The following is a 57671-nucleotide window of genomic DNA, read 5'->3' as shown; positions in this document are numbered from 1 at the left end:
GATTCCTCCTGGTCACCGGACACGGCATCGACCCGGAACTCCCCGCCGCACTGCGGGCGGCGGCACGCGAGTTCTTCGCGCTGCCAACCGAAGTGAAAGAAAAGTACGCCGTCGCGGTGGGTGGCCGCGGCTGGATCGGTCCCGGGATGGAGGCCAACGGATACGCCGAAGGCACCGAGACCCCGCCGGATCTGAAGGAGACCTACAACTGTGGCGCGCAGACGCCGGTAGGCGATCCGGAGGTCGACGCCCTGTGGTTCCCGCCGGACCTCTGGCCGCAGGAGGTCCCGCGCCTGCACGAGTTGTTCGTGGACTACTGCAAGCAGATGAAGTCCCTGTCTGACGACCTGCTGGATCTGATGGCCGCCTCGCTGGGCCTGACCGGTGAGGCCAATCCTTTTCTCGGCCGGACAAATCTCGCAACATGGACCTCGAACATCAACCACTACCCCGCGATCACCGAGACCGGGCCGGTCGAAGACGGTCAGTACCGGATCGGCCCCCACACCGACTTCGGCACGGTGACCGTCCTCGACCGCGAGCCGGGCGCCGGCGGACTGCAGGTCTACAGCACCGAAGGCGGATGGGCTGACGCGCCATACGATCCGTCCGCGCTGACGATCAACATCGGCGATCTCCTCGAATACTGGACCGGAGGTCGTTGGCCGGCCGGACGTCACCGCGTCCTGCCACCGCAGGCCGATGCCCCGGATGAGGACCTCGTCTCGCTGATCTTCTTCTATGAGGCCAATCACGACGCCGTGGTGACGCCCCTGGAACCACCGATCGGCGCGGAGTCCGGGCGACCACCGGTCATCTCGGGTGATTTCATCCTCGAACGGCTCGACGCCATCACGATCGTCCCCGCTACGTGATGGGGACTCAGTGGTGATGCGGGGTTGAGCGTCGCCTCCGCTGGGTAGGCTCGAATTCATGACTGCCATCGAAGCCAGCTCTGACGACGTCCCGGCCGATCTTCCGGGTACCGAAACCCCAGACGCAGACGATGCGTTGCTCGTCGACAATCTCCGGATCGCACTCGACGGCCGGTGGCGAAGTACACGGGAACACGTTCGGGAACAACTGAACCGGGCCGACCTGCTCCCCGATCCGTCTCGGTCGCTGGAGCAGGCCCGCGCCCGGATGCTCGAAGTCATGGGCGAACTGACCGAGTTCGGCTTCGCCCGTGCCGGATTCCAGGAAGAGCACGGCGGAACCGGCGACATCGGTGCATCGATCACCGCCATCGAACTGCTCGGCTACGCCGACCTGTCACTCATGGTGAAGGCCGGCGTCCAGTGGGGTCTGTTCGGTGGCGCCATCGAGAACCTCGGCACCGAGCGCCATCACCAGAAGTACGTGGAGGGCCTGATCAACCTCGACGTACTCGGCTGCTTTGCCATGACCGAGACCGGACACGGTTCCAACGTGCAGGCGCTGCAGACCACGGCTACTTACGATCCGGCCGGCGATGAGTTCATCATCCATTCGCCGACCCATCTCGCGCGCAAGGACTACATCGGCGGCGCCGCGCAGCACGCCAGGGTTGCGGCGGTGTTCGCGCAGTTGATCACCGGTGGCCCCGGCGAAAAACCCACCAGTCGCGGTGTGCACTGTCTGGTCGTTCCGATCCGTGACGCCGACGGCAACGATCTGCCCGGCGTCACCACGAGCGACTGCGGCTACAAAGGTGGACTCACCGGAGTGGACAACGGGCGCATCACCTTCGACCATGTCCGCGTCCCACGCGACAACCTCCTCAACCGTTACGCCGACGTCACGGCGGACGGCACCTACACGTCCCCGATCGAGAATCAGAACCGCCGCTTCTTCACGATGCTCGGCACGCTCATCCGCGGACGGGTCAGTGTCGCCGCCACCGCGGGCGCCGCCAGCCGCAAAGCACTCACCATCGCCACCCGATACGGCTTGGCGCGCAAGCAGTTCGAGTCGCCGGACTCGACCGACGAGATCACCGTCATGGACTACCTGGGTCATCAGCGCAAGCTGCTGCCGCTGATCGCGAAGTCGTACGCGCTCGCGTTCGCCCAGAACGAGATCATCGAAGAGCTCCACGAAGTCCAGTCGGCGGAGAGCGCGGACGAGGACCGGCAACGCGAATTGGAAACCGCCGCAGCCGGTTTGAAGGCGATGACCACGTGGCATGCCTCCAACACCATCAACGTCTGCCGTGAGGCCTGCGGCGGGGCGGGCTACCTCGACGAGAACCAGCTGTCGATCCTGCGTGGCGACATCGACGTGTTCACCACGTTCGAGGGTGACAACACCGTCCTGACCCAGCTGGTGGCCAAGGAACTGCTCTCGGCCTACTCCGACGACGTGCGCGGCCTGAACGCGGTGGGCTGGGCCCGGTTCATCGCCGGGATGGCCCGCGACGTCTTCCTCGAGAAGTCCGCCGCACGCCAGGTGGTGCAGACACTCATGGACGGCAGCGACGAAGATCCCGAACAATCCGACCTCACCAACCGCGGCACTCAGATCCGGCTGCTGCGCAACCGTGAGGATCATCTGCTGCGGACCTGTGCCAACCGGTTGCGCCGCGCCACCGACGAGGACAACGACCCCTTCGAGGTGTTCAACGGCGCACAGGACCACCTGCTCAAAGTCGGCACCGCACACATCGAACGGGTGGTGCTCGAAGCGTTCATCGAGGCGATCGACCGATGTGACAGCAAAGCCGGTACCGAACTGCTCGGCAAGGTCTGCGACCTGTTCGTCTATTCGACGCTGGAAGCCGACCTCGACTGGTTCCTGATGCACCGGCACGTGTCCGTCGAACGCGCCAAGGCCATCCGGCGGGGCGTCAACGAACTGTGCCTGAGCCTGCGGCCCCACGCCCGCACCCTGGTGGACGGATTCGCCGTACCCGAGGAACTCCTGCGGACCGCCATGATCGACGATCAGACCGCCTGACCATCGGCGAAATCGGCACGCCCGATGGCGGGACGCGGTGGTCGCGTCCCGTCAGTCGGGTGCGTCGTCGCGCGGGCGCTTGGGGCCCAGCCCCATCTGCACGGCCTGATGTGCCTGCACCAGCTCGGACCGGAAACGGTCCACGTCCCGGGCCCAGGCCTGAACCAAACGGCCGCTGTTGAGTTTCACGCCAACACCGCCGCGGCGCCGAGGCACCGCGGACAGCTCACCGAGCGCGGGTGCGCTCTCCCACTTCGCGTGCTCGTGGCCGTGATTTTCGGGGAAGATCTCTTCGATCTCGTCGAGGCGGATGGTCTGCGCACCCTGACGCAACGATGCCTCGGTCAGCCGGACACTGACATGGGCGCGCGCGGCATAGACCTGCAGCAGAGAGAACCCGCCGATGAGCACCGCGAAGGCCAGCAATGCCGGCCAATGCAGCTGACCGCCGCCGACGATCTCCATGATGAACACGATCAGACAGAGCACCGGGCCGATGGCAACCACCCACCAGGCACCGCCCGGCTCATAGAAAAGGGTCTCGCCCTCCGCTGGATCCAACTCGCGATCGCCGCTCATTTCGCGTCTTCGAACCAGGGCTCCGACGAGGGGCGAAACGCCATCATCGACCCGATGAGCGCGACGACGCTGAACAGCAGGGGCAGGGCGGCCGCACCCTTGATCAAGAACGAGGCCATGATCCCGAGGGCAACGAGCATCAGGGTGAACACGGCCAACGCCGAACGCCACCGCTGATCGCCGGAGAAGGCCTTACGCGCCGCGAAGATCAATGCGGCTCCGATGGCCGTGAAGAAAACCCCGAGTGCGACGAACCCGCCGATACCCTCGATCAGACTCGCGACGATGAGCGCGATTCCATACAGACCCATCAGCGCGCCACTGATCGTCCACAGCCAGTAGGCGCGCGTGACCAGGGTCGGTGGTGCGGCCGGTTCGACGGGCTTGCTGCTCACGTTCGGTCTCCTGGGTCAGGTCTGTTGTCTTCTGGACTGTAGTCATCAGGACCTGCGGGCGGTCGATATCCCGCGGGTGGATATCCGGGTTCGCCACCGTATCGGGGTTGCTCACCAGGCGACTGTTGCTGCCCGTACTGCTGGGGCTGCCCGTACTGCTGGGGCTGTCCGTACTGCTGCGTCTGTCCGTACTGCTGCGGCTGTCCGTAATAGGGCTGCTGCGGAGACGGGGTGTTGGAGTGCTGTGTGTCGTAGTGCTGTGGGTTGTGGTGCTGTGGGTTGTAGTGCTGTGGGTTGTAGTACGACGGCGGCTGCTGCTTCTTTTGTTTGCGCCACCGCGTCATGTTCTTGCAGTACGTGTCCGAATCGCGATGCATGAGCAGCACACCCGCACCGAGCGCGGCCACACCGCCGATCACATTCGGGACCATCACCCAGGTGTCGGAACTGTCCGCGAAGAATGCCGACACCGTTTGTACGACGAGAAAGAAACTGAAGAATCCCAGGACCAGACGCGCCCAGTTGTACCCGATCCGGGCCAGCCAGCTCAGCCCGGCAAAAACCGCCGCCAGAACCAGACCGGTGACTGCGATGACCGCCCAGATCACCCCGTCGGGCAGTTGTGCGTCCGGATTGTCCTTGGCGACGTCGTCGGCGGTGTCGAAGAACTGCCGATACTGCGACCCGAAGATGACGCACTGGGCCACGATCACCAGGATCCACAGCTCGGTGGCGATCGCCGTGGCATTCGGGATGGTCGGTTTGGTGGATGTGGGCTCCGACCCGGCGCCGGGACTCTGGCCGGCCGGGTACCCACTGTGTGGGTTCTGGCCATGGGGCGTGGGGGGCACGGACATGCGTCCCAGCGTAGTTGGCGCCGCTCAGGCAGGCCTTCCCGAGTCACCGACGGCGCTGGTGATCTGGCGTCGGCCGTCGGCCATCCAGTACCGGTAGGCATCGAGGTTCACACCGAGGATCGCGGTACTGACGTCCACCGGCACCCCCTCGCCGGCCAGCAACCGCACCAGCGGGAACCAACCCGCTTCGTCGGGAGGCGGTTCGGGAAAGAGCTCGGCTGCCCGTTTTCGGACCGGACCGTCAAAAGCGCGCCGCAGTTGGTCGCTCGGCGGAGGCTCCTGACGATTCCGTTTCGGCACTGGACGTGAGGTGTCGACCAGTGGGAGCACCTGCCCCGAAGCGTTGCGGGTGTGGCCCGAGGGGCACTGAACCACGGAGTCCTTGTCCATCCATTGCCGGAAATCCATGGGATCGAAGCCGAGTACGGCGGCCGATGCCTCGACCGGGATACCTTCACATCGAAGCTGACTCACGAAGTTGTACAGGTCATCTCGACTGTGAAATGGGCCGGCCGCCCCTCGCCTGCGTTCGATGGATCTGGCAAACGCCACTTCGAGACGACTCGGTTGATCCGACACAGCTGTTCCCCCAGCACCCCGGTCGCGCCATCAGGCCCCACCCCGATGAACAATCACTTATTGCTTGCGATTGTCAATGTAGCGCAGATGCAACCTCATGTGCCCAATAAGTGAGGACGATGTCAGCTCCGGCCCGCCGGATGGCAAGCAGGGACTCGGCGATGGCCGCATCCCGATCAATCCATCCGCGCTCGGCAGCAGCTGTGATCATCGAGTATTCACCGGAAATCTGGTACGCGGCGACCGGAACATCGGATTCGTCGGCGATTCGCCGGAGCACGTCGAGGTAGAGCATCGCCGGCTTCACCATCACGATGTCGGCGCCTTCCGCCAGATCCAGGTGCAGTTCGCGGGTCGCCTCCCGCAGGTTGGCCGGATTCTGCTGATACGACTTGCGATCACCCTCCAGCGACGAGTCGACCGCCTCGCGGAACGGGCCGTAGAACGCCGACGAGTACTTCGCGGTGTACGCCAGAATCCCGGTGTCGATGAAGCCGGCATCGTCGAGCGCGGTGCGGATCGCGGCCACCTGACCGTCCATCATTCCGCTGGGACCGACCATGTGCGCACCGGAACGCGCCTGCACGACGGCCATCTCCGTGTAGCGGGTGAGCGTGGCGTCGTTGTCCACCGCACCGTCCGGACGTAGGACACCGCAGTGGCCGTGATCGGTGAACTCGTCGAGACAGGTGTCGGCCATGATCACGGTCGAATCACCGAGATCACTCCGCAGCTGCCGCAGCGCGACGTTGAGGATGCCGTCGGGGTCGGTGCCTGCGGTACCGACGGCGTCCTTGTCCTGCGACTTCGGAACTCCGAACAGCATCAGACCGCCCACACCCGCCTCGACGGCCGCCTCGGCGGCCCGCCGCAGCGACTCGACGGTGTGCTGAGCAACCCCGGGCATCGAACTGATCGGACGGGGCTCATCGAGCCCGTCGGCCACGAACATCGGCAACACCAGATGGCGCGCCTCGAGCGATGTCTCGGCAACAAGCCGGCGAATGGCCGGGGTGTTGCGTAGCCGACGGGGTCTATCGGTAAGGGCAGGTCGATCGGTAAGGGCAGGTCGATCGAAAGGTGCGGTCATGAGACCAAGCCTACGAGCGCGAGCGACGGGCCTTCTTACGCGGAGGAGGCAGTGCACCCTCGGCCCGCAGACGGGCAGCATGCTCGGCGAGCGCGTCGACGAGTTCCTGCACCGACGCGTTCTCCGGACGCACGTCCACTCGCAGACCGAACTCGGTCGCGGTTTCGGCGGTCTTCGGACCGATGCAGGCGACGATCGTGCGCGCATGCGGTTTCCCGGCGATACCGACGAGGTTGCGGACCGTCGAAGACGAGGTGAAGCAGACCGCGTCGAAACCACCGGTCTTGATCATCTCGCGGGTCTCGGCCGGCGGCGGCGCGGCCCGAACGGTGCGGTACGCGGTCACATCGTCGATCTCCCACCCGCGGCCACGCAGGCCCTCGGACAGGGTTTCGGTGGCGATGTCGGCGCGCGGCAACAGGATCCGGTTCACCGGATCGAAGACGTCGTCGTAGGGCGGGAAGTCCTCGAGCAACCCCAGCGACGACTGCTCGCCGGTGGGCAGCAGTTCCGGGTTGATACCGAAGCTACGCACCTTCTCGGCGGTGGCCTCGCCCACGCAGGCGATCTTCACGCCGCTGAAAGCCCTTGCGTCCAAACCGAATTCGGCGAACTTGTCCCAGACCGCGCGAACCGCGTTGGTGGAGGTGAAGACCACCCACTGGTAACGGCCGTCGACCAGACCCTTGACCGCACGCTCCATCTGAGCCGGGCTCCGAGGTGGTTCGACCGCGATCGTCGGGACCTCCATCGGGATGGCACCGTGTGTCACGAGCCGATCCGACATGTCGCCTGCCTGATCCTTGGTGCGCGGCACCAGCACGGTCCACCCGTACAGCGACCGCGACTCCCACCAGTTCAGCTTGGCGCGCGCGGCGACGACCTTGCCGATGGTGACGATCAGCGGCCCGGTCAGGGCGCTGCCGCTCTCGTTGAGGGTCGCCAGCGTGGCCTCGATCGTGCGCTGCTGGCAGGTGGTGCCGTTGACGGTGATCGCAGCCGGCGTCTGGGGGGCCAGACCGTTCTCGGTCAGCGCACTGGCGGTCTCGGCGAGATGTCCCGACGTCGCGTGCAGCACCAGCGGTCCGGGAGCAGCGGCCAGGGCCGCCCAATCGACCTCTCCGCGCACATCGGCCACAGCATGAGCCGAGCCCAGCGGCATACCCGCATAGCTCGGTACAGCGGCCGTGGCGGGCAATCCCGGGATGACCTCGAACTGCACCTGCGTGCGGGCCACGGCATTGACCTCGGCCAGGACCGAATCGGTGGTCAGCGGGTCACCGGCGACCAGGCGGACCACATCGTGGCCCTCCCGCGCGGTAGCCACCAACGTCTTGGCGACCTCATTGGGGTCGCCAAGAGCCGGCCGCACGTTGCTGACCTGGTTGTTGTCGTCGTCAGCGGCGTCGGCATCAGGCTGTTGCGCACCCTGCTGATCCGCACCCTCGGCCGCGGCGCTAATGTCTTGCTTGCTCGGTTTTGTGGCACCCGAACGTGACGATTCCGTCTTCGACGAGGTCGGCTCACCGGATCCGGCACCGATCTGCGCGACGACCGCGGACGGCACGTCGGGGTCGATGAACACCGTGACGGCGTTCTCGATCGCGGTGCGGGCGCGGACGGTCAGCAACCCGGGATCGCCGGGTCCTGCCCCGACGAAGAGGATTCGTCCAGGCGTGATGACCTTTTTGGTTCGGCTCATGTTGCTCTCCTGCCCCACTCGGGGCTGTAGCTCGGCCCGCCGGTCCTAGAGGAGCGTTTTCGCTCCCAGTTCCAGCAGTTCTGCGGCAAGTTCTCGGCCTAGTTCGGTCGCTCTCGAGACCGGGCCCACCACCGAGGCCCGAACGGAATCAGATCCGTCCTCGGCCACCACCGTCGCGCGGAGCGACAGCTCGGTGAAGATGCGCCCGCTTTCGTCGATCGACTCGACCACTTCGGCCATCGCACCGACCGGCGCGGTGCACCCGGCCTCGAGGGCCGCGAGTACCGCACGCTCGGCGTCAATCGCCGCACGGGTGGACGGATCATCCAACTCGGCGAGAATGCTCACCAGTTGGGCATCGTCTTCACGGCACTCCACGGCCAAAGCTCCCTGTGCAGGCGCCGGTAGCACCTGGACCGGATCCAACGCTTCGGTGACCTCATCAGCCCGTCCGATACGTACCAGTCCGGCCCTGGCCACCACCACCGCGTCGAGTTCACCGCTGGCGACTTTGCCCAACCGAGAATCTAGATTGCCTCGAAGGGGGCGGATTTCCAAACCGAGACCCAATGCCCTAAGCTGCGCGGCCCGTCGCGGGGCCGAGGTGCCGACGGTGGCACCGGGCAGCAGCTCGCCCAGCACCTTGCCACCCGCTGCGACCAGCGCATCTCGGGGATCTTCGCGGGTCGGGGTTGCCGCGATGACCAGGCCCGGCTCGGGCGCGGTCGGGAGATCTTTGTAGGAGTGGATCGCGACGTCGACGTCGCCCGCGGTCAACGATTGGCGGATGGCGGTGACGAAGACACCGACGCCGATCTGCTGCACCGGATCGGACGACTGGTCGCCCGCGGTCTTGATGATGACAAGCTCGGCCGGATGCCCGGCAGCGATCAGGGCATCACGAATGGTGCCGGCCTGAGTGGTGGCCAGCAAGGAACCCCGGGTGCCGATCCGGATCGGAGTGCGGCGTGACGAAGAGCTCAATTTCTAGTGACCCTTTCGGGGTGCGTCGGCCTCACCGAGACCGACTTCAGGAGTTGAAACCGATTCTGCTGCACCAGGTTTGAGCTCGAAAAGCTCACGCAGCGCCTCGGCGTATTGATCACCCTGCGGAGTACTCGCAAGTTGTTTGACGCGCACCGTCGGCGCGTGCAGGAGTTTGTCTACAACCCGGCGAACAGTCTTCGCGACCTCGTCACGCTGCGGGTCATCGAGGCCCGGCAGGCGGCTTTCCAGCCGCAGGATCTCACCCTCGACAACCTCGGCCGCACGCTGCCGCAGCGCGGTCACGGTGGGCGTCACCTCGGCCTGACGCTGGTGGGTCATGTAGTCGGCGAGCTCCGCCAGTACGATCTCGCGGGCAGCCGATTCATCGGCGTCGGCAGCCTTGGTGGCCTCGTCGCCGCGCAGGCCCTCGATGTCGATGATCTGCACGTTCGGCAGCCGCGCGGCCGCCGGATCGACGTTTCTGGGGAGACCAAGATCACAGATCACCAGCGGGCTCTCAATAGTCCGCCGGGCCAGCGCGGAGTGCACCTGCCCGACTCCCACCACGGCACCGATCGTGCCCGTACAGGTCACCAGGACGTCGGCATCGGCCAGCGCTTCGGTCAGTTGGTCCATGGGGACCGCCCGAGCGTTGATGCCGTGATTCTTGGCCACGTTGCCTGCCAGATGCTGAGCCTTCTCATGGGTCCGGTTGACCAACGCGAGATCGGCCACACCGGCACGGGCCAGATGCGCGGCGGCCAGACCGCCCATCGCACCGGCGCCGAGCACCACGGCCGAGGAGATCTCGCGGCCAAGCACCGCCCGGGCCCGATCCAGGGACACCGACACCACGGAGGCGCCTGCCCGATCGAGTCCGGTCTCGCTGTGAACCCGCTTGCCCACCCGGAGCGCCTGCTGGGCGAACTCGTGGAGCACGCGGCCCGCGGAACGGTTGGCGTCGGCGCTGGCGTACGAAGATCGGATCTGACCGAGGATCTGCTGTTCGCCGACCACCATCGAGTCGAGGCCCGCCGCCACCGAGAACAGGTGTTCGACGACCGCCTCCGAGTAGCGGACGTAGGCGTACTTGGTCATCTCGTTCACCGACATGCCCGAGTGCCGTCCCATCACCTCACCCACGGCTTCGAGAGCCGGGTGGAAGGCATCGACGACTGCGTAGATCTCGACCCGGTTGCAGGTCGAGACGATCATGGCCTCGCTGATCTGCGAACTCTCGAGGAGTTCGTCGATGAGTTTCGGCCGGTCGTATTCGGTGACCGCGAGTTGCTCCAGGATCGAGACCGGAGCACTGCGATGCGATACGCCGAACAGGAAGATACTCACACGCCCACCGACCTCTTGTTGGATCGCGCCCGGGGTGTCGCCGCCCGGCCGCGCGGCAACGAATTAGGTTGCTCCACTTCGTTTTCCGCACTGTGCCTGCGTGCCGCATTGAAAGCCATCACCTGTAGCTCGAGCGCGAGGTCGACCGGACGCACGAACACGTGCTCGGGAACCTGCGGGGTGACGGCGGTGAAGTTCAGGATCTGTTGCACCCCGGCCGCCACGAAGGCGTCGCAGGTGACCTGCGCGTCGTCGTCCGCGGTGGCGAGCACCGCGATCTCGACGCCGTGTTCGGCACAGATCGCAGCGACCTCGCCCAGGTCGCCGACCAGCATCTCGCTGTCGTTGCCCGCGACGATGGTTCCGACGAGATCCGGATCGGCATCGACCAACGCGACGATCTTGATTCCCCGGCGGTCGAATCCGGCCCGACTGACCAGGGCCCTACCGAGATGTCCGGCGCCTGCGAGCACGACGTTGTGGTTGTGCTCGACGCCGAGGGTCAGCGCGATACGTGCGATCAGGCGGCTGACGTCGTAGCCAACACCGCGCACGCCTCCGGATCCCACATGCGACAGGTCCTTACGGAGGATCGCGGGGTTCACGCCTGCCGCGGTGGCGAGCTGGTTCGACGAGACGACCAGGGCGCCGCTCTCGCTGATCGAACGCAATACGTGCAGGTACGTGGCAAGCCGGGCCACCGAGGCACCCGGGATGTCCGGCTGCCCCAACGTGGGACTTTTCGCCATGCCGACCGTCTTCCTCATCTGGGCTGCATCGTCCGGGGAATCACGGACGCAAGTCCAACCCCGAACACTTCGGTTACACGGACGTAACCACTCGACGGTCCACGGTACCGCTTGTGAATCGATTCACAAACTCGGCTCATGCTGAAAACTCGAAAATCTGGCCAGGAGTCTGGACTAGTGTCCAGCGCTCAGCCGCAAATCGGCTTCCAACCTGGGGATATCAACATCCCAATAGCTATGCTCACGACCGTCTAGCAGGACCACTGGCAATCGATCACCGTATTCGGCGCGCAGGGATGGATCGGTTTCCGCGGCCGCATCGACATCGATCTCCTCGAACTCGACTCCGAACTCGTCGAGAATCGGTTGCAGATCGGCAACAGCACGGGCGCAGGCGGCACAACCCGCCCGGGAGAGCAGCGTGATCGTCACACGAACAGTCTTGCACTGCGTACCGACTACGCTTGAAGCGGACCGATCAGGGGAGGCGATAGGAGTGACACAAACTCCAGGCGACGGGTACACCGGCGGCGATGATTCTGAGATCGACCCCCGCATCGAAGACAACGTCGACGAGGCGACCGCAGCGGGACCGGCGGCCGAACATGCCCACGGCAGGACCCATGACGACGCCCGCGACGCCGAACACGACGATGACGCGGTCGACGACGACGACGATGACGTCCCCGGGAAACCGGCCACCCCATCGGGTCCACTGTCACCGCTGACGAGCCGGGTCGGACGCTTTCGTCAGTCCGCTGCCGAATTGCGCCAGTCACTGGCAGGCGAGGCCAGCGCGCAGGCCGCGTATTCGAAGCTCCGGGAACGTTCACTGCACGTCCCGGCCGAGGGCACCGTCGCCACCATCGAGGTGGACGAGCCGGGCGTACCGACCGAGGTGCCGCCGGACCTGACCGCCGCCGCGTTCTTCGACGTCGACAACACCCTGGTGCAGGGCGCCTCGATGATCCACTTCGCGCGGGGGCTCGCCGCCCGCGACTACTTCAGCTACCGCGACATCATGGAGTTCGTCTGGGCCCAGGCGAAGTTCCGCATCACCGGTCGCGAGAACTCCGAGGACGTCGCCCAGGGCCGGGAAAAGGCCCTCTCGTTCATCGCCGGACGTCAGACCGAAGAGCTGGTACGTCTCGGCGAAGAGATCTTCGACGAGTTCATCGCCGACAAGATCTGGCCGGGTACGGCGTCCCTGGCGCAGATGCACATGGATGCCGGCCAGCAGGTGTGGTTGGTCACGGCGACACCGGTGGAACTCGCTCAGACCATCGCCGACCGGCTCGGACTCACCGGAGCACTGGGCACCGTGGCCGAAAGTGTCGACGGGGTCTTCACCGGCCGCCTGGTCGGCGACATCCTGCACGGACTCGGCAAGGCCCATGCCGTACGAACCCTGGCGATCCGCGAAGGGCTCAACCTCAAGCGCTGCACGGCGTACTCGGATTCACACAACGACGTGCCGATGCTCTCGCTCGTCGGCACCGCCGTGGCCATCAACCCCGACGCCGACCTTCGGGACGTCGCCCGGGTCCGCGGCTGGGAGATCAGGGACTACCGCACGGCCCGCAAGGCCGCGAAGATCGGCCTGCCGACCGCGGTATTCCTCGGTGCGGCAGGCGGTGGCGCCGCCGCGGCTGTCAAACACCTTCGCCGCTGACCCCGGCACCTCCCGATGATGTGGCCTTTTGGCGAACAAAACCCCAGGTGGGATACGCCAAAAGGGCACACTATCGGGCTGGGCGGGCTCAACCGAAGTAGATGCTCCCGCGACGGCTGAGCATTTTGAACAGGGTCTGCTGGATCTCTTCCCGCACATGGTCGGTGAGGTCGAACACGACCATCGGATCGTCGGCGGCCTGCTCGTCGAAGTGACCGGTCTCGATCGGCGTTCCGAAATGGATCTTCCACTTCGACGGCAACGGCACCAGCCCCAACGGACCGAGCAGCGGGAACGTCGGCGTCACCGGGAGGTACGGCAGACCCAGCAGCCGGGCGATCGGCTTGAGGTCGCCCAGCATCGGATAGATCTCTTCGGAGCCGACAATCGACACCGGGATGATCGGGACACCCGCCCGGAGCGCGGTGGTGACGAATCCGCCGCGTCCGAAGCGCTGCAGCTTGTAGCGATCTTTGTAGAGCTTGCCGATGCCCTTGAATCCCTCGGGCCAGACCGCGGTCAGTTCACCGCCACGCAGCAACCGCTGCGCATCCGCGGTGCAGGCGAGGGTCGATCCGGTACGCCGGGCGATCTCGCTGATGAACGGGGTGTCGAAGACGAGATCGGCCGCGAGCACCCGCAGGTGCCTCTTGGCCGGATGATGGTCGTGCACCGCAACCGAGGTCATCAGCGCGTCGATGGGGATGGTTCCGGCATGGTTGGCGACCAGTAGTCCCCCACCGTCGAGCGGGAGGTTCTCGATGCCGCTGACCTCGACGCGGAACCACTTGTCGAACAACACCCGCAACGCGGGCAGCCACACCGATTCGGTGAAGTGCGGATCGAATCCGAAGTCGTCGATCTCGTAGTCGCCGGTGACCCGCTGTCGAACGTAACCGGCGGCACCGGTGATCGAATCGGCCAGCGCCCCACGCATACCGTCGAGACTGAGCAGCGACGACGGCTCGGGTTCGGCGAACTCCCCTGCCGCCAGCTTCGCCCCGACGTCGGCGCTGATCGGGGTGACCGGCGCCTGATGAAAGTCGTCGGTGTTTGGATGGCCGTTCGTGGGGTGCGTCTTGTTGCCGGGATTCTGTTGCTCCGGATTGACTTTGACCCCACCCGTGGTCGCCTGCGAAGGATGTCGCCGACGCGCACGACCGTTCGGCCCCGGTGAGCTCGAATAGAGCTGGATCACCTTTGCCGTCCGCGCATCAGTCGTTCGGTCCCGACCCGGCACCAGCACGCACCTTCCTCAAGCTCAACGCTTGCCACCCCTGGATGTCGCATTCACGCCACAACATCTTCATTGTCCCTGCCCCGGCGGGTTAAGCGCCACCCGACAACGTCGTTCTCCGATAACAAACCACCCGCTAGTTCATGTCAACTGCAACGCGGCCCTCCGCGCCCATCGCTCCACGCGATACCAGGCATCCGGCGAGATCACCGGCTCCAATGGTTTGCGCGACAGAAAATCATCAAACGTCTCGATGCTCGTATACGTGGGCACGAATCCGAGTTCGGTTCGCATCCGCGTGGTGTCGAGGACCCGGCCGAAGGTCACGTAATCGACCTGATCGAGCTGCATCGCCGTCACCCGCATCCCCCGGTAGACGCCGGCCACCGTTCCGAGCATCGTCGAAGGGACCGGCAACCCGATCCGGCCTGCCCGGCGCACCGCCTGGGTCAGGGTCATCACCCCGTCGGCGGCAATGTTGTAGATCCCGGGACGCCCGGACAGCGTGGCGTGCTCGAGAGCCGACAGCGCGTCCTCCTCGTGCAGGAACTGCAGTCGGGGCTCATGACCGATCACGACCGGGATCACCGCCGACGAGAAGTACTTGCTCATCCGGGTCGAGATCTTCGGACCGAGCATCGCCGACAGCCTCAGGATGGTGACGGTCATGTCCGGACGGCGTCGCCCGAGGCCGCGGGCATACCCCTCGACGTCGATGAGGTCGCGGGCGTACCCCTTGGTGGGCTCGACGCGGGCCGCGGTCTCTTCAGAGAAGTGCGCCGGGTCCGCAGAACTCGACCCGTAGATGATCCCGGCAGACCGGACGATGAACCGCTTGACGGTCGGGCTGCGCTGGGCGGCCGCGCACAACTGCATCGTGCCGATGACGTTGAATTCTTTGATCGCCGGCGAATGGCCGACGGTGTCCATCACCGATGTCGCGGCGTGCACGATCGTGTCGACACCGGCCTGGTCGATGATCTTGGCGATGCTGGTCCGGCGAATATCGGTCCGGATGAACTCGGCCCGGCCGAATCGCCGCTGCATATCTTTCGACGGGACCAGCGAATCGACCGCGATCACCCGGTCGATCGCCGGATTCTGGGCCAGGCGGGTGGTGAGATAGCCGCCGAGAAATGTCGACGCTCCCGTCACCAAAACCACGGAAGGTGCCGACTCCACCCCGTCCTCGCCCTCGGCCATGCGCCCAGCGTACGGAAGTTGTTTCAGGTTTTGCCAGAGTGCACCGGGTTAACATCTCGATAATCGCAACCATCGAGTTCAGATCGTCACGGTCACGACCCGGCGAACCCCGGAAACGACAAAACCCGCCGACAATGCGGCGGGTTCTGTCTATAGAGCGAAAAAACTCACTTACCGAGTTTCCTGCGCTGCACTCGCGTGCGACGCAGCAACTTGCGGTGCTTCTTCTTCGACATGCGCTTGCGGCGCTTCTTGATCACTGAACCCATCTGGGAACTTCCTCACGATCTGACCTGATGGTCCTACAGGTTTTGGCCGTCCACACAGGCTGGCTCACTTACTACGCGCGCCAGAACACCGGCGAACGGGTCGCCTGCAAACCTTACCGCCAGAGCGACCAGTGGCGAAATCCACTCCGGATCACAGATCCGGCGACCAGGGGTCGATGCCGACATGAGGGCAGGTCAGCACTTTACGGACCGTAGATGTTGCTCCACGGCCCGTAAGGGCGATTGCTGCAGCCGGGGCTTAACCGGCGTCGAAGTACGACGTCTCGAGATAGTCGTGAACCGCCTTGGCATGCACGCGGAACGAGCGACCTACACGAACTGCAGGCAACTCGCCGTTGTGCACCAGGCGGTACACCGTCATCTTGGAGACCCGCATCAATGTTGCGACCTCGGCGACGGTGAGGAACTGGGTTCCACCACCGGCGGCGTTGTCACCTGACTTATTTGCAGATGCCATGAAAATTTCATACCTCCGGTGCACGCGTCGCGGCCGCAGGCTTCCCCTCCTGCGGACTCCAGACACGCACGTGCTTCACGAAGCTTAGCGTGGCGGGTGGGGTCAATGCGACGTGAGTGGGCAATTGTTCCTAATTGACGGCCCGATTGTGGAAATTTTCCGGCAAAACGCCGATGGCGGCCGCACCCGGATGCGATTGCATCGGGTATGGCCGCCATCGGCGTCGGACTTTTACGCGACCGCCGCCTCAGTCGACTTCGATCGCCGAGAGCACCGCTTTGCCGATCGACTCACTCTTGGCTGCGCTGGCGAGCACCGCCTCCGAGACCGCGTGCCGGACCCCGTACCGCTCGAACTCGCGCACCGCGGCCGCCGTCGTCCCTGCCGGGGAGGTGACCGCGGCCCGCAGATCCACCGGAGAGAGACCGGAGTCCGTCAGCAGCACACCGGCGCCGCGGATGGTCTGGGCGGCGAGCTCGGTCGCCATCGCCCGGGTCAACCCCAGACTGACACCGGCATCGGCCATCGCCTCGGCCATGAGGAACATGTACGCAGGCCCCGATCCGGACAGCGCGGTGATGGCATCCATCTGCTTTTCCGGGACGACAACGACCTTGCCGACGGTCTCGAGCAGCGTCACGACGGTCGCGACATGCTCCTCGGTGGCGTACCGACCACCGGACACCCCACACATCGCCTCGCCGACCAGCATCGGCGTGTTGGGCATGACCCGGACAACCGGCGCGCCTGCGGGCAGTGCGTTCTCGTACTTCGCGGTGGGCAGCCCGCTGACCAGGGTCACGGTCAGCCGCTCCTGCTCACCCATGTCCTCGATCTCGGCCATCACCGACAGCACCGAGTCGACGTCACCCGGCTTGATGGCCAGGACGACGATCGCGGCACCTTCCACCGCGTCGGCGATGTCGGTGACGCGGACTCCGTAGTCGGCGGTCAGTTCTTTGGCCCGGGCCGCGAACTTCTCGGCCACGACGAGGTCTTTGACGGGCTTGCCGGTCCGGATCAGCCCGGCCAACAGGGCCTCGCCGATGTTGCCGCCGCCGACGATTGCGATTCGCTGGGTCATGAAGTCACTTTCTCACGCTGAGATTGATGTAGGTGTGCGCCGGTTGTGGGGCGGGGATCAGTTGGCATCAGGGATCATCGCGAGCTGGCGGGACTGCACAACGACGCTGCCCGTCGAATCGATGACCACATGGTCCTCTTCGAACCAGCCGTGCCCGACCTCGGTGCTCGACGACTCGATCCGCAGCCAGCCCGGTGCCGGATTGCGCCGAAGGTAGGTGGTCAGCTGCAAGGTCGGAGCCCATCCGAACAGGTGCAGGTTCATCACGACCGGAGCACTGAGATCTCCGGCGAGCACCGCGAAGAGCCCGTCGGGCGCGGTGGTTTTCGGGCGGGCCCACATCCGGAAGACGGGGTCGGCCTTCTCACCGCGGACGAAGGCGACGGACTTCTCATCGATGGCGATGTCGAGGACCGCCCCCAGATGCATGATGTCGCCCATCGGGCTGTCCTGCACGTAGATCACGTCGTCGTCGGGTTCGACAGGCATGTCCCGCAGCGTCGAGGGGGCCGAATAGTGGCCATCGGTGTCGGGAGTGCCGATCGTGACCGTCGAATGAACCAGGTTGCGGCCATTTTGATGTATCTCGACGTCGACAAGCGACACCCGCCGCCCGCGCTTGCGCACCCAGACCGCAAGAGTGATCTCCGCGGGATCCGGTGCCCCGAGGAAATTCGTGGCGATCGCCACCGGCGCGAGCCCCGACGCCGCGGCTTCGTCTCCGGCAGATGGTCGAGCTCCGCCTCCGGCTTCGTCTCCTGGCGATGGTCGAGCTTCGTCTCCGGGCGCGGTTGCGATGAATCCGGCCAACGCCGCGTTGGCGGTGAGCATCTGCAAGGTGCCGCCGTGGACCTTGGGACCGATGGTGAAGACGGGGTCGATCTGCGCGGTGTACTCGATCCGGTCCGATCCCGGGTCTCCGACCTGCTGCAGGGTGTTGACGATGTCAAGGTTGGGCACAGACAACTGAAAAATACTCCTGTGGTTACGCCCGCTCGAGGTTTCTTCTTGCGAAATCCAGTGAGCGGGAAAGGATCTCGCGACGCTCCGCTTTGGTGTTCACCGCACTGCTGCTGACTTCCAATATGACCGAACCGGAGAAGTCGCCAGCGGCCAGTCGACTACACACTTCCACACAGGGTTGCGAACCTTCACCGGGGACCAGATGTTCGTCAACTGCGGCGCCCGAGCCATCGGCCAGATGGAGGTGGCGCAGGCCCGAACCCATCCGTTCGAGCATTTCGATCGCGTCGACGCCCGCCGTCGACGAATGGGACAGATCCAGTGTGTAGTGCGCAAAGCCATCGTCGGTCGGGTCGATCGAGGTGGCAAAGGCCGACACCGAGGTGCCCGGTCCCCCACCGCGACGCAACATCCGATCCGCCGCCTCCTCGTACTTGCCGAAAAACCGGTCGGTCCGGATCGGGAACATGTTCTCCACCGCGATGGCGACATCGGAGTCGTCCTCGAGGATCTGCACCAGGTCACGAAATCCGTTCGCATACTTCCGCTGCCACCGGAACGGCGGATGGACCACCACGGTCTTGGCTCCGAGATCCTCGGCAGCAGCCACCGAACGGGCCAGTTTCGCCGCGGGGTCCCGGCCCCAGACCCGCTGCGAGATCAGCAAACACGGCGCATGTACGGACAGGACCGGCAGTTGATAGTGCTCCGACAGCCGCGCCACCCGGGTGATGTCCTGGCTCGCGGCATCGGCCCAGACCATCAGTTCGATACCGTCATAGCCCAGGTCGGCGGCGTACTGGAATGCCGCTTCGGTGTTCTGCGGATACACCGAAGCGGTCGACAGGCCCACCGCGATGTCGCCGCGTGGGAGTTCAGGATGCGGACTCACCCTGGGCAGCCCCTCCAAGATATCGCCGGGTGAGGGCTCTCGATTCGGACTCACGTTCGGCCGACCCATCGAGATGTCGCGGGGTGAGGCTTCACGACTCGGACTCACGTTCGGCAGGCCGGCGGAGATGTTCTCGGGCGGGAGTTGCGCCGGCACCTGGTTTCAGTCCCCGGCAATCAGCAACAGGACAAGTGGACCGATCGTCACCAGCAATCCCACACCCATCGCCAGCAGGGTGCTGATCAGATCGTTGCTACGACGGACGACGTGAACGAGCGTCACCAATCCGAAAATCACCGCCACGGAGAGGATCAGCGCGAACAGGACGTTCCAGCGCCACAACTCGGTGAAACCCCAGAACAGGGCCACGCCGACGGCAAGTCCGGCCAACACCTGACCGATGAGCACCACCCACTGGACAGTCGGGGACTGCTCCTCCGCCGCAACCGATGTCGGGGTGGCCGACTCGCGTTCCGAATCCTTCGACTCGGAGCCATGTTTGATGAGCGAGGTCTTGACGACGTCGTCCCGGTCGGAACCGGCGTCCACCGCAGCAGCTTTGTCAGCGCCTGTTGCCTCGGTGCCGCGAACCCGTCCGATCTCTGACGTCGGCGATTCATCGGCGACCTCGACCGACTTTGCCGTGGCGATGTCATCGTCCGCAGTGACATCGGAGGCGGCGGTGTCGGCATCTGTGTCGAACCGGAGGTAACGATCATCTGCGGCCTGCTCCCGCGGCTTCGACACCTCTTCCGGTGCCGGTGCGGGTTCACGTTCCGTCGCCGGCGCCTCGGGCACTGGCCCAGTCGCCCCGGACTTGTCATCCGTCTTCGGAATGAACTGCGTCACAGTCCGATCCGAGTGGTCGTCGACATCGTCACCGACAACCGGCGTCGTCGCGGTCTCGGCTTTACGGCCGAAGCCGAACAGGCCCCGCTTCTTCTTCTTGCCACCCGCCGTCGCAGCGCCGGGCCCTTCACCGGTCTCGACGTCTTCGAAATTCCGGTACCGCTCGAACTCTCGCTCCCGCTCGGCGGCGCTCAGGACGCGATGATCATCGTCACTGTCGTCCACTTGCGAGTACGCCTGCATCGACGGGATGACGCCGGTCGTTTCCTCATCGGCGTCGCCTGAAGTCGATCGGGTGGCCGCCGAATCCTGTTCGGCCGCAACCTGGACCGATGTGACGGCGGAAGCATCAGCGAATCCGGACCCCGGCGCGCCTTCGGTCCCCGAATCGGCAGTCGCCGGCTTTGCGCCCAGCGGCGCAGGCCGATCAGGCGCACCCGGTGTCGGCTTGACGCCGGACTCCGCTGCGGCCGCTGCCCGCTTCGAGACCTCCGTTGTGCTGAAGTCCCGGGTCGGCGGCAGCGTCGAAGGCTGTGTGCCGTTCTCCGATTGTCGTGCCTGCTCTGCCTTCGGCGGCGTCGACGACGAATCAGCCTTCGGCCGGGACACCTCAGCAGCCTTCGGCTGGGCGGTCACCCGGGGAATCTCTCCGGTCAACTCCGCAACCGACACCGAATCCTTGCCGCCACGGCGACGACGCCCGGTAGCGGCAGGCGAACTCCCGACGGCCGAGGCCACATCATCGGCGCCCTGCTCTTTGGCACGTGCCAAGAGCTCGGCAACCGAGATGGGACGCGATTCGGGATCCATTCCTCTGGCCATGAGTTACTTCACCATCCTTAGCGTTGGCCCGCCGGCAATTCGGCATCACTGGACTCGAGGTCCAGCCTGCGCAAGATCACGCCTTCACGGAGGGCCCATGGGCATATCTCCAGGGTATCGATCGACAGAGCCCGCATGGTGGACTCGGCCACGAGTGCGCCCGCCACCAGCTGTCCAGCACGGTCCACACTCACTCCCTCCAGCTCGGCCCGGTCCGATGCGGTCATCCGGGAGATGAACGCGATCAACTGTCGTAGACCATCGCTCGTAAGTGTCCTCTTGACGCGAGGTCCAGCGCTGGAAGGCGCTGCTCCGGTGAGTCGCGCCAGCGAACGGAAGGTCTTGGAGGTGCCGACGGCCATGTCCGGTCGTCCGGCCGCGATGAGTTGTTTGGACGCAACGGCCAGTTCTGCATCGAGCCAATCCCGCAGCACAGCAACCCGGCGACGACCCGGCGGATCCTCAGATAGCCACTCGCGGGTGAGCCGCCCGGCGCCCAGCGGCAACGACAGCGCAACGTCCGGCTCCTCGTCCACGCCGTTGGAGAGCTCCAGAGAGCCACCACCGATGTCGACGGCCAGGATCCGTCCGGCACCCCAGCCATGCCAGCGACGGACCGCCAGCGACGTCAGACGGGCCTCGTCGACGCCGGAGAGCACCGTCAGACGGACACCGGTCTGCGCCTGGACCCGATCGAGTACCTCGTCCGAGTTGGTGGCGTCCCGGACCGCGGACGTGGCAAAGGCCATCACCTGCTCGCAGCCCGAGGTGTAGGCGATCTTGGTGAACTCGTCGACCGCGTCGACGAGGGTGTCGGCGCCGCGCCGGGTCAGCCTGCCATCACCGTCGATCTGCTCCGCAAGCCGCAATGTCGACTTGGTCGAACTCATCGGGGTCGGGTGACCGCCCCGATGCGCATCGACCACCAAGAGGTGGACTGTGTTGCTCCCGACATCTAGCACTCCTAAACGCACGCTCTACAACCTAATGCGTCTACCGTTGGCGTTTGTGCACGCAGCCTCGAAAATCGCGCCGAAACCCGAAGTTCCTCTCGACTTCCCACGTGAGTGGTACGAGTTCGTCGACCCCTCGAACCCAGAACACCTCATCAATGCAGACCTGACGTGGCTGTTGTCGCACTGGACCTGCGTCTTCGGGACCCCCGCCTGCCAGGGCATCATCGAGGGCCGCGAGAACGACGGGTGCTGCAGTCATGGCGCCTATCTCTCTGACGACGACGACCGCGAGATTCTGGCCAAGGGCATGGCGCAGCTGACCCCCGCCGACTGGCAGTTCTACGAAAAGGGTTCGGGCAAAAACCCTTTGGGCAAACGCGGCTATCTCGAGGAGGACGATCTCGACGGCGAGCCCGCCCTCAAGACCCGCAAGTACAAGGGTGCCTGCATCTTCCTCAACCGCCCCGGTTTTGCCGGCGGCCAGGGTTGCGCACTGCATTCCATGGCTCTGCGCAAGGGCATCGAACCGCTCGAGGTCAAGCCGGAGGTGTGCTGGCAACTGCCGGTCCGGCGGGAACAGCAGTGGGTCGAGCGTCCCGACGGCGAAGAAGTGCTCAAGACCACGATCACCGAGTTCGACCGGCGTGGCTGGGGATCAGGTGGTGCCGATCTCCAGTGGTACTGCTCGGGGTCACCCGATGCGCACATCGGCGAAAAGCAGGTCTGGCAGTCGTATCGGCCGGAGCTGATCGCACTGATCGGTGAGCCGGCATACGAGGAACTGGCCAAGATCTGTTCCCGGCGCAGCGCGCTGGGGCTCATCGCCATACATCCCGCCACCGCAGCCGCCACCAAGCGTCAAGAGGGCGACATCAAGTACGCCCAGCATCCCGAAGAACACTCCTGAGCGACCGGAATTGTGCGGCTCTGGGCAACAGAGCCGCACACCGGCGCGATCAGGGCTCGAACTTGTAGCCCAGGCCGCGGACGGTCACGAGGTGTTTCGGGTTACCCGGATCCGATTCGATCTTGGACCGCAACCGCTTGACGTGGACATCAAGGGTCTTGGTGTCACCGACATAGTCGGCACCCCAGACCCGATCGATCAGCTGGCCCCTGGTCAACACCCGTCCGGCGTTGCGGAGCAGGTATTCGAGGAGGTCGAACTCCTTGAGCGGCAACGTGATCGGATTCCCGCTGGCCGACACCGTGTGCCGTTCGACGTCCATCGAGACAGGTCCGGCCTCGATCAGACCACCGTCGAGGTCGGTGGGCTCGCCCTCGACACCGCCGCGACGCAGCACGGCCCGGATCCGGGCGATCAGTTCCCGCGCCGAATACGGCTTGGTCACATAGTCATCGGCGCCGAGTTCGAGCCCGACCACCTTGTCGATCTCGCTGTCGCGGGCGGTCACCATGATCACCGGCACCGACGACCGTGCGCGGATCGCCTTGCAGACCTCGGTGCCCGAAGCGCCGGGGAGCATCACATCGAGCAGGACGATGTCCGGCCCCACCCGCTCGAACTCGGGTAGCGCACTGGCCCCGTCGGTGACGATCGTGGCTTCGAACCCTTCCTTTCGGAGCAGAAATGCAAGCGGGTCCGCCAAGGACATCTCGTCCTCGACGATCAGCACATGTGTCAAAGGCTCAGTTCTTTCTCTTCGAAGACCACGGGAGCGGCCGGTTCGGGCTTGGTGACGACGGATGTCTGCCGTCCCTCCACGAGGGACGATTCGGCGACAAACGGGATGGTGAGGGTGAACGTGGAGCCGGTACCGGGCTTGCTCCACAGGTTGATGGCACCCCCGTGATTGGAGGCGACGTGTTTGACGATCGCGAGCCCGAGGCCGGTGCCACCGGTCTTGCGGGACCGGGCCTTGTCCACCCGGAAGAAGCGTTCGAAGACCCGCTTCTGATACTCGGGTTCGATGCCGATGCCACGGTCCGTCACCGCGATCGCCACCATCTGCTGGTCCCCGACGGTCACCAGCCGGCGACTGACCGACACCGCGGTTCCGCTGGGCGAATAGGCGATGGCGTTGGCGACGAGGTTGTTCAGGGCGGTCAGCAACAGTGTGTGGTCGCCGTGGACGTGTAGCCCGGAATCGTCGTCCGCGGTCAGCCTGATGCCGGCGGCCTCGGCGTTGATCTGCGCCCGGTCCAGGACGTCGTCGATCAGCGGATCGACCTCGAGATCCTCGAGGTCGGGCAGGCGTTCGGCACCCTGCAGACGCGACAGCGCGATCAATTCGGAAACCATGTTGCCCAGACGCTGCGACTCGATGTGGACGCGCTCTGCGAAATGCTCGACCGAGTACGGGTCGTCGGACGATTCCATCAGGGCCTCTGCCAGCAGACCGATCGCGGCGACGGGCGTCTTGAGCTCATGAGAAACGTTGGCCACGAAATCGCGGCGGGTCTCCTCGACGCGAGCGTTCTCGGTGTCGTCCTGCCCGTAGACCACCGCATAACGTTCGTGGCCGTCGGTGACCAGCCCACTGCGGCAGGACACCGCATGGACCTTGCGGCCGGGGCTGCGCCCGGTCGAGACGAAACCACCGGCACTCTGCGGCGGAACGAACCTGAACTGCTCGATTGCGCCGGTCTCCAGGGTGACCTGGGCGTGTTCCCAGACGTCGTCGTCGAGCAGGTGGTCCCGGACCATCCCGAGGTAGACCGCGCGCTCGTTGAAAAAGACGACATCGCGCACCACGTCGACCACTGCCAGGCCCGTCTCACCGCCCTCGACGATGAGGTCGAGCAGGGTTGCGCGGGTCATGGGGTGACGTTCGGGCTTCGACGGCAGCGTCGTCGATTCGGGTGACGACAGGGTCTGCGAAGCGTCTGCCGGAGGCAGGTCACGCACCCTTGGTCGACGACGGCCGAAGAACCATCCGGCCGTCCCACTGATGAGAAGTGCCAGGATGGCCACTCCTGCGACAACAATTACGGTCACAGGCAAATCTTACGGGCAGCGCGACACAACACCTCTGAAGAATGCTTGGCAACTACTGCAGATAACAAGTCGTCACGCGGTTGTTGGGGCGTTGTTCATCCGAACTTCGCCGTCACGACTTTTGCACTCCCGAAATCCCCGGCCGATACAGGTCGGGACCGTTCAGCGCGTGACCTCTGTGGCCATCGCCGCGTATTCGGGGTGCCGTTCGATGAAATAGCCGACGTAGGAACACAGCGGAACCACGTCTTTCCCGGTCTTGGCAATGTCGTCGAGAACATATTTGACCAGGTGCGCAGCGTAACCCTGGCCGCTGTACTGGTTGTGCACGACGGTATGGGTCAACACCACCTGTTCGGTTTCGTTGACATAGTCCAGGTAGCCGACGTACATGTCGTCGACGTAGATCTCATAACGTTCCTGAGGGACCGAATGCAACACGCTGATGTTGGGCGTGCGCGTATCTTCCCCGACCTCTGATGTGTTTTTGCCCACCATGGACCCAGAGTAGACCTCACTTGGAGCTCTGCGTCCCGGTTGCGATAACCGCAGGGGAATTACTCCCCTGCGGTTATCGGCAAAAAGAGTTCGCTATTTGTTGCCCTGTGCGGCGACGGCGGCGGCACCGGCCTTGGCTGCCTCGGGGTCGAGGTAGTCGCCACCGGGATTGAGTGGTTTGAGGTTTTCGTCGAGGTCGTACCGCAGCGGGTTGCCGGTCGGGATGTTGACCCCGACGATGCCCTCATCGGAGATGCCGTCGAGGTACTTGACCAGGGCGCGCAGCGAGTTGCCATGCGCGGCCACGAGCACCGTCTTACCGGCCCGCAGGTCGGCGGCGATGGTCTCCTCGAAGTACGGGATGAGCCGCACCACAACGTCTTTGAGGCATTCGGTCAAAGGCACCGCGGGCAGGTCCGCATACCGGACATCGCCATCCTGGCTGTACTCGGAGCCCTTTTCGATGGGCGGTGGCGGGGTGTCGTAGCTACGGCGCCAGAGCATGAACTGGTCGTCGCCGAACTTCGCCTTGGTCTCGGCCTTGTCGAGGCCCTGAAGCGCGCCGTAGTGCCGCTCGTTGAGCCGCCAGTCCCGGACAACCGGGATCCAGTGCCGGTCGGCGGTGTCGAGGGCGATCTGCGCGGTGGAGATGGCACGCCGCAGCAGCGAGGTGTACAACACGTCCGGGAGCAGGTTGTGCTCGACCAGCAACTCACCGGCGCGGACGGCCTCGGCCTCGCCCTCCTCGGTGAGCGGGACGTCGACCCAGCCGGTGAACTGGTTGGAGGCGTTCCACGTGCTCTGGCCGTGCCGCATCAGGATCAGGGTTCCGTTGCTCATGGTTCACTAGTTTTCCACAGCCTCGACACTTCGACAGTCATCACCTTGTGGCAGTGACCATTTACACTGACGCCATGCTCCCCGGCGCCTGGAACTTCCGCGATGTGTCCGACCTCAAGACCTACGAAGGGCGTTGCGTCGGTGCGGGTTTCCTGTTCCGCAGCTCCGAGCTCAGCGGCCTGGAGGACAGCGGTGTCCAAAAGCTCTCCGAGCTGGGGGTGACGGATGTGTTCGACCTTCGTGACCTGCCCGAAGCCGAGCGCAGCGGATTCGACCGGGTACCCGGCGGTGTCCAGGTGCACGCACTGCCGTTCGGGCTGAGCCGAGGCGACGGCAAGGCGCCGCACGAGATGACGTCAGCCGAATACGCGGCCGCCCGCGGTCAGTACATGCTCGATGTCTACCGGATGATGCCCGCACTACCGGGTGCGATGAGCGCCGTCAGGTCGGCCGTCAAGGTGCTCGGCGATCCCGATCGGCGCCTCCTGACCCACTGTGCGGCCGGCAAAGATCGCACCGGGTGGGTCACCGCCGTCGTCCTCGACGCCCTGGGCGTGCGCCGCGACGAGATCTACACCGACTACCTGGCCAGCAACAACGATGTCGAGGCCCTCCGCGCACACTTGATGCGGGTGTACGGCGCCGACGCCAAGGACGGCGAGCCTTTCGAGATCTCCGCCGACCTGCTCGGTGTACGCGAGGAGTTCCTGGACACCGCATACGGGGCGATGACCGACGAATTCGGATCGTTCGCCGACTATCTGGCGGCGTGCCAGGTGGGCGACGCCGAGGTCGAGGCGCTTCGGGACCGCTTGCTGGTCTGAGCTCGACCCCCGTCACCCCGGTGATCAGACTCACCGTCTGACTTGTTTGTAGCTCCCACATGCATGCATGATGCAAGTAATGAACACAAGAGACAGCAAGCCGGTTGAACCGCGGGTCCTCATCGCGGTGTTGTGCTTCGGCGGCTTGCTCGCGTCGTTCATGCAAACCCTGGTCGTACCGATTGTCGGCCGGCTCCCGGGATATCTCGACACGAGTCCCGACAATGCCTCCTGGGTCATCACGTCCACCCTGCTGACCGCCGCGGTTGCGATGCCGATCGCCGGGCGCCTGGCCGACATGTTCGGCAAGCGGCGGGTGATCCTCTTCTGCATCGGCGCGATGGTCGCCGGTTCAGCGGTCTGTGCGGCGACGAGCATGGTGCTCCCGATGATCATCGGCCGCGGATTGCAGGGACTGGCCATGGGCATCATCCCCTGTGGCATCAGCCTGCTCCGCGAAAAGCTGGCGCCCGCACGGATTCCCGGTGCAATCGCAACGATGTCCGCCACCCTCGGCGTCGGTGGCGCGATCGGGATGCCGGTGGCCGCCTGGATCACCCAGACCTTCGACTGGCATGTCCTGTTCTGGACCTCCGGAGCACTTGCGATCATCACCTTCATCCTCGTCTTCGTGTTCGTCGGAGAGTCCGAGACCCGCTCCCCCGGAACGTTCGACGTCATCGGCGCCCTGGGACTCACCATCGCCATGGTCAGCCTGTTGCTCGCCGTGTCGAAGGGTTCGACCTGGGGATGGACCAGCGGACTGACGCTGGGTCTGACCGCCGCGGGCGTGGTTGTGCTGGCGGTGTGGGGCTGGTTCGAGCTGCGCACGAAATCGCCACTGGTCGACCTACGGGTCTCCGCTCAGCCGGTCATCGCGGTCACCAACGCCGCGTCGGTGCTCTTCGGTTTCTCCCTGATGGCGATCGGCCTGGCAGCGCCGCAGTTGCTGCAGATCCCGCACATTCCGGGACTGACCGACTACGGCATGGGCCAGTCCCTGATCGCCACGGGTCTGATCCTCGCGCCTGGTGGTCTGATGATGATGTTCCTGTCGCCGGTGTCAGCCCGGTTGAACATCAACATCGGCCCCAAGTTCACCCTGCTCATCGGCGCCCTGTTCATCACGCTCGGTTACGTGATGTCTGTCTTCCTCATGTTCGAGCCCTGGCAGATCCTGGTGTGCAACCTGGTGGTCAGCACCGGCGTCGGGATCGGATACTCGGCAATGCCCGCGTTGATCATGTCGGCCGCACCCCTGCACCAGATGGCTGCGGCCAACAGCCTGAACTCGCTGATGCGCTCGATCGGAACCGCGATCGCGTCGGCGTTGCTGGCGACCATGCTCACGACGTCGACGGTCGACATCGGAATCGGCTTCCCGGTACCTGCCGAGTCTGCATTCCGACTGGTCTTCATCGTCGGCAGTGCCGCGGCACTGCTCGCGGCCGTGCTCGCGCTGTGCATCCCGTACACGTTCACACGTCAGAACGTCGTCGAATCGGTCGTGGCAAAGGAAAGGGTCTAGCCGACCGACCCCCACCGCAAACGCTCCGGATATACGAAGTCGCTCCACAAATTTGTGGAGCGTCTTCGTATTGGTGGAGCGTTTCGTGAAGGTCTACTTGCGGAGATCCTTACGCAGGATCTTGCCTGCCGCGCTCTTCGGGATCGACTCGATGAACTCGACGGCGCGCACCTTCTTGTGCGGAGCCACCTGGGATCCCACGAACTCGATGATCTGGTCACCGGTGAGATCGCTGCCCTCGCGCTTGACGACAAACGCCTTGGGGATCTCTTCGCCGCTCTCGGGCTCGATGACACCGATGACCGCGACATCGACGACGTCGGGGTGGGTCAGCAGCAGAGCTTCGAGTTCGGCGGGCGGCACCTGGTAGCCCTTGTACTTGATCAGTTCTTTGAGCCGGTCGACGATGTAGACGAATCCGTTGGAGTCGACGACGGCCATGTCGCCGGTGTGCAGGAACCCGTCGGCGTCGATGGTCTCCGCGGTCGCGGCATCGTTGTTCAGATAACCGACCATCACGTTGGGACCGGCCACCCACAGTTCACCGGGTTCGCTGACACCCTCGGCAGGGATGTCGATGTCCTCGCCGGTCACCGGATCGACGATCTTGTTGACCGTGTTGGGGACGGGCCAGCCACACGAGTTGAGCGGCGCCTGTGGGCCCTCGGTTTCGCCGGCCGGGATGACGTGGCTGACCGGGCTGAGCTCACTCATGCCGTAGCCCTGGATCACCTGTGTGCCAAGACGTTTGGCGACCGCCTTGCCGAGATGCTCGTCCAGCGGCGCAGCACCCGACATGATGGTGTCGATCGACGAGAGGTCGTATTCGTCGACCATCGGATGCTTGGCCAGTGCAACGGCCACCGGCGGTGCGATGAACACGTAGCTGCACTTGTAATTCTGGATCGACGCCAGGAACTGTTCGAGATCGAAGCGCGCCATCACAACGAGTTTCGCTCGATTGAGCAGAGCGGCGTTGAGCAACACCGTCATTCCGTAGATGTGGAAGAACGGCAGCACCGCCAGGACGGCGTCGCTGGCCTTCATCTTGAGCAACGGCTGGATCTGCTGGACGTTGGCGACAAGGTTGCGGTGCGTGAGCATCACACCCTTGGGATTGCCGGTCGTGCCGGAGCTGTACGGCAACACCGCAAGATGCGTGGCCGGATCGAAGTCGACATCAGGCGCAGGCAGCCCAGCTCCCAGCAAGTCGATCGCGTTGGGATTCGGGCCGGCTTTCTCACCGGGACCGTTGAGAACGATCACCGCGCTCTCGGGCAGGCCGACCTCGGCAGCGGCGGCCTTGGCCTGCTCTTCGAGCTGCGTGATGGTGATCAGCATCTTCGCGCCCGAGTCCTTGAGCTGCTTGACGATGTCCGAGGCGGTGAACAGGGCGTTGACGGTGGTCGCGGTGGCGCCGGAACGCAGGATCCCGTGGAAGACAAAGGCAAACGCCGAGGTGTTGGCCGAGTGCAAGGCGACCACGTCACCGACACCGATACCGCGAGCCGCGAGCGCTCCGGCGAATCCGTCGATGCGGGCGATCAATTCGCGGTAGGTGATGCCCTCGGTGGCACCGGCATCGATCGCAGCAACCCGATCGAGGTCCTCTTCGCGGATCGACCCGAACAGCGTGTCGTAGACCGACGTATCCGAGATCTCGACAGGGGGATAAGGGCTTTTGAAACTCATGATCTGTGAGACCTCCGCAGTGTGTTACCCGGCGCAGTGTGTGTTACCTGGCGCTGAACAACCTACCAATGATTCTTGTCAGCCTTCGACGGATCCGAATAGTTCCGGGTCCCTGGGTTCTGCGACAATCGCCGGATCCTGGCCTCCACCGGTGGCGCCATCGGCCAGGTCCTCTTCCCGGATGAGGTGTTCGAAGGCCTCCAGATTCTTGAGCGACTCACCTCGCGAGACGCGCCACGCCCACTCACGCCGGATCGAGGTGATGAACCCGATTTCCAGCAGCACGTTGAAATCCCCGTCGGCGGCCTCGAGTGCCTGCCCGAGCAGCCGGTCCAATTCGTCCGCCGTGATCGACTCTGCCGAGTGTCGGCCAACCAGATAGATGTCGCCTGCGTTGTCCAGGGTGTATGCCATGCCGTACAGGCGGCGGTTGCGCTTGAGCATCCACCGGTAGACACCTTCATGGTTCTCGTCGGGCTTTCGGCAGACGAACGCCTCCAACCGCATGCCGTGCGACCCGGTCGTCAGGAGGACCGTGGTCTTGAGCTTCTTCTCCCCCGGCAGTTCGACCACAAAATGGTCAGCACCGCTGCCACCGGAATCCTTACGGCCATATGTCAATTCACGGCTCTTGAGAAAGTCTTCGACAATCAGACTCAGGTCAGCGGTGACATTTGAGGTCATGCGCGCACTCCATTTCGTCGTCCGGAAAAACGGCGGGCAATCCGGGAAAGCGGCCGGGTGTCGGTTTCTGCGACATCCGCGCTGCCCTGCGGCGCCAACGGGTATCGCCCACGAAAGGTACCGATGGCCCGGCTGTAGCTGTCGAGTAGCTGATCTGCGGTGTGATCCCAGGAGAAGTTCTGTGCGTGGACACGGGCGGCTGCGCCCATCTGGGTCAGCAATTCCGGATCATCGAGCAGTCGCCCGAGTTCGGCGCTCCAGTGGTCGACATCGTGCCCGGACACCAGCACTCCGGTGACCCCGTCGTCGACCGCGACTCCCAGACCACCGACGTCGGCGGCGATGACCGGCACACCGACCGCCTGCGCCTCGATGGCAACAAGACCGAAGCTCTCCGAATAACTCGGCACCGCAACCAGATCCGATGCCCGGTACACCCCGGCAAGCCGCTCCGGCGACTGCGGCGGGATGAAGGTCACCGACGATTCCACACCCAGCTCACGAGCCAATTCGATGAGTGAGGTCGGGCGCTGCAGTCCCGAACCCGACGGCCCTCCGGCGATCAGGACCCGGAGTTTGCGGCCTCCGGCCAGACCCCGACGGATCAGCGGCGCCGCCGCCCGCACCAGGATGTCCGGCGCCTTGAGGGGCTGGATCCTGCCGACGAACGTCACGACGACTTCGTCGGGGTCGATGTCGAGGGACAACCTGGCCTCGGTCTTCGATCCCGGCGTATAACAGTCGAGATCCGCTCCGGGTGTCACCACATCGATGCGCGACCGATCTGCATGGTGGATCGAAACAAGTTGCTGCGCTTCGGTTTCGGTGTTGACGATCAATCGATCGGCCTCGTCGACCACCTGCTGCTCGCCGATCTGACGCATCGGCGGCTCGGGGATGTCCCCGTCGGCGAGGGAAGCATTCTTCACGGCTGCGAGCGTGTGTGCGGTGTGGACCAGCGGCACCGCCCACCGGTCGCGGGCCAGCCAGCCCACCTGCCCCGACAGCCAGTAGTGCGAATGCACCAGGTCGTAGTATCCGGCCGGACGTCCGGCCTCGGCACGGAGCACCCCGGCGGTGAAAGCACACAGCTGAGTGGGCAGATCTCGCTTGTCGAGACCTTCGAACGGCCCGGCCACCACGTTGCGGACGACCACCCCCGGCGCTGCATGCACCATCGGCTCATCCGTCGAAGATGTTGCACGCGTGAATATCTCGACCTCGACGCCGCGTTGCGCAAGACGTTTCGCGGTCTGCCAGACGTACACGTTCATCCCGCCTGCGTCGCCGACGCCGGGCTGGGCCAGCGGCGAGGTGTGCACGGAGATCAGCGCCACCCGGTGCGGAACCGGTAAGCCGGTGCCGGCGTTCACCGGAGCGCTCCTACGGTGGCGGTGACGAACTCGCGCACCTGCGCGGCGAACCGGGTCGGGTCTTCGACAAAGGGCGCGTGCCGCGCGCCGTCCCAGTATCGGGAGATTGCGCCGGGCACCAGGGTTTCGACGTGCTGTGCGCAAGAGATGTCGACCACCGGGTCGGCGGTGCCGTGGATGACCAGCACCTGACCGTCGAAATCGGCGATCACGTCGTCGTAGGAGGCCCCGCGTCCGAACAGTCCGGCCCGGACCGCCGGTGGAACGGTCAGCGACGTCCCGAGGAACCGTTGCGCGAGAGCACCCTGCTCGGCCGGGACCAGTGCGTCGACGAAGGACAGCAGAGCCGCGGTGGCCACGGCGGGATCCTCCGAGTAACCGGCGGGCAGGGCAGCGCGCATCGCGGGCCCGACCCGGCCACCGGCTTCGCCGCGTCCCATCGAGGTGATCGCACCGACCAGGATCAGTCCGGCCGGATTCGGCGCCGCAGAATCCGTATCGGCGCGGTACTTCAGGTAGTCGCCGACCACCAGCCCGCCGTATGACCAGCCGAGCAGGAAGACCTGTTGTTCGCCGGTCACCTCGGCATCGAGCACCGCGGCGATGTCGCCGCCGAAGTCCTCGGCGGTCAGGTGGTCACCGGCGGGCACCGAGGAATCTCCGTGGCCCCGCAGGTCGATCGCGATGACCCGGAAGTCCTGCGACAGGTCGTCGACCAGCGCTTCGCCCCACGATCGCGACGATTGCGCCCAGCCGTGGATCAGCACCACCACCGGGGCAGTGTCATTGCCAGAGGAACCGGCCGTGCGGTAGCTGATCTGCGTGCCGTCGCCTGCCAGGACCCGGCCCGTGGAAGTACCCATGTGTCCACACTAATCGTGTGGGCCGGACAGGGTTCCGCCCGCCGACGCGCTCCCGGTTCGTCCGGCCGTCCACGCAGCAGGGTTCGCCCCGGCAGGCCGTTCGGTCTACGAGGTGGGTTCGACCCGACCAGCTGAGTTCAGCGCCTTCGAACTGAGTTCAACCAGGAGGGCTTCGACCTTCGCCCTGATCTCGTCGCGGATCGGGCGGACGGCCTCGGCGCCCTGCCCGGCCGGATCGTCGAGGACCCAGTCGCGGTAAATCGTGCCCGGGGAAGATCGGGCACGTGTCACCGCAGCCCATCGTGATCACCAGTCGGCATTCAACGGCCTTTCATTTGTGGGTCTGCAGAGAAGGTGGATGCGAAGCGCTTTCGCAGGGCCAGTGAGACGTAGACCAGGCCGACGAGCACCGGGACCTCGATCAACGGCCCGACAACACCGGCGAGCGCCTGCCCGGAGCTCGCGCCGTACGTGACGATCGCAACGGCGATGGCGAGCTCGAAATTGTTGCCCGCCGCGGTGAACGCCAGTGTCGTGGTCCGCTCGTAGCCCATCCCGGCGACCGCCCCGAGTAGAAATCCGCCGCCCCACATGATCGCGAAGTAGACGAGGAGCGGGATTGCGATGCGGACGACGTCGACCGGTTTCGAGGTGATCTGCTCACCCTGCAGCGCAAAGAGGATCACGATCGTGAACAGCAGCCCGTACAGCGCCCATGGCCCGATGCGCGGCAGGAACTTCGATTCGTACCAGTCGCGCCCCTTGGCCTTCTCGCCGTAGCGGCGCGTGAGGAATCCCGCCAGCAGTGGGACGCCGAGGAAGATCAGCACCGACTTGGCGATCTGCCACGGCGAGGTGTCGATGGTGGTCTGCTCCAGATCCAGCCAACCCGGCAGCACCGACAGATAAAACCAACCGAGCACTGCGAACATGATCACCTGGAAGACCGAATTGATCGCGACCAGAACCGCGGCGGCTTCCCGGTCGCCGCAGGCGAGGTCGTTCCAGATGATGACCATCGCGATGCAGCGGGCCAGGCCGACGATGATCAGCCCGGTCCGGTATTCGGGCAGGTCCGACAGGAAGATCCAGGCCAGCGCGAACATCAGGGCCGGGCCGAGCACCCAGTTCAACGCCAGGGAGCCGAGGAGGAGTTTGCGGTCGCCGGTGACCGAATCGAGGCGGTCGTAGCGGACTTTCGCGAGGACCGGATACATCATGATCAGCAGACCCAGGGCGATCGGCAGAGAGATGCCGTCGATTTCCACCGCGCCGAGCACGTCACCGAGACCAGGGATCACCCGGCCGAGCAGCAGTCCGGCAACCATCGCGACGCCGATCCACACCGGCAGGTAGCGGTCGAGGGTCGAGAGCTTGCCGACGACGGCGGCCGGTTGCGCGGTTCGGGTCTCGCTCATGCCGTGACCTCTGCGCACACCGATGACGGCAGCGCGGGTTCGACGTCGGTGAGCAGGACCGAGGAAAGTTGCGACAGCGCCGAGGGGATCACCCGGTAGTACACCCAGGTCCCGCGCCGCTCGCAGTCGAGAAGCCCGGCCACGCGAAGCACCTTCAGGTGATGCGAGATGGTCGGCTGCGACAGTTCGAAGGATCCGGAGATGTCACAGACGCAGGCCTCTCCCCCGGCGTGGGAAGCGATCAGCGACAGCAGCCTCAAGCGCACCGGATCACCGAGCGCCTTGAACATCCGGGGGAGGTCGGTGGCCCAGTCCTCGGTGAGCGGCTCCCGCACCAGCGGCGAGCAGCAGGCTCCATCCAGCGACCCTTGATTCGACATATGTCGATATTGACAGACATCGAATCAGTATGGAAGTGGGCGTCGGGTTGATGATGTTGCCGAGAACGGCATACCGCACACTCGGGAATGAAACGGACCGAAGTCCGGTTATATCGTGCGTACCGTCCCACCTGCTTCGAAGGAGCCAGCCATGCCAGCCGTGACCGCAGATACCTTGACCCTGCCCCGCATCGCCGGCCCCACCGCCGCCGACACCGAACGTCCGGTTCGGTCGGTGACCACCGGACCCCGCGGATACGAGGGCGAGGGATTTCCCGTCGTCCGGGCGTTTGCCGGCGCATCGAAGACCGACCTCGATCCGTTTGTGCACATGGACCAGATGGGTGAGGTCGAGTACCAGCCCGGTGAACCCCGCGGCACCAACTGGCATCCCCACCGCGGTTTCGAGACCGTGACCTACATGATCGACGGACGTTTCCAGCACCAGGATTCGCACGGCGGCGGCGGTTTGATCTCGGACGGCGCCACCCAGTGGATGACTGCCGGTTCGGGCATCCTGCACATCGAGACCCCACCGGCACAGCTGGTGGAAAGTGGCGGCCTGTTCCATGGTGTCCAACTCTGGGTGAACCTGCCTGCGGCCGAGAAGATGTCCGACCCCGGTTACCAGTCCATCGAAGGCAAGCAGGCAACCCTGCTCAGCTCTGCCGACGGCGGCGCGCTCGTGCGCATCATCGCCGGTGACATCGACGGGCATCGGGGACCCGGCTCCACCCGCACTCCGATCACCCTGGCCCACGCCACAATCGAACCGGGTGCAGAGCTCGACCTGCCGTGGAACCGCGACTTCAACGCACTGGTGTACGTGCTGTCCGGGCGTGGCACCGTGGGCCCGGTCGGCAACCCGATCCAGCAGGGTCAACTGGCCGTCCTCGGTCCCGGCGACCGGATTTCCATCTCGGCAGCGGCACATCAGGATTCGAACCGGCCCGCACTCGAGGTGCTGTTGCTCGGCGGACGTCCGATCCGTGAACCGGTGTTCCAGTACGGGCCGTTCGTGATGAACACCAAGGCGCAGCTGATCGAGGCGATGGACGACTTCAACGCCGGCAAGTTCGGTCAGATCCCACCCGGCGCACTGATGCCGCACACATCGGTCAGCCGACAGAACTGACGCCCGAATGAGATCGTGGAACCCGAACCCGGGTTCCACGATCTTGTGCCGTGACCAGGCACCAGGAAGGACGTCACCGTGAACGACTCGGCATTCTGGCCGGCGGTCGACAAGCACCTCATCCGTTACGGAGGGGCCTTCACGCCGCGGATCATCGAGCGCGCCAGCGGCAGCTACGTCTACGACAGCGACGGCAACGCCATCCTCGACTTCACCTCCGGCCAGATGAGTTCTGTTCTGGGACATTGCCACCCAGAGATCGCGGCAACAGTCGCCTCTGCGATGACCGGCCTCGATCACCTGTTCAGCGGCATGCTCAGCCGTCCGGTGGTCGACTTCGCGCAAGCTCTGTCCGCCACACTCCCGACCGGCCTGGACAAGGTGATGCTCCTGTCGACCGGCGCCGAATCGAACGAGGCGGCCCTGAAGATCGCCAAGCTCTACACCGGCAACTACGAGATCGTTTCGTTCGACCGGTCCTGGCACGGGATGACCTCCGGCGCGGCCGCGGCCACCTACTCGGCGGGCCGTAAGGGCTACGGACCCCCGGTGCCCGGCAACTTCACCCTGCCGACACCGAACGCATACCGATCGGTATTCCGCACGCCGTCCGGCGACCACGACTGGCAGGCCGAGCTCGACTACGGCTTCTCCCTCATCGATCAGCAGTCCACCGGCAGCCTCGCCGCCTGCATCGTCGAACCCATCGTCTCCTCCGGCGGACTCATCGACCTGCCGGTTGGGTACCTCGCCGCGCTGAAGACCAAATGCGTTGAGCGGGGCATGCTCCTCATTGCAGACGAGGCGCAGACCGGACTCGGTCGCACCGGCACGATGTACGCCTTCGAACGCGACGGGGCCGTCCCCGACATCCTGACGCTGTCGAAGACTCTCGGGGCCGGACTTCCGGTGGCAGCGGTGGTCACCTCCGAGGAGGTCGAATCCCGTTGCCACGAGCGCGGATTCCTCTTCTTCACCACCCATGTATCCGATCCCCTGGCCGCTGCGGTCGCGGGCACGGTCCTGAACATCGTGATCCGCGACGACCTGGTCGCCCGAGCCGAAACCGCAGGCAAGCGCCTGCGCGATCAGCTCCTGGAACTGCAGTCGCGCCACGAGGTCATCGGCGACGTCCGCGGTCGAGGCTTGTTCTGCGGCATAGAACTGGTCGCCGACCGTGAAACCAAGGCGCCCGCAGAACAATTGGGACAAGCGGTCACCGACGCCTGCCTCGCACACGGGCTGCACATGAACATCGTCCAGCTCCCCGGCATGGGTGGCATCTTCCGACTCGCGCCACCGCTGACCATCAGCGACAGCGACCTCGACCGCGGAATCGACATCCTCGACACCGCGCTCACCGAGGCCACCCGCTCACGGGCGTGGTGACCAGCCGGCGGCGACCGGTACGGGCAAACCCCGGAGCCTGTGGTGCTGCCACCCGTCCTGTCAATCAACTGGAATGGGCGACAGCACCACACGCTTTCACACTATGGAGTTGTCAATTTGCGTGCGCGGTCCCGACGAGAGCTCGGGTGCGCCAAGGGAAGTCAGTAGTGTCAGATCAGGCTGCGAGAGTGAGGGTTCGCCGATTGTAGGCCGGCAACGGTTTTCGTTGTGGGTCGACGTCGGCGGGCGGGATCAGCCACGGGTGTCCGTCGGAGCCCATGATCACGTCCCAGTCGGTGTTGTGAACCGCCATATGGCAAGTGCGGCACAACAAACACCCATTCTCCAACGTCGTGAGACCACCGTCGACAAAGTGCACGATGTGGTGACAGTCCGACCAGGTCGCTTTCGCCCCACATTTCACGCAGCAGACGTCGCGGATGATGATCGCCTTACGGACGAGCCCTTTGAACAGCCGTTTCGGTGGACTCAAATCAACCGGGACTTCCTGTCCGTCCAGGGTGATCGAAGTGATCGACGAATCACACGCCAACATCGCGGCAGTCGCTTCGGTGACCGGCCCCATCCAGGGCAGTGATGCAGCCTCGGAATGATCAGCAGGAACGGTCACCATTACCTCGGTCAGCGGCGCCGACACCAACATTTGTCCGCCACCACCGCAATCCAAGAGTTGATGCAACGCGTCAGCTCGACGCTGGGCTGGGGAACGCGGATCATCGGATCCGTCGGGTTCAGGACGCGCCCTGCTCCAGAAGTCCAACGCGGAGAACAACTTTTCCCCGATCACCGCATCAACATCGAACGTCCCGACACAGCGACCCTCGTGAACTTTGTATTCGAGACTGTTCAGCGACCGGTCCTCCGCCGGCGGCGGACCGCCGGTGTCCCTGGCCACCTCGTTACCCAGCGCGCGGGCCTCCGCGCCGTTCTCAGCTGGCGCGGCTCCGGAAATAGCGTGACTCAACAGTTTCCGCTCAAAGCCAACCTGCTGCTCGGATGTCACAGCCTCTGCGGACCGGCCAACAATATGCGCAACCCCTTTGACCACCGCGTCCACATGTTCGGAGGACAGGAACCCGTCCCGCGAATACCCGGCGGTACGATCCAGACCCGTCAAGCCTGCGCTGATACGTAACCAGCGGTACGCCGATACTGGTGCAGCACCGTTGGTCTGCAACAACTTTGCCGTTGTCGACCCGGCCTTACGCGCCATCCCCGACTCGTCGATCACCGCAGCACACACCGCGAGTTGATGCTCGGCCGCATCGCGCAAGGTGATCAGATCTCTTGTCATACCCAGTACCACGTGGGGATCATCGGGTAAGACCAGGTCAACCAGGGAATCCACCGTATCGAGAAGCCGCACCGCCAAACACCTCCAGAGCACGAAGCAACAGGAAAGTTGATCAGCTCCTAGCGGAAAGGTGACTTACTCGACGCCTCGTAGTCTCCGTGATCAACTGACTCCAGCCTACCGGCTCGAACATGCGTTCGCAAGGACGAATTTTCACCAATTACGTTTTGCTACAACATCTTTCAGTAGTAATGCAAAGAAACTCATGGGGAATGCGCCCTCCCGTCATGCAGGTTAACAGCCTGGTGTGACACCCCTCAGGGTGATCAGTGACGTGGTTCCCTGCAGACCCGCCCTCTGCGACCAATCCTTACGCGAGCGCCAGGAAGAGTTTCTCGAGTTCGGCTTCGGTGAGTGGCGCCTGGTTGCCGTCCGCGCCATTGATGCACTGCCGCATCCCCGAAGCGACGATCTTGAAGCCGGCGCGATCGAGTGCGCGGGAGACCGCAGCGAGTTGGGTGACCACGTCTTTGCAGTCACGCCCGGCCTCGATCATGGTGATCACTCCGGCCAATTGACCCTGTGCCCTGCGTAGACGGTTCAGCACCGCCGACATCGTTTCTTCGTCACCGATCACTTTTGACAAGCCTTTCGTCTGGTTGCCCCACCACACGATACCCCAGGGGGTACGGCTCCGAGGCGGTTGCGTACTTGACCAAGCATACCCCCATGGGTATGTTCGAGCGCAGTTCAGCAATACCCATGGGGGTATGCAATCCGGACCCAAAGGAGTTCTCGCACCATGACCGGCACCACCCCGACCGAAACCAAGCCCGACTCCCCACCGACCCGGCCCTCCGGCGTCCTGGGGCGCTGGGGCGCGGCGATGGCGGGGCACTCCCGCATGGTCTTCGGCGTCTGGCTCCTGGTGTTGATCGGACTGGGCGTGGCAGCTCCGTCGGTGTTCTCGTCTTTGGCCGGTGCGGGGTGGCAGGCCAATGGATCGGAGTCGGTGCAGGTGCGCGAGTTGGCGCAGCAGCATTTCGGTGGGAATTCCTCGGCCGCGGTCCAGGTAGTTGTCCACTCTGACACCGACACCGTGACGAGCCCGGCCATGCAAAAGGTGATCTCCGAGGCGACCGCGGTCTTCGACGGCGACTCCCGGTTCGGCGAGATCATCCCGCCTGCGCCGGGCATGACGATCAGCCCGGATCAGCACACCGGCATCGTGATCGCCGGCGCGAACGCGGACACCGACGACATGGTCCGGGCAGTCGATGACGTCAAGGAAGAACTCACCGGGCTGTCTACCGACGGCGTCGAGGTGTATCCGACCGGCGCCTCCGCGCTGTGGAGCGACTTCAACAAGGCCAATCACGACGCCATGATCAAAGCCGAACTGTTCTCGTGGCCGGTAACGCTGGCCATCATGGTCCTGGCGTTCGGCTCACTGGTGGCGGCGGGGTTGCCCTTGCTGTTGACCATCGCAGGCCTGGTCGCTTCGGCCGGAGGGTTGGTCCTGCTCAACCAGATCACCCCGATCTCGGTGTGGGCCATGAACTTTGCGATGATGTTCGCTCTGGCGCTGGGTATCGATTATGCCCTGTTCATCGTGTCCCGGTTCCGTGATGCCCTCAAAAATCACACGAATATAGCGCAGGCAGTCGCCGAAACCATGGCCACCGCGGGCAAAGCTGTTGTCCTATCAGGTATCACCGTTCTGGTGAGCTTGTCCGCGGTGCTGCTCGTTCCGGCACCGGCGGTACGGACGATGGCCATCGGGATCGTGCTCGCGGTGGCGTTTGTCCTCGCGGCCACGCTGACGTTGCTCCCAGCAACCCTGGGTGCACTCGGAGCGAAAGTGAATGCCGCGTCCCTGCCGTATGCCAAACGCCAGCAACATCGTTCACCACTGTTCGCACGCTGGGGCAAGACCTTGCACAACCACCCCTGGCCTTTTGCCCTCGGATCACTGATCGTGCTGATCGCACTGGCGATCCCGGTGATCGGACTGAAGGTCGCCATGCCATCGATCTCCGTGGTGCCCGGGGATGCGCCCGTGCGACAGGGCTATGAACTGGTCCAACAGCAAATGGGCGAGGGAGCCCCTGGCATGCTGCAGATCGTCGCCCCGACGGAGGATGGACCGCAGGTTGCCGCGGCCGCGGCGGCAACATCCGGTATCGAGATGGTCACTCCACCGCAACCCGCCGCCGACGGTTCTGACCACGTGATGCTGCAGGCACTGCCCTCGGTGGATCCCTCCGACGCAGCGCTGGGCACCATCGTGGACGATCTCCGCGACGCCCTACCCGCAGATGCCTTGGTCGGCGGCGCGCCGGCCGAGAATCTGGATCTGCAACAGGCTCTGAACGACTACTTCCCGCTGATCGTCGCCGTCATCCTGATCCTGGGTTTTGTGCTGCTGCTTGTTGCATTGCAGGCCCCGCTCATCGCCTTGATCGGCACCCTCGTCAGTCTCCTGTCGACGGCCGCTGCGTTCGGGGTCGCGAAACTGATCTTCCAGGACGGCCACCTGTCCGGGTTGCTCGGATTCACCGCGCAAGGCTTCCTCGACGGCTGGGGACCGGTGTTCTTCTTCGCCATGATCTTCGCCATCGCCATGGACTACACCGTCTTCCTGCTCGCCACCGCCAAAGAACACTACGAACGGACCGGGGACCCCGACACCGCACAGATCGACGGGATGGCCCACTCCGGGCGCATCATCTTCGCCGCAGCGGCGGTCATGGTCGCCGTGTTCTTCACATTCGCGTTCGCGGAGCCATTGCCTCCCAAAGAAATGGGGATCATCCTCGGAGTAGCGGTACTTCTCGACGCGGTCCTGATCAGGTTGATGCTGCTGCCGGCCCTGCTCCGGCTGACCGGACGGGCGGCGTGGTGGTCACCGACCTGGCTGCGGCGCATCCTGCCCTCAATGTCGTTCTCCCACTGAGCGAATAGAAAGGATTCGACGATGAACATCCCGGCAACGACCAGTCGGCCCTGGACGATCGAGCGGGTGGTTCCGCTGCTCGCCGGAACCGTGGTGCTGGTGAGCCTGGTTCTTGCGATCACGCTCTCGACGTGGTGGCTGCTCCTGACCGCATTCGTAGCGGTGAACCTGTTGCTCTACAGCATCGTGGGCTGGTGCCCCGCCAGCCTGATCATGCATCGCCTCGGACTCCCACGCCAGTGCGAACTGCGCTGAACGCCAACCCACCAAAGATCTACAACCGCTAGGAGAATTATTGTGGCACTTGCGATTTCAACAGTCCTGAACCTCCCGTTCGACGAGGCCGTCGCCAAGACGCGAGCGGCGCTGGCCGATCAGGGCTTCGGCATCCTCACCGAGATCGACGTCAAAGCGACCATGAAGACCAAGCTCGACGAAGACATGGAGGACTACCTGATCCTGGGGGCCTGCAATCCTTCATTGGCTCACCGCGCCATCGGGGTCAACCGGCAGATCGGACTCCTGCTGCCCTGCAACGTTGTCGTTCGCGCGCATCCCGACGACGCGGCGTCCTCGATCGTCGAGGCCATGAATCCGAACCTGATGGTCGATGTGTCCGGCGAGTCCGGACTCGTGCCGGTTGCCGAGGCCGCGACCGAGAAACTCCAGACGGCCATCGCCGCGCTCAACGGACAGCAGGCACCCTGAGCCCGAAAAGGCAAGATGTCGATTAATGGTTGACACAAGGCGGCCAATGTCTCACGCTTGAGACATGTCAACGAAAGTGTCGCACGCGGCGGGTTATGTGCTGCGTTCCGGCGACACTTGGCGTGATCCCTGGCAGATGTACGCCGATCTACGGGACCACGATCCCGTCCATCGCGTTCGATCAACCGATCCCGCCCACGACTTCTGGGTGCTGACACGCCATGCCGACGTCTCCAATGCCGCCGACGACTGGCGTACGTTCACCTCATCCGGCGGCTTGACCACCACCTATGGCGAGCTGGAGAGCATCGGGCTGACGGACAATCCACCGATGGTGATGCAGGATCCGCCGGTCCACACTGCTTTCCGCAAGCTGGTGTCCCGCGGGTTCACCCCCAAACAGGTCCACGAGATCGAACCCGCGGTGCGCGAGTTCGTCCGCTCCGGGATTGATGCGCTGGTCGGATCCGGTGGCGGCGATATCGTCACCGACCTCTATAAACCGTTGCCATCCATGGTTGTTGCGCACTACCTCGGCGTCCCCGAATCGGACCGGACGGCATTCGACGGATGGACCGAGGCGATCGTCGGCGCAGACACCTCCGACCTGAGCAAGGCCGGCGACACCGCCACCGCCGCAGTACTCGAGATGATGGCCTATTTCGGCACGCTCATCGAGTACCGGCGCACACACCCCGGAGACGACACGATCTCCCATCTGGTGGATGCAGGCGTAGGCGAGGACGACAGCACTGAGGGGTTGCTGTCGATCCTCGCCTTCACCTTCACCATGGTTGCCGGCGGCAACGACACCACCACCGGCGTTCTCGGCGGCGCCACCGAATTGCTCGGCGCGCATCCGGATCAACGGGCGGCGCTCGTCGAGAATCCGGAACTCATCGACGATGCGGTCGACGAGTTCCTGCGTCTGACCTCACCGGTGCAGGGCCTGGCCCGGACCACCACCACCGATGTCACGGTCGGCGATCACACGATCCCGGCCGGACGCAAGGTCATGCTCTGTTACGGCTCGGCCAACCGCGATCCCCGAGCATTCGGCGACGATGCGGACCGCCTCGACATCACCCGTCGTCCACGGCAGATCCTGACATTCAGCCGCGGCGCCCACTATTGCCTCGGGGCGGCGGCCGCGCGGATGCAGACCCGCGTTGCACTCACCGAACTGTTGGCGCGCTGTCCGGAGTTCACCGTCGATCCCGGATCGATCGCCTACGCAACGGGTAATTACGTACGCCGACCGACCACCATGCACGTGACCGTCGGCCCATGAGCCGCAGATCTCCCGAGACCGCTCGTCACCCCGAGAGCGCCCAGGGTGCGGATTGGCTCGGTGCCAGCAGAACCGAGACCGCCGCGGCCCGCATCCTCGATGTCGCAGGCGATCTGTTCGTGACCCACGGGGTCGCCGCGGTGAACATGAACCAGATCGCCGCTGCCGCCGGCTGCTCCAGGGCCACCCTCTACCGCTACTTCGCGTCTCGTTCCGATCTGCACCTGGCCTATGTCGAACGCGGGGCTCGTGCCCTGTCGGCAGCGGTGGCCCTCCGCATCGCCGACATCGAAGACGTCGGCGAACGCATCACCGAATCCATCCTTACCTCGATTGAAGGGGTCCGCGCCGACCCGGTCATGTACAGCTGGTTCAGCCCGGAGGCCGCCGGGCTGGCAGGTGCGATGGGCACGTCGTCGGAACTCGTCAACAAGACCGCTGTCGAGATGCTGGCCGGTGAGACGTCCTCATCCGAGGCCGAGGTTGCCCTGCAGGCCCGGTTCATCGTGCGAATTGTCATCTCGCTGCTGACCACGCCGGGCGCAGACGCGGATGAGGAACGCGAAATCGTCCAGCGGTTCGTCACGCCAGCGATCGTCAATCGGTACTGATTTTCACAAGTTGTCGGTAACGGTTATCATTAGCATCTGTTAGATGGTCGCGCACCTCAGCCCTGCGCGGAACACCGTCCACTGATGCGAAAGGTCCTGCAATGGCAACCTGGTCCCGACTCCTGGGGGTCACCACCGCCCTGACCCTGGCCGTCGGCGTGGCCGCCGGCTGTTCCTCCGACAACGGCGGAACCACCGCGGACGGCAAGGTTTCCGTGGTCGCATCGACCAACGTCTGGGGCTCGGTCGCCGAGGCCGTCGGTGGTGAGCACGCCGAGGTGACGTCGCTCTACACCTCACCCGACGGCGATCCGCACGAGTTCGAAGCGAGCGCCAAGGACACCGCCAAGGTCGCCGACGCCGGTGTGGTGGTCCTCAACGGTGGTCACTACGACGCCTATATGGAAGCCGCGGCGAAGAACTCGAAAGCGATCGTGGTCAATGCCTTCGACATCATGGAAGGCGACGAACACAGCAGCGAGGATCACTCCGAGGACGACCACAGTCACGCTCCCGGCGCGGTCAACGAACATGTCTTCTACAACCTGACCGTCGTCGGCCAGGTTGCCGACAGCATCGCAAATGCGTTGTCCGAGAAGGACAGTGCCAATGCACAGTACTTCCGCGACAACGCCGCGGCGTTCAACGAGCAGATCGATGAGCTGCGCGGTGAGCTGGCGGCCATCAAGGCCGCGAACCCCGGAGCGAAGGTTGTCCAGACCGAACCGCTGGCCGGGTATCTCCTGACCGAAGCCGGACTCGATGACATCACCCCGGCAGGACTTCAGGATGCGGTCGAGTCCGGGCAATCGCCGTCGGCCCGCGACGTCGCCGCGACCCAGGAATTGATCTCCAGCCGTGAGGCCCGCGCACTGATCTACAACACCCAGGCCGTTGACGACGGCACAAAGGCCTTGCTCGCCATCGCCGAGAAGGCCGGAGTCCCCGTCGTCGACTTCACCGAGACCTTTCCGGCGGGCACGACCGATTACATCGAGTGGCAGCGGGCTAATGTTGAGGCACTGTCGTCGGCCCTGGCGGCCAGCGCAACCAGCACTTCTCGATAAGGCAATCCACCACATGACCGAGCCAGAACCGGCCCCCGCGACACCACCCAGAACAACCGATCACCGCGCTGCCGATGGCCTGAAAACCGTGCATCAAACCGCAGGCCGTGGCGCCGCGGTCACGATCACGGGCGCACGATTGTCGTTCGGACAACGGGTCCTGTGGGATCACTTCGACCTCACGGTGGCGCGCGGCGAGTTCATCGCGATCCTCGGCCCCAATGGTTCGGGTAAGACCTCGCTGCTGAAAACCCTTCTGGGCAAATACACTCTGGACGCCGGGACGGTCACCGTCGAGGGTCGTGGCTTGCGCAGCGGCGACAGCAGAGTCGGCTACATCCCCCAGCAACAGACCCACGACGAGGGCCTGCCGCTACGCGGACGAGACCTCGTCGGCCTCGGTGTCGACGGTCAGGCATGGGGTCTCGGACTTCGCAATCGCAAGCGCCGCAACGCCCTTGTCGACGATGCCATCGCGCAGGTCGACGCCCGCGACTTCGCCGACGCACCGCTGGGTCTGCTCAGTGGTGGTGAGCAGCAGCGTCTTCGCGTCGCACAAGCACTGTCGGGCAACCCCGCGGTATTGCTCTGCGACGAGCCCTTGCTGAGCCTGGATCCGGCCAACCAGAGTCGGGTCGCGGCGCTCATCGACCGCCGCCGCCGCGATCACGGCACCGCGGTTCTGTTCGTGACCCACGAGATCAACCCGATCCTGCCGTACGTCGACCGGGTGGTCTACCTCGTCGACGGCCGCTTCCGGATCGGCACACCGGCCGAGGTCATGACGTCGGAAACACTGAGCGAGCTGTACCAGACCCGCGTCGACGTCCTGCGCGTCCAGGACCGGCTCGTAGTTGTCGGGGCCGATGAATCTGCCTGCCACGGTGACCATTCGTCCGCACCGTCAACCGAGGTATCCGAGTGAACCGCAACTGGTCCGACCTCTTCGATTTCGCCGAGACCGCCAATCTCCTCTCGTACGACTTCGTGCAGCAAGCACTACTGGCCACCGCCCTGCTCGGCATCCTCGGCGGGATCCTGGGCCCGATGGTCGTCAGCCGCCAGATGGCCTTCGCCGTGCACGGCACCGCAGAACTGACCTTCACCGGCGCGGCCGCCGCGCTGTTGTTGGGGATCAGCGTGAACCTCGGCGGCCTGATCGGCGCGATCATCGCCTCGATCATCTTCGGACTCCTTGGAAACCGTGTGCGCGAACGGGATTCGGTCATCGGCGTGGTGATGGCCTTCGGGCTGGGATTGGGCGTGCTGTTCATCGCCCTCTACGGCCGCACGGGCGCGGGCTTCAACCTGCTCACCGGGCAGGCGGTGACCGCCGGAGCCCAGGGGGTCGCGGCCGTTGTGATCACCACGATCGTCGTGGTTGTCGTGATGGCGATCATCTACCGTCCGCTGCTGTTCGCCAGCACCGATCCACGGGTCGCCGAGGCCCGCGGCGTGCCGATGCGGTTGCTGTCGGTGGTGTTTGCCGTCCTGCTCGGTGCCGCGGTGGCACAGAGCGTTCAGATCATCGGTGCGCTGCTGGTGATGTCGCTGATCATCACGCCGGCCGCCGCCGCGATGCGGGTGTCGTCGAATCCGACGGCGGTCCTCGGGCTCTCGATCCTGTTCGCGGAAATCGCGGCGATCGCCGGGATCATCTTGTCGCTGGCGCCCGGATTGCCTCCCTCAGTGTTTGTCACCTCGATCTCGTTTGCGATCTACATGATCTGCCGAGTGGTCGGCACCCGTCGTTCTCGTAATGCCGGCCGCCGGACAACGCAGGCAAACGTCGACCGGGCGCTGACGTAAAACCAGGACGAACACCGGAAATTAGGCCGATCGGCCGTTCCCTTTGAGTGCACACGTCACCTAAGCTCTGAATTCACCGCTCCGAATGGCCCCTACCGGGGTTGGATCAACACCCCGAGCGGCGATCGGTGAGCTTCGAGTGGTGAAGGGTGGGCATGCGCTATCAGCTACTCGGCCCGCTCGCGGTACTCCGAGACTCCAGCGGCCACGGCGATGTACGAGTCGATCTCGGCTCTCCCAAACAACGGACGATCCTCGCGATCCTGCTGATCCACCGCGGCAAGGTGGTGTCGACGGACCGCCTCTGCGACGCACTGTGGGGTGAGCAGGCGCCGCCGAGCGCGACCTCGAGCCTGCAGGCCTACATCTCCAATCTGCGCCGTGCCCTCCGCAACGATGCGGGTACGTCCCCGATCCGGCGCGAATCCACCGGCTACATACTCGACGTCGCAGACTCCGACGTGGACGTCAGCGAGTTCCTCGATCTCGCCAACGCGTCCCGGCAGCACGCTGACAACGAGGCGTGGGCTTCGGCATTCGATGCCGCCGAGCAGGCGTTGAATCTGTGGCGCGGTGAACTCCTCGACGGACAGGGCGATGAGGATTGGGTGCGGACCGAGGCGGCCGGACTCGAGGAGATCCGTAGCGGCTGCATGGAGAACCGGATCACCGCCTTGCTCGCGTTGGGCCGGTTGTCCCAGGCCCTGGCCGATGTCGTGGCGCTGCGCAATGCGCAGCCGTATCGCGACCACAGCTGCTGGCTGCACATGCTCGCCCTGCACCGGGCCGGTCGCTCCGCCGAGGCTCTCGAGGTGTTCTCCGATCACACTCAGCGGCTCGACACCGACCTCGGCCTCGAGCCGAGTGTGGAGATCCGAAACCTGCAAGGTGCGGTCCTGCGCCATGATCCCGAATTGATCGCGTGGCCACGCAAACCGATCTGGTCCGGCGCCGGTGAGCTCCGCACCCCGGACCACACGCCTCCGGTGCAGGTGCCGCCGAACGCTGAGATCCCGGCCCACCGAGGCCTGGTCGGGCGCGTCCGCGAGCTCGCCGATATCGGCAAGCTGCTCGAGGAGGTCGTCGCCGGGAACACGCGCTGGATGGTCTTCATGGGTCCTCCCGGTATCGGCAAGACCCGACTCGCCGACGAGGCCGCCCACCTCCTGAAAGCGAAGGGTGGGCACGCCGTCTGGGCCCGCAATCCAGAAGAGGGTGCACCGTCGTGGTGGCCGATCCGACAACTGGTCAACGCGCTCGGCGCCGAACCCGGTGAAGTCCTCGCCACCAGCGGCGACGTCGACGCCGACACCGCCCGGTTCACCGTCTACGACCGAGTGCAACTGATCATCGAACGCGCGGGTGCGTCACATCCGATCGCGGTGATCGTCGACGACGTCCAATGGGCGGACTCGATGTCGGTCGGGGCACTGGCATCGATGGCCACTGCCGTACACCACCACCCGATCGCATTCCTGATCACTCTCCGGGAAGGCGAGCACGCCCCGGCAGTGGCCCGACTTCTCAGTGCTGTCGCACGCGGTACCGGCAACCGCCAGATCGTGGTGCCCGCACTCGACAGGATCGAGGTGGCGGCGCTCGCCAACGAGATCGCGACAGAGACGCTGAATGCCGACGAAGTCGAGACACTGGATCGGCGTACGGGCGGAAACCCCCTGTTCGTCTCCGAATACGCTCGACTGCCTGCAGACGAACGCAATTCCGGCGAACTCCCGGTGGCCGTACGTTCTGTACTCGGGTTGCGTCTGACCGCTCTCGAACCCGATGTGCTGCAGACGCTCCGAATGGCAGCCGTCATCGGCGACACCATCGACATCGCATTGTTGGCGCGCACAACCGGCATCGACATCGACTCCGTCGCGGATCAACTCGACGCTGCCGCCGACGAACGCATCATCACCGCGGCCCCTGGTACCGACAGCTATGCGTTCGCACATGGTCTGTTGCGCGAAGAGATCCTGGCCCAGCTCCCCGCCATGCGACGCAAGCGGGCGCACGCCAAGGTCGCCGCGATCCTTGCCGACACCGACAGGGCCGAAACACTCGGGTGGCGTGCTCACCACCTGATGGCCGCCCTGCCGCTGGTCGAGCCCGAGCAGGCGGTCCTGGCCTGCACCGCTGCTGCGGAAGACTTTGTGGCGCGGTGGAATTCAGAGGCCGCCGCATACTGGTGGCAGCATGCCCTGACCGCCTACGCACTGCTGCCGGCCGCCGAACAGATCGATGAACAACGCGATGGCCTGACCGTATCGCTGCTCGAGGCGTTGTCACGGGCCGGACGGGGCCAGACCGTGCTCGAAACCGTGGAAGCGGCCCTGACGGCCGCGGTTCGCGCCGAAAAACCCTCCACCGTCGGGAAACTCGCCGGATCGCTGCTGCGCTCGGGTGGTGGCTGGCCGTGGGTGTCGCCTGCGTCCGATCCCGCGCCACTGCTGGCACTGCTCGCCCGCGCCGAGCAGGCCGTTGCCGACGAGCCTGCCGAACGGGCGCAGGTCCTTGGCGCATTGAGCGTCGGCCACAGTTACCACCCCGATCCGACCCTTGCCCCGCAATTGATCGCTCGCGCAGAAGAATTCGCCGCAATGACCGACGACCCCGACATCATCGCCGAGGTGATGATGGCCCGGCTGATCACCTTCTCCGGCGTCGCCACGCATGCCGGCGAATCCGTCGCGCTCATCAACGAACTGCTCGCGCTGAATCATCGCCAGGCCAGCTTCGACGCGGTCATCGCCCATTCGATCGGAACGATGGCCACCTTCACACTTGGGGACGTCGCGGCCGCTGAGCACCACCTGCGGCAGGCCATCGCGGGCAGCGAAGAACTGAACCTGCCGATCCTGCGCGCTCAACTTCGCTGGATGGAGGTTGTGGTCGCTGTCTGGACCGGTGATTTTGCGCTGGCACAACAGCATCAGGCGATCGCCAAACGTGTTCACGAACAGACCGAGCTGTATGAGACCGGGCAGGCCGACATGTCCCTGATGTCGCTGAGCCGCGAACTCGGAACCATCACCGAGATCGGCGTCCTCCGCGCACAGGAGTGGATCACCGATGTTGCCGCCGCTGCCGAGGACACGAACATGCGCGGTGTGATCGCCGCCGGCACCGCAGGCATACCCGGCGCGCCGGTGGATCGAACACTCGCCGCTGCCCTGGTCGCGCAGCGGCAGGCCACGCGCGGTGCACACGTCTGGCACACCCTCGGTCACGCGGTGGCCCTGGCGCACGTGGTGGCCGACTTCGAATTGACCGAGTACGCAGACGAATTCGTCACCGAACTCGAACCGTTCACCGACCACATCGGCCTGATCGGGCAGCTCGGCAACGTCGGCCCGGTGGCATTGGCTCTGGGTCGCTTACACAGACTCACCGGAAACCGCGCCGCGGCAAGAGAATCGATCGCGGTGGCAGCAGGTATCGCAGAGCGGACCGGCGGACTGCCCACACTGCTGCGGTGCCGGGTTCTCGACTGGCAACTACGGGCGCCGGACGAGCAGAAGTCAGACGAACTCGAAAACCTCGAAGCGCAGGCCGCGCAGCTGGGCATGGCCGGTGTGAAGAAGCAATTGCAGCACTTGCGCACCGCGCGGTAGCTCACGCGCGATCGCGACCAACGGCTGTCGATTCTTGAAACATTCTTGAACGCCGTCACCAAGAACCTCCCAAGTGCTCACGCGCATGCTGGCGCCATCAGTTACGGATCTCGAGCGAAGGAACCGATCACGATGACCGTCACCACCCCCAACAACACAGGTACCGACCCGGCCGCGGACCTGCGGGCAGCCGTCGCAGGCGCGGTTGTCCGCCCGGGTGAGCCCGGTTTCGAACGGGCGATCCCGTGGAATGTCGCGGTCCCGACCGCGCCCTACGCGGCAGTGTTCGTCGAGTCCGCCGCCGATGTCGCCGCCACCTTGCGGATCGCCGCCCAGCACGGACTGACCGTTGCCGTCAACGCGACCGGACATGGCGCGCTACCACTTGATCAGGGCAGCATCCTGGTACAGACCAGCGCACTGTCCGACCTGGCGATCGATCCGCAGGCCCGCACGGCCCGGGTAGGGGCCGGGGTGAAATGGCAGCGGGTCATCGACGAGGCCGCACCGCACGGTCTGGCAGGCCTGGCCGGTTCCGCACCCGATGTCGGGGTGGTCGGATTCATCACCGGCTGCGGCATCGGCCCCTTCGTTCGGACCGTCGGTCTGTCCTCGGATCACGTGCGCTCCTTCGAGCTGGTGACCGGCCAGGGCGAGATCCTGCACGTCACGCCCGAGAACCACGCAGAACTCTTCTGGGGATTGCGCGGGGGCAAGGCCACCCTCGGCATCGTCACCTCGGTGGAGATCGACCTGCTGCCCATCGCCGAGTTCTACGGCGGTGCGCTCTATTTCGACGGAGCCGATGCCGCGAAGATCCTTCACGCCTGGCGGGATTGGAGCATCGATCTGCCGGAGCACGCCAACACTTCCATCGCACTGCTCCAGCTGCCGCCACTCCCGGAGGTTCCGCCGCCGCTGGCGGGCAAACTCACCGTTGCGGTCCGATACGCTTCGTTGGCCGATCCGGCCGACGCAGAGGCGCTCTTCGCACCCATGCGCGCGGCGGCAACTCCGCTCATCGATGCCGTCGCGGTGATGCCCTATGCCGCGATGGGCGCTATCCACGCGGACCCGGTCGATCCGATGCCCACGTTCGAAAATGCCACGCTCTTCAGCGAACTCAACGACAGTGCGATCAACAGCCTGCTCTCTCTGGCCGGCCCCGGTTCCCAGTCACCGCAGGTGGTTGTCGAGATCCGTCGCTTCGGCGGTGCGATGGCCCGACCCGCCGCGCACCGCAGCGCGTTCTGTCATCGCCAGGCCCCCTATCACCTGTTCACGGTAGGCGTCCTGGCGCCGCCGATCGCCGAACATGTGGCGCCACACGCCGCGTCGATCGTCGAGGCGTTTGCGCCGTGGACCATCGGCGAGCTACCGAACTTCGACCCGGGCGGCAGCCCGGAGCGGTTGGCCCGCTGCTACGACGAAGACACCCTCGCGTGGCTCGGCGCGCTGGCCGACCGCCATGATCCGGCGGGGGTACTGCGCGTCGGTCAGGTCGCCCGGATCCCGACGCCGGCCTGAGCCGAATCGGCAGGAGTGGAGGGGCTTTTCACGGAATCGTCTCTTCCGCTCCGCCCGGGTTACACCGGTCGGCGATCATCATGGACCCGGAGACCACCGGTCGCCAGGGCTCCAGATTCCAGCTGGTCTTCTCCGGTTCTACAAGTCTGGCAAATCGCCAGTGGCAAGCGAATTGATCACGCATACCCGGGCTGTCGGCGGTCTGGTCCAACGCGACTACTTCGGACCAGGCCGCGTCGAGTTCGCTTTCGCCTGGCACATATCGGCCCGATTCGGTGGGAAAGACCTGCAGACTCGGCCCCTGATCGGTCTGCGCCCACTCCACCCGACTGATGAACGGCGGCAGATAGACCGAAGCCGGCGCCGTTTCGACCGACGGTTGCGCTGCGCTCACACCGGTTGTCGACGGCGACGTGGTGATGGCGACTGAGCCATCATCGGACGAATCATCCCCGGAATCGGTACACCCGACGAGCAGTGCCGCGGCCAGCAGTATCCCTGCTGCTCCGCGACACCATGCAGTGGTCGTGTGCGTGGCTGTCAAAAAAGAACCCGGACAACCATTTCCGCGACCAGTGCCGGTTTGGTACCGCCCTCGATTGCCAGGCTGTGACCGAAGACGACCTGGACACCGCCGTTGGGCAATTCGGTTGCATCCGCAAGCGTGGTGGTCAACTGGACCTTCGACCCGACAAGAACCGGTGCCGGGAAGCGAACCTTGTTGCTGCCGTAATTCAGTGCCATCTTCACGTTGTCGAAGCCGTAGATCTGGGCGCCGAGCATCGGGAGCAGCGACAGGGACAGGAAGCCGTGTGCGATCGTCCCACCGAAGGGGCTCGTCTTGGCCCTTGCGACATCGACGTGGATCCACTGGTGATCGCCGGTTGCGTCCGCGAACAGGTTGACTCGATCTTGCGTGATCTCGAGCCAATCACTCTTGCCGACCTCAGAACCGACCGACTCCAGAACGTCAGCGACCGAAGTGAAAACTCGCTTCATACCTTCTCCATTGTCTCCGTGGCCTCTTCGGCTCCCGAAATCGTGGCCACATAATCACCGAATCCGGCCCACGCCTCACGACGGGCGCGGTAGGGGTCGATTTCCACATACGAATGTGTGTCGAAGATCCTGGTGGCGCGGACCTTCGGAGTGTAGCGCGGCCAGGATTCCAGCGGCTCACCGGTTTTGGCGAATGCCAACCACTGATCCTGAACCTCGTCCGTGACGCGCAGAGCGTTGCGGCGATCGCCACCCCGTGCGAGCAATCGGCCGGCCTTACCGCGATAGATCCCGAAGACGGCGAACAGTTCGGTCGCATGTGTTGCACCGAGCCCCAACAACTTCAGCAGGCGCGGGGCGTAGTCGTACCGATAGGCGTAGGTGGGTGCATGTTGCGCATGTCCCTCGGTCACCGCGATCGTGCCCACCCAGAAGATGTAGTCGCCGCCGAACTTGACCATTGATCGAGGATGCGGGAAACGGCCGTAGGCCCCGGTGATGCGCTCTTGCGCGTCGGGTTCGGTGGCCGCGAACATCGCCGTGATCGATTCCTCGCTCGACAGCATCCCCTGCGGCAGCCGCTTGAACAACGTGCCCTCATTGCGGTTCGTCCCGATGATCATCGGGACCTTATGCGCCTTCCCCTGTGCAAAGGCGTCGACCGGCGCCAGCGGCAGATAGTCGCCGTCGACCACCGGGCCGAACGGAAGAAGTCCCGGGGTGTCGGTGGTCACCCAGCGCGCCAGACGATGCCCGGCCCGGCCGATCTCGGCGAGCGAGGCATCCACCAGCGCCTGCGCCGGATCGTCCACTCCCATGTCGGCACACAGGAGTTCGGTGAGCTTGCGCGCCCACTTGTGCGCGAAGTGCTGGTGCAGCGTGAGGATCGGCGCCGAACTCTCGGCGATCGCACGGTGGAACAGTCCACCGGCCGCGGGAGTGGCCATCAGTGTGGTGACGGCATTTCCGCCTGCGCTCTCGCCAAAGATGGTGACATTGCCCGGATCTCCCCCGAACTCGGCGATGTTGTCCTGCACCCACTGCAGTGCGGCCACCTGATCGCGCAACCCGAGATTGGACTCGAACGGCCGTTCGGGCGTGGACAGTTCGGTGAAATCGCCGTATCCCAACGGGCCGAGCCGATAGTTCATCGACACGAAGATGACGTCGCCGCGGCGGACGAGGTCGTGACCGTAGTAGAGCGGCGTGGCCGTCGACCCGAGAATGTAGGCACCACCGTGGATGAACACCATCACCGGGAGGGGCTCGGTCGACGCCTGCTCCGGCGCCACGACATTAAGGATCAGCGAATCCTCACTGACCGGTTGCTTTTTGCCGCGCTCGACGAGCGCGTATTTGGGATTCTGCGGCGGCGCGTTGCCAAAACTGTTCGCCTCCAGCACCCCCGTCCATCCGATCGCGGGCTGCGGAGCACGCAACCTCAGGTCGCCCACCGGCGGGGCGGCGTAGGGGATCCCCCGCCAGCGAATGATGTCGCCGTCGCGTACGCCGGCGACAACACCATCGGAAAGCGTCACTGTTGTGTTTGCACTGGCCATGTTTCCGACCCTAGCGGCCGATAGCGGACACTCGCCCGCCATCGGTGCGATTCGTCACGCCGATCCGTCCGCCGTCTGGGATGCTCGTGGCCATGACCACCGACTTCACCGGATATGTCGAGATCAGTCATCCCACGCCCGGCACCGCGATCTGGCATCAGGTGGCGGGCGATGGTGAACCCGTGGTCCTGATTCACGGTGCGTTCTCGAGCGCGGCGGACTGGGGCGGCCAGTTCGGGCCGTGCGTGGATGCCGGGTTCAGGGTCTATGCCCCTGAGCGACACGGTCACGGGCACAGCGCCGACGTCACCGAAGAGTTCCACTACGAGACGATGGCGCAGGAGACCATCGTCTACCTCGACGAGGTCGTGGGTGGCCGGGCCCACCTCGTCGGATGGAGCGACGGCGCCGTCATCGCATTCCTCGTGGCCCTCAGACGACCGGATCTGGTCGACCGCATGGTGGTTCTCGGTCAGTACCTGAACTCGTCCGGCCGGGCGTCTGGTGGAATCCTCGACACCATCGGCGACATCGACTCCGACATCGTGCAATTCCTCCGCGCCGACTACGCCTCGGCCTCACCGGACGGCGACGACCACTTCCCGGTGGTGTTCGCCAAGACCACTGCGATGATTGCGAATGAGCCCGAGATGGATCTTTCGGTGTTGACAGCGGTGACCGCCCCGACACTGGTGATGCAGGGAGACCACGACGAAGTGCTCATCGAGCACAGTCTGGCGATCGTGGACCGGCTGCCTGCGGCACGATTGGCCGTGCTGCCCGGAACGCATCTCGTCCCGATCGAGACACCGGCAGTGGTCAATTCGGTGATCATCAATTTTCTCCGGCGCGATCCCGCTTGAGCGGTCATTGCCACGACTGAACAAATCGATCTGTCATTGCCCAAACTTTCAGCGATCGCTAATGGCTCGGCCGACTAATTCAACGATCCATTTCGCGTGTGGCACAGGCAATTAGCGGCTAGGATCACGGGGCATATTCCGCCGAACAGAAGATTGGCATCTCGTGACAAACAATTCTGACAATACGGTGACGACGCCTGCCGTCGTCGAGCTGTCGAAAACCCGGCGAATACTGACCGCATTTTTGAACTCTCCATTTGCGGGAATGTCACCGTGGATTCTGATGGCGCTCATCGTGGGCCCGGGACGGTTCGAAGAGGCCGCGGCCGCGGCATTCGGTCTCTCACTCCTTCTCGTCCTCGGCAGCCATCGGCGCGGCAGCAAACTGAAGTTCCTCGAGGTCTTCGACCTCACCTACTTCGCCGCGATGGTGATCCTGGCGCAGTTCGCCTCGGCCGACATCGTGAAGTGGCTGGAACACTGGGGTGGCGAGATGACCAATATCGCCCTGGTGGCCTTTGCGCTCGGATCGATCCTCATCCGGCAGCCGTTCACCTTGCAGTACGCCAAAGAGGGCACCCCGGAAGAACTCTGGACCCAGCCGCTGTTCCTGCGGATCAACTATGTGATCACGTGGGCCTGGGTGTTCGGATTCGGAGTCGCCGCGGTCGCCGGGTTCATCGGTGATGCAGTCCTCGACAACAACAACAACTTCTGGACCGGCTGGATCATCCAGCTCGCCGGCACCTTTTTCGCGATCGCATTCACCGAGTTCTATCCCGATTACGCCACCGCTCACGCGGCCCGGGAAGCCGGCGAAGATGTGAGCCCACCGTCGCTCATGCACCTTCTGGGTTGGGTCCCGCTCTTCGTGATCGTCACCGGTGTCGCCGGTCTGGTCACCGACGCGCTGACGACCGTGGTGAGTCTGATCATCGTCGCGGTCGGCATCGTGGGACGCGTCGCGATGACCAAGCTCCTACCCTGACCAGAGCCTCCACCACATACCGATAATGTGCCCTTTTGGCGAACAAAACCCCAGGTGGGGCCCGCCAAAAGGGCACATTATCGGGAGGGCTAGGGGTCAGGAGCGGCGCTGGCGAGCGAACTCGGCGAGCACAACACCCGCGGCGACCGAGGCGTTAAGGCTCTCGACATCACCGGCCATCGGGATCGACAGGATCGAGTCGCACGATTCGCGCACCAGCCGTGAGAGACCCTTGCCTTCGGAGCCCACCACGATCACGGTGGGCCCGGAGCCGTCGTACTCGTCGAGGGTCACATCACCATCGGCGTCGAGACCAACGAGCTGAACGCCCGACTCGGCCCAATCCTTCAGTGTCCGAGTCAGATTCGTGGCCTGCGCAACGGGCAGACGCGCTGCGGCACCGGCACTGGTCCGCCATGCCACCGCGGTGACAGACGCACTACGCCGAGCCGGGATCACCACGCCGTGGCCACCGAACGCGGCCACCGAGCGGATCACCGCACCGAGGTTGCGCGGGTCGGTGATGTTGTCGAGCGCGACAAGCAACGGCGGACGACCACTGTCGATCGCCAGCTGCATCAGGTCGCTGGGATGGGCGTAACGGTACGGCGGCACCTGCAGGGCCAGGCCCTGGTGCATGCCGTTGGCACTCATCCGGTCCAGTTCGGGACGCTGCACCTCGAGGATCGAGATACCCGCGTTGGCGGCGAGCTGCACCGACTCGGTGACGCGCTCGTCGGCCTCGCCTCCGAGGACCACATAGAGTGCGGTGGCCGGGACGCCGGCACGCAGGCACTCGACAACGGGATTGCGACCGAGGACGTACTCGGGACCATCGGTTGTCGGCTTGCCGCGCGGCGCACGTCCACCGGTGGATCCACCTGAATGCTTGGCTGCGGCCTTGGCCTTCTTGTGCGCCGCGTGATACGTGCGCTCAGTCGCCTTCGGGGTTGCCCCCCGTGCCTCGAGTCCACGACGGCGTTGTCCGCCCGAACCCACGGTCTGTCCTTTTTTGGTTCCGCCCTTACGGACTGCACCCTTACGTTTTGAATTGCCGGCCATCAGGCCACCCACCTTACGCGAAATGCGCTGTAATCCCCGGTGACCGGTTTACCCGGTACCGCGTTCATCGGT

56 protein-coding genes and 1 pseudogene (2 of these 57 only partly in view) are annotated in these 57671 nt (G+C 64.8%); 20 read left to right on the top strand and 37 right to left on the bottom strand.

What is annotated here, in order from left to right:
* Positions 1–875, top strand: partial view of an isopenicillin N synthase family dioxygenase gene (locus AC56PL_RS01340; protein ID WP_497152800.1) — the 3' portion only. The gene continues 103 nt to the left of window position 1, outside the view; only the last 875 of its 978 coding nucleotides appear in the window; its start codon lies beyond the left edge, outside the window; the stop codon is at positions 873–875.
* 58 nt (positions 876–933) lie between these two features.
* Positions 934–2934, top strand: a complete 2001-nt coding sequence (locus AC56PL_RS01335) for an acyl-CoA dehydrogenase family protein (RefSeq protein ID WP_497152799.1) — start codon at positions 934–936, stop codon at positions 2932–2934.
* Between the two features lie 51 nt (positions 2935–2985).
* Here AC56PL_RS01335 and mce1N read toward each other — a convergent pair whose 3' ends face one another.
* The 10 genes from mce1N to AC56PL_RS01285 form a co-directional block, all read right to left on the bottom strand.
* Positions 2986–3513 carry a transport-regulating membrane protein Mce1N gene (gene mce1N / locus AC56PL_RS01330; protein WP_495514633.1) on the bottom strand — a complete coding sequence of 176 codons (528 nt, stop codon included), beginning with the start codon at positions 3511–3513 and terminating at the stop codon, positions 2986–2988.
* Positions 3510–3908 carry a hypothetical protein gene (locus AC56PL_RS01325; protein WP_497152798.1) on the bottom strand — a complete coding sequence of 133 codons (399 nt, stop codon included), beginning with the start codon at positions 3906–3908 and terminating at the stop codon, positions 3510–3512. The genes mce1N and AC56PL_RS01325 overlap by 4 nt, the downstream gene beginning before the upstream one ends.
* The gene (locus AC56PL_RS01320; protein WP_497152797.1) at positions 3905–4765 is read right to left on the bottom strand and encodes a DUF308 domain-containing protein; all 861 of its coding nucleotides are present in this window, start codon (positions 4763–4765) and stop codon (positions 3905–3907) included. Before AC56PL_RS01320 ends, AC56PL_RS01325 begins: the two co-directional genes overlap by 4 nt.
* Positions 4766–4789: 24 nt before the next feature.
* A complete protein-coding gene (locus tag AC56PL_RS01315; RefSeq protein WP_495514630.1) occupies positions 4790–5344 on the bottom strand; it encodes a hypothetical protein in 555 nt (184 codons plus the stop codon).
* Positions 5345–5417: 73 nt separating this feature from the next.
* Positions 5418–6434 carry a porphobilinogen synthase gene (gene hemB / locus AC56PL_RS01310; RefSeq protein ID WP_497152796.1) on the bottom strand — a complete coding sequence of 339 codons (1017 nt, stop codon included), beginning with the start codon at positions 6432–6434 and terminating at the stop codon, positions 5418–5420.
* 10 nt (positions 6435–6444) lie between these two features.
* Positions 6445–8136: a uroporphyrinogen-III synthase gene (locus AC56PL_RS01305; protein ID WP_495514628.1), complete on the bottom strand. Its 1692-nt coding sequence runs from the start codon at positions 8134–8136 to the stop codon at positions 6445–6447.
* Between the two features lie 45 nt (positions 8137–8181).
* Positions 8182–9120: a hydroxymethylbilane synthase gene (hemC, locus tag AC56PL_RS01300; RefSeq protein ID WP_495514627.1), complete on the bottom strand. Its 939-nt coding sequence runs from the start codon at positions 9118–9120 to the stop codon at positions 8182–8184.
* Between the two features lie 3 nt (positions 9121–9123).
* Positions 9124–10470: a glutamyl-tRNA reductase gene (locus AC56PL_RS01295; protein WP_497152795.1), complete on the bottom strand. Its 1347-nt coding sequence runs from the start codon at positions 10468–10470 to the stop codon at positions 9124–9126.
* On the bottom strand, positions 10467–11219 hold the full coding sequence (locus tag AC56PL_RS01290) for a redox-sensing transcriptional repressor Rex (RefSeq protein WP_495514625.1): 753 nt from the start codon (positions 11217–11219) through the stop codon (positions 10467–10469). Before AC56PL_RS01290 ends, AC56PL_RS01295 begins: the two co-directional genes overlap by 4 nt.
* Before the next feature lie 174 nt (positions 11220–11393).
* Positions 11394–11651, bottom strand: a complete 258-nt coding sequence (locus tag AC56PL_RS01285; protein ID WP_482135768.1) for a glutaredoxin family protein — start codon at positions 11649–11651, stop codon at positions 11394–11396.
* 58 nt (positions 11652–11709) lie between these two features.
* Here AC56PL_RS01285 and AC56PL_RS01280 point away from each other — a divergent pair, with 58 nt between their 5' ends.
* The gene (locus tag AC56PL_RS01280) at positions 11710–12891 is read left to right on the top strand and encodes an HAD-IB family hydrolase (RefSeq protein ID WP_495516004.1); all 1182 of its coding nucleotides are present in this window, start codon (positions 11710–11712) and stop codon (positions 12889–12891) included.
* 88 nt (positions 12892–12979) lie between these two features.
* On the opposite strand, the gene AC56PL_RS01275 is transcribed toward AC56PL_RS01280, so the two are convergent.
* The 9 genes from AC56PL_RS01275 to AC56PL_RS01235 form a co-directional block, all read right to left on the bottom strand.
* Positions 12980–14131, bottom strand: coding sequence for a lysophospholipid acyltransferase family protein (locus AC56PL_RS01275; protein ID WP_497152794.1), 1152 nt, complete (start codon positions 14129–14131; stop codon positions 12980–12982).
* Between the two features lie 138 nt (positions 14132–14269).
* Positions 14270–15331 (bottom strand): NAD-dependent epimerase/dehydratase family protein, encoded by a 1062-nt coding sequence (locus AC56PL_RS01270; protein WP_497152793.1) that lies wholly within the window; start codon positions 15329–15331, stop codon positions 14270–14272.
* Positions 15332–15498: 167 nt separating this feature from the next.
* Positions 15499–15600, bottom strand: coding sequence for a 30S ribosomal protein bS22 (locus AC56PL_RS01265; RefSeq protein WP_003402602.1), 102 nt, complete (start codon positions 15598–15600; stop codon positions 15499–15501).
* Between the two features lie 259 nt (positions 15601–15859).
* Positions 15860–16078, bottom strand: a complete 219-nt coding sequence (locus AC56PL_RS01260; RefSeq protein ID WP_482135772.1) for a helix-turn-helix domain-containing protein — start codon at positions 16076–16078, stop codon at positions 15860–15862.
* 247 nt (positions 16079–16325) lie between these two features.
* Positions 16326–17162 carry a pyrroline-5-carboxylate reductase gene (gene proC, locus AC56PL_RS01255; RefSeq protein WP_497152792.1) on the bottom strand — a complete coding sequence of 279 codons (837 nt, stop codon included), beginning with the start codon at positions 17160–17162 and terminating at the stop codon, positions 16326–16328.
* 57 nt (positions 17163–17219) lie between these two features.
* On the bottom strand, positions 17220–18122 hold the full coding sequence (locus AC56PL_RS01250; protein WP_497153544.1) for a thioesterase family protein: 903 nt from the start codon (positions 18120–18122) through the stop codon (positions 17220–17222).
* Positions 18123–18147: 25 nt separating this feature from the next.
* On the bottom strand, positions 18148–19017 hold the full coding sequence (locus AC56PL_RS01245) for a TIM barrel protein (protein WP_495516002.1): 870 nt from the start codon (positions 19015–19017) through the stop codon (positions 18148–18150).
* A gap of 162 nt (positions 19018–19179) precedes the next feature.
* The gene (locus AC56PL_RS01240) at positions 19180–20688 is read right to left on the bottom strand and encodes an Rv0497 family membrane protein (RefSeq protein WP_497152791.1); all 1509 of its coding nucleotides are present in this window, start codon (positions 20686–20688) and stop codon (positions 19180–19182) included.
* Between the two features lie 17 nt (positions 20689–20705).
* Positions 20706–21662: a Ppx/GppA phosphatase family protein gene (locus tag AC56PL_RS01235; protein WP_495514620.1), complete on the bottom strand. Its 957-nt coding sequence runs from the start codon at positions 21660–21662 to the stop codon at positions 20706–20708.
* A gap of 13 nt (positions 21663–21675) precedes the next feature.
* Here AC56PL_RS01235 and AC56PL_RS01230 point away from each other — a divergent pair, with 13 nt between their 5' ends.
* A complete protein-coding gene (locus AC56PL_RS01230) occupies positions 21676–22551 on the top strand; it encodes a DUF3109 family protein (protein ID WP_497152790.1) in 876 nt (291 codons plus the stop codon).
* A 49-nt stretch (positions 22552–22600) separates the two neighbouring features.
* Here AC56PL_RS01230 and AC56PL_RS01225 read toward each other — a convergent pair whose 3' ends face one another.
* From AC56PL_RS01225 to AC56PL_RS01210, 4 genes are all read right to left on the bottom strand, one after another.
* Positions 22601–23290 (bottom strand): winged helix-turn-helix domain-containing protein, encoded by a 690-nt coding sequence (locus AC56PL_RS01225; RefSeq protein ID WP_495514618.1) that lies wholly within the window; start codon positions 23288–23290, stop codon positions 22601–22603.
* Positions 23287–24603 (bottom strand): ATP-binding protein, encoded by a 1317-nt coding sequence (locus AC56PL_RS01220; protein WP_495514617.1) that lies wholly within the window; start codon positions 24601–24603, stop codon positions 23287–23289. The genes AC56PL_RS01225 and AC56PL_RS01220 overlap by 4 nt, the downstream gene beginning before the upstream one ends.
* Before the next feature lie 162 nt (positions 24604–24765).
* Complete coding sequence (locus AC56PL_RS01215; protein WP_497152789.1) at positions 24766–25101, bottom strand: GNAT family N-acetyltransferase; 336 nt, start codon at positions 25099–25101, stop codon at positions 24766–24768.
* Between the two features lie 93 nt (positions 25102–25194).
* A complete protein-coding gene (locus tag AC56PL_RS01210; protein ID WP_495514615.1) occupies positions 25195–25941 on the bottom strand; it encodes a phosphoglyceromutase in 747 nt (248 codons plus the stop codon).
* 53 nt (positions 25942–25994) lie between these two features.
* Between AC56PL_RS01210 and AC56PL_RS01205 the strand changes: the two genes are divergently transcribed.
* Both AC56PL_RS01205 and AC56PL_RS01200 read left to right on the top strand, forming a co-directional pair.
* Positions 25995–26765 (top strand): tyrosine-protein phosphatase, encoded by a 771-nt coding sequence (locus AC56PL_RS01205; RefSeq protein ID WP_497152788.1) that lies wholly within the window; start codon positions 25995–25997, stop codon positions 26763–26765.
* A gap of 79 nt (positions 26766–26844) precedes the next feature.
* Positions 26845–28293: an MFS transporter gene (locus AC56PL_RS01200; RefSeq protein WP_495514613.1), complete on the top strand. Its 1449-nt coding sequence runs from the start codon at positions 26845–26847 to the stop codon at positions 28291–28293.
* A gap of 93 nt (positions 28294–28386) precedes the next feature.
* Here AC56PL_RS01200 and AC56PL_RS01195 read toward each other — a convergent pair whose 3' ends face one another.
* The 7 genes and pseudogenes from AC56PL_RS01195 to AC56PL_RS01165 all read right to left on the bottom strand — a co-directional run bounded on the left by AC56PL_RS01195 (position 28387) and on the right by AC56PL_RS01165 (position 34703).
* The gene (locus tag AC56PL_RS01195) at positions 28387–29985 is read right to left on the bottom strand and encodes an AMP-binding protein (RefSeq protein WP_495514612.1); all 1599 of its coding nucleotides are present in this window, start codon (positions 29983–29985) and stop codon (positions 28387–28389) included.
* Positions 29986–30063: 78 nt separating this feature from the next.
* Positions 30064–30669 carry a YbjN domain-containing protein gene (locus AC56PL_RS01190; protein ID WP_495514611.1) on the bottom strand — a complete coding sequence of 202 codons (606 nt, stop codon included), beginning with the start codon at positions 30667–30669 and terminating at the stop codon, positions 30064–30066.
* Entirely contained in the window at positions 30666–32042 is a 1377-nt protein-coding gene (gene mshA, locus AC56PL_RS01185; RefSeq protein WP_495514610.1) for a D-inositol-3-phosphate glycosyltransferase, read from the bottom strand. Before mshA ends, AC56PL_RS01190 begins: the two co-directional genes overlap by 4 nt.
* Entirely contained in the window at positions 32039–32905 is an 867-nt protein-coding gene (locus AC56PL_RS01180; protein WP_497152787.1) for an alpha/beta fold hydrolase, read from the bottom strand. The genes mshA and AC56PL_RS01180 overlap by 4 nt, the downstream gene beginning before the upstream one ends.
* Before the next feature lie 105 nt (positions 32906–33010).
* Positions 33011–33218 (bottom strand): annotated as a pseudogene (locus AC56PL_RS01175) (low molecular weight phosphatase family protein); the annotation flags it as partial.
* A 7-nt stretch (positions 33219–33225) separates the two neighbouring features.
* Positions 33226–34323: an ACR3 family arsenite efflux transporter gene (gene arsB, locus AC56PL_RS01170; RefSeq protein ID WP_497152786.1), complete on the bottom strand. Its 1098-nt coding sequence runs from the start codon at positions 34321–34323 to the stop codon at positions 33226–33228.
* Positions 34320–34703: an ArsR/SmtB family transcription factor gene (locus AC56PL_RS01165; protein ID WP_497152785.1), complete on the bottom strand. Its 384-nt coding sequence runs from the start codon at positions 34701–34703 to the stop codon at positions 34320–34322. The genes arsB and AC56PL_RS01165 overlap by 4 nt, the downstream gene beginning before the upstream one ends.
* 151 nt (positions 34704–34854) lie before the next feature.
* Between AC56PL_RS01165 and AC56PL_RS01160 the strand changes: the two genes are divergently transcribed.
* Together AC56PL_RS01160 and AC56PL_RS01155 are read left to right on the top strand one after the other, a co-directional pair.
* The gene (locus AC56PL_RS01160; protein WP_497152784.1) at positions 34855–35838 is read left to right on the top strand and encodes a pirin family protein; all 984 of its coding nucleotides are present in this window, start codon (positions 34855–34857) and stop codon (positions 35836–35838) included.
* A 78-nt stretch (positions 35839–35916) separates the two neighbouring features.
* Complete coding sequence (locus AC56PL_RS01155) at positions 35917–37227, top strand: aminotransferase class III-fold pyridoxal phosphate-dependent enzyme (protein ID WP_495514606.1); 1311 nt, start codon at positions 35917–35919, stop codon at positions 37225–37227.
* 175 nt (positions 37228–37402) lie between these two features.
* Here the strand turns inward: AC56PL_RS01155 and AC56PL_RS01150 are convergent, their stop codons facing one another.
* Positions 37403–38614 (bottom strand): HNH endonuclease, encoded by a 1212-nt coding sequence (locus AC56PL_RS01150; RefSeq protein WP_497152783.1) that lies wholly within the window; start codon positions 38612–38614, stop codon positions 37403–37405.
* Between the two features lie 298 nt (positions 38615–38912).
* Entirely contained in the window at positions 38913–39179 is a 267-nt protein-coding gene (locus tag AC56PL_RS01145) for a metal-sensitive transcriptional regulator (protein ID WP_497152782.1), read from the bottom strand.
* A 165-nt stretch (positions 39180–39344) separates the two neighbouring features.
* Here AC56PL_RS01145 and AC56PL_RS01140 point away from each other — a divergent pair, with 165 nt between their 5' ends.
* From AC56PL_RS01140 to AC56PL_RS01095, 10 genes are all read left to right on the top strand, one after another.
* Positions 39345–41498, top strand: a complete 2154-nt coding sequence (locus tag AC56PL_RS01140) for an MMPL family transporter (RefSeq protein ID WP_497152781.1) — start codon at positions 39345–39347, stop codon at positions 41496–41498.
* Between the two features lie 21 nt (positions 41499–41519).
* Entirely contained in the window at positions 41520–41753 is a 234-nt protein-coding gene (locus AC56PL_RS01135; RefSeq protein WP_495514602.1) for a YgaP-like transmembrane domain, read from the top strand.
* 42 nt (positions 41754–41795) lie between these two features.
* Entirely contained in the window at positions 41796–42206 is a 411-nt protein-coding gene (locus AC56PL_RS01130) for a DUF302 domain-containing protein (RefSeq protein ID WP_497152780.1), read from the top strand.
* A 64-nt stretch (positions 42207–42270) separates the two neighbouring features.
* On the top strand, positions 42271–43497 hold the full coding sequence (locus AC56PL_RS01125; RefSeq protein WP_497152779.1) for a cytochrome P450: 1227 nt from the start codon (positions 42271–42273) through the stop codon (positions 43495–43497).
* A complete protein-coding gene (locus AC56PL_RS01120) occupies positions 43494–44108 on the top strand; it encodes a TetR family transcriptional regulator (protein ID WP_495514599.1) in 615 nt (204 codons plus the stop codon). The genes AC56PL_RS01125 and AC56PL_RS01120 overlap by 4 nt, the downstream gene beginning before the upstream one ends.
* A gap of 101 nt (positions 44109–44209) precedes the next feature.
* Complete coding sequence (locus tag AC56PL_RS01115; protein ID WP_497152778.1) at positions 44210–45175, top strand: metal ABC transporter solute-binding protein, Zn/Mn family; 966 nt, start codon at positions 44210–44212, stop codon at positions 45173–45175.
* 13 nt (positions 45176–45188) lie between these two features.
* Positions 45189–46100 (top strand): ATP-binding cassette domain-containing protein, encoded by a 912-nt coding sequence (locus AC56PL_RS01110; RefSeq protein ID WP_495514597.1) that lies wholly within the window; start codon positions 45189–45191, stop codon positions 46098–46100.
* A complete protein-coding gene (locus tag AC56PL_RS01105) occupies positions 46097–46984 on the top strand; it encodes a metal ABC transporter permease (RefSeq protein ID WP_497152777.1) in 888 nt (295 codons plus the stop codon). Before AC56PL_RS01110 ends, AC56PL_RS01105 begins: the two co-directional genes overlap by 4 nt.
* Before the next feature lie 155 nt (positions 46985–47139).
* Positions 47140–50601 carry an ATP-binding protein gene (locus tag AC56PL_RS01100; protein ID WP_497152776.1) on the top strand — a complete coding sequence of 1154 codons (3462 nt, stop codon included), beginning with the start codon at positions 47140–47142 and terminating at the stop codon, positions 50599–50601.
* 132 nt (positions 50602–50733) lie between these two features.
* Positions 50734–52128: an FAD-binding oxidoreductase gene (locus AC56PL_RS01095; protein WP_497152775.1), complete on the top strand. Its 1395-nt coding sequence runs from the start codon at positions 50734–50736 to the stop codon at positions 52126–52128.
* A gap of 28 nt (positions 52129–52156) precedes the next feature.
* Here the strand turns inward: AC56PL_RS01095 and AC56PL_RS01090 are convergent, their stop codons facing one another.
* From AC56PL_RS01090 to AC56PL_RS01080, 3 genes are read right to left on the bottom strand one after another with little or no spacing between them, the layout of a single operon-like run.
* Complete coding sequence (locus AC56PL_RS01090; RefSeq protein WP_495514593.1) at positions 52157–52672, bottom strand: DUF2599 domain-containing protein; 516 nt, start codon at positions 52670–52672, stop codon at positions 52157–52159.
* Complete coding sequence (locus AC56PL_RS01085) at positions 52669–53127, bottom strand: MaoC/PaaZ C-terminal domain-containing protein (protein ID WP_495514592.1); 459 nt, start codon at positions 53125–53127, stop codon at positions 52669–52671. Before AC56PL_RS01085 ends, AC56PL_RS01090 begins: the two co-directional genes overlap by 4 nt.
* A complete protein-coding gene (locus tag AC56PL_RS01080) occupies positions 53124–54686 on the bottom strand; it encodes a carboxylesterase family protein (protein ID WP_495514591.1) in 1563 nt (520 codons plus the stop codon). The genes AC56PL_RS01085 and AC56PL_RS01080 overlap by 4 nt, the downstream gene beginning before the upstream one ends.
* Before the next feature lie 92 nt (positions 54687–54778).
* On the opposite strand from AC56PL_RS01080, the gene AC56PL_RS01075 reads away from it, so the two are divergent.
* The gene (locus AC56PL_RS01075; RefSeq protein WP_497152774.1) at positions 54779–55549 is read left to right on the top strand and encodes an alpha/beta fold hydrolase; all 771 of its coding nucleotides are present in this window, start codon (positions 54779–54781) and stop codon (positions 55547–55549) included.
* A 163-nt stretch (positions 55550–55712) separates the two neighbouring features.
* Positions 55713–56537 (top strand): hypothetical protein, encoded by an 825-nt coding sequence (locus AC56PL_RS01070; RefSeq protein ID WP_497152773.1) that lies wholly within the window; start codon positions 55713–55715, stop codon positions 56535–56537.
* A gap of 96 nt (positions 56538–56633) precedes the next feature.
* Here the strand turns inward: AC56PL_RS01070 and rlmB are convergent, their stop codons facing one another.
* A complete protein-coding gene (gene rlmB, locus AC56PL_RS01065; protein WP_482135810.1) occupies positions 56634–57599 on the bottom strand; it encodes a 23S rRNA (guanosine(2251)-2'-O)-methyltransferase RlmB in 966 nt (321 codons plus the stop codon).
* A 64-nt stretch (positions 57600–57663) separates the two neighbouring features.
* Positions 57664–57671: the end of a cysteine--tRNA ligase gene (gene cysS, locus AC56PL_RS01060; protein WP_495514588.1), read on the bottom strand. Its footprint extends 1405 nt past the window's final position; only the last 8 of its 1413 coding nucleotides appear in the window; its start codon lies off the right edge, out of view — the gene reads right to left on this strand; it ends in the stop codon at positions 57664–57666.

It is taken from the genome of Williamsia sp. Y721, from assembly GCF_059683565.1.
This window is presented reverse-complemented; position numbering and strand designations above follow the sequence as displayed.

What these genes read in the sequence shown, in the direction of transcription:
- AC56PL_RS01335 (WP_497152799.1), top strand. Translation starts at nt 934, where the DNA reads ATGACTGCCATCGAAGCCAGCTCTGACGACGTCCCGGCCGATCTTCCG.
- mce1N (WP_495514633.1), bottom strand. Translation starts at nt 3,513, where the DNA reads ATGAGCGGCGATCGCGAGTTGGATCCAGCGGAGGGCGAGACCCTTTTC.
- AC56PL_RS01320 (WP_497152797.1), bottom strand. Translation starts at nt 4,765, where the DNA reads ATGTCCGTGCCCCCCACGCCCCATGGCCAGAACCCACACAGTGGGTAC.
- hemB (WP_497152796.1), bottom strand. Translation starts at nt 6,434, where the DNA reads ATGACCGCACCTTTCGATCGACCTGCCCTTACCGATCGACCTGCCCTT.
- AC56PL_RS01305 (WP_495514628.1), bottom strand. Translation starts at nt 8,136, where the DNA reads ATGAGCCGAACCAAAAAGGTCATCACGCCTGGACGAATCCTCTTCGTC.
- AC56PL_RS01290 (WP_495514625.1), bottom strand. Translation starts at nt 11,219, where the DNA reads ATGGCGAAAAGTCCCACGTTGGGGCAGCCGGACATCCCGGGTGCCTCG.
- AC56PL_RS01270 (WP_497152793.1), bottom strand. Translation starts at nt 15,331, where the DNA reads ATGGCCGAGGGCGAGGACGGGGTGGAGTCGGCACCTTCCGTGGTTTTG.
- AC56PL_RS01265 (WP_003402602.1), bottom strand. Translation starts at nt 15,600, where the DNA reads ATGGGTTCAGTGATCAAGAAGCGCCGCAAGCGCATGTCGAAGAAGAAG.
- AC56PL_RS01260 (WP_482135772.1), bottom strand. Translation starts at nt 16,078, where the DNA reads ATGGCATCTGCAAATAAGTCAGGTGACAACGCCGCCGGTGGTGGAACC.
- proC (WP_497152792.1), bottom strand. Translation starts at nt 17,162, where the DNA reads ATGACCCAGCGAATCGCAATCGTCGGCGGCGGCAACATCGGCGAGGCC.
- AC56PL_RS01240 (WP_497152791.1), bottom strand. Translation starts at nt 20,688, where the DNA reads ATGGCCAGAGGAATGGATCCCGAATCGCGTCCCATCTCGGTTGCCGAG.
- AC56PL_RS01230 (WP_497152790.1), top strand. Translation starts at nt 21,676, where the DNA reads ATGCGTCTACCGTTGGCGTTTGTGCACGCAGCCTCGAAAATCGCGCCG.
- AC56PL_RS01215 (WP_497152789.1), bottom strand. Translation starts at nt 25,101, where the DNA reads ATGGTGGGCAAAAACACATCAGAGGTCGGGGAAGATACGCGCACGCCC.
- AC56PL_RS01210 (WP_495514615.1), bottom strand. Translation starts at nt 25,941, where the DNA reads ATGAGCAACGGAACCCTGATCCTGATGCGGCACGGCCAGAGCACGTGG.
- AC56PL_RS01200 (WP_495514613.1), top strand. Translation starts at nt 26,845, where the DNA reads ATGAACACAAGAGACAGCAAGCCGGTTGAACCGCGGGTCCTCATCGCG.
- AC56PL_RS01195 (WP_495514612.1), bottom strand. Translation starts at nt 29,985, where the DNA reads ATGAGTTTCAAAAGCCCTTATCCCCCTGTCGAGATCTCGGATACGTCG.
- AC56PL_RS01190 (WP_495514611.1), bottom strand. Translation starts at nt 30,669, where the DNA reads ATGACCTCAAATGTCACCGCTGACCTGAGTCTGATTGTCGAAGACTTT.
- AC56PL_RS01180 (WP_497152787.1), bottom strand. Translation starts at nt 32,905, where the DNA reads ATGGGTACTTCCACGGGCCGGGTCCTGGCAGGCGACGGCACGCAGATC.
- arsB (WP_497152786.1), bottom strand. Translation starts at nt 34,323, where the DNA reads ATGAGCGAGACCCGAACCGCGCAACCGGCCGCCGTCGTCGGCAAGCTC.
- AC56PL_RS01165 (WP_497152785.1), bottom strand. Translation starts at nt 34,703, where the DNA reads ATGTCGAATCAAGGGTCGCTGGATGGAGCCTGCTGCTCGCCGCTGGTG.
- AC56PL_RS01160 (WP_497152784.1), top strand. Translation starts at nt 34,855, where the DNA reads ATGCCAGCCGTGACCGCAGATACCTTGACCCTGCCCCGCATCGCCGGC.
- AC56PL_RS01140 (WP_497152781.1), top strand. Translation starts at nt 39,345, where the DNA reads ATGACCGGCACCACCCCGACCGAAACCAAGCCCGACTCCCCACCGACC.
- AC56PL_RS01135 (WP_495514602.1), top strand. Translation starts at nt 41,520, where the DNA reads ATGAACATCCCGGCAACGACCAGTCGGCCCTGGACGATCGAGCGGGTG.
- AC56PL_RS01125 (WP_497152779.1), top strand. Translation starts at nt 42,271, where the DNA reads ATGTCAACGAAAGTGTCGCACGCGGCGGGTTATGTGCTGCGTTCCGGC.
- AC56PL_RS01120 (WP_495514599.1), top strand. Translation starts at nt 43,494, where the DNA reads ATGAGCCGCAGATCTCCCGAGACCGCTCGTCACCCCGAGAGCGCCCAG.
- AC56PL_RS01115 (WP_497152778.1), top strand. Translation starts at nt 44,210, where the DNA reads ATGGCAACCTGGTCCCGACTCCTGGGGGTCACCACCGCCCTGACCCTG.
- AC56PL_RS01110 (WP_495514597.1), top strand. Translation starts at nt 45,189, where the DNA reads ATGACCGAGCCAGAACCGGCCCCCGCGACACCACCCAGAACAACCGAT.
- AC56PL_RS01100 (WP_497152776.1), top strand. Translation starts at nt 47,140, where the DNA reads ATGCGCTATCAGCTACTCGGCCCGCTCGCGGTACTCCGAGACTCCAGC.
- AC56PL_RS01095 (WP_497152775.1), top strand. Translation starts at nt 50,734, where the DNA reads ATGACCGTCACCACCCCCAACAACACAGGTACCGACCCGGCCGCGGAC.
- AC56PL_RS01085 (WP_495514592.1), bottom strand. Translation starts at nt 53,127, where the DNA reads ATGAAGCGAGTTTTCACTTCGGTCGCTGACGTTCTGGAGTCGGTCGGT.
- AC56PL_RS01080 (WP_495514591.1), bottom strand. Translation starts at nt 54,686, where the DNA reads ATGGCCAGTGCAAACACAACAGTGACGCTTTCCGATGGTGTTGTCGCC.
- AC56PL_RS01075 (WP_497152774.1), top strand. Translation starts at nt 54,779, where the DNA reads ATGACCACCGACTTCACCGGATATGTCGAGATCAGTCATCCCACGCCC.
- rlmB (WP_482135810.1), bottom strand. Translation starts at nt 57,599, where the DNA reads ATGGCCGGCAATTCAAAACGTAAGGGTGCAGTCCGTAAGGGCGGAACC.